The sequence below is a fragment of the Enterobacter sp. kpr-6 genome (assembly GCF_900116015.1).
Taxonomy (GTDB): Bacteria; Pseudomonadota; Gammaproteobacteria; order Enterobacterales; family Enterobacteriaceae; genus Enterobacter_D.
Genome location: NZ_FOYH01000002.1, coordinates 834721 through 892391 on the forward strand (window position 1 = coordinate 834721; position 57671 = coordinate 892391).

47 protein-coding genes, 1 tRNA gene and 1 pseudogene (2 of these 49 only partly in view) are annotated in these 57671 nt (G+C 54.9%); 29 read left to right on the top strand and 20 right to left on the bottom strand.

What is annotated here, in order from left to right; all coding sequences use genetic code 11:
* Positions 1–164, bottom strand: the 5' end (the start) of a protein-coding gene (sbmA, locus tag BM373_RS08675; protein WP_090461009.1) for a peptide antibiotic transporter SbmA. It extends 1057 nt beyond the left edge of the window; the window shows 164 of its 1221 coding nt (coding positions 1–164); it begins with the start codon at positions 162–164; the stop codon falls past the left edge of the window.
* Positions 165–296: 132 nt separating this feature from the next.
* On the bottom strand, positions 297–809 hold the full coding sequence (locus BM373_RS08680; protein WP_177220135.1) for an isochorismatase family protein: 513 nt from the start codon (positions 807–809) through the stop codon (positions 297–299).
* A 227-nt stretch (positions 810–1036) separates the two neighbouring features.
* On the opposite strand from BM373_RS08680, the gene ampH reads away from it, so the two are divergent.
* The gene (gene ampH / locus BM373_RS08685) at positions 1037–2194 is read left to right on the top strand and encodes a D-alanyl-D-alanine-carboxypeptidase/endopeptidase AmpH (RefSeq protein WP_090461011.1); all 1158 of its coding nucleotides are present in this window, start codon (positions 1037–1039) and stop codon (positions 2192–2194) included.
* A 13-nt stretch (positions 2195–2207) separates the two neighbouring features.
* Here ampH and BM373_RS08690 read toward each other — a convergent pair whose 3' ends face one another.
* Both BM373_RS08690 and ehaB read right to left on the bottom strand, forming a co-directional pair.
* A complete protein-coding gene (locus tag BM373_RS08690) occupies positions 2208–2831 on the bottom strand; it encodes a helix-turn-helix domain-containing protein (protein WP_090461012.1) in 624 nt (207 codons plus the stop codon).
* A 94-nt stretch (positions 2832–2925) separates the two neighbouring features.
* Positions 2926–5904 carry an autotransporter adhesin EhaB gene (gene ehaB / locus BM373_RS08695; protein ID WP_090461013.1) on the bottom strand — a complete coding sequence of 993 codons (2979 nt, stop codon included), beginning with the start codon at positions 5902–5904 and terminating at the stop codon, positions 2926–2928.
* Positions 5905–6445: 541 nt separating this feature from the next.
* Between ehaB and hemB the strand changes: the two genes are divergently transcribed.
* A complete protein-coding gene (gene hemB, locus BM373_RS08700) occupies positions 6446–7417 on the top strand; it encodes a porphobilinogen synthase (RefSeq protein WP_090461014.1) in 972 nt (323 codons plus the stop codon).
* A 55-nt stretch (positions 7418–7472) separates the two neighbouring features.
* Here the strand turns inward: hemB and BM373_RS08705 are convergent, their stop codons facing one another.
* Positions 7473–9257: a methyl-accepting chemotaxis protein gene (locus BM373_RS08705; protein ID WP_090461015.1), complete on the bottom strand. Its 1785-nt coding sequence runs from the start codon at positions 9255–9257 to the stop codon at positions 7473–7475.
* Positions 9258–9603: 346 nt separating this feature from the next.
* On the opposite strand from BM373_RS08705, the gene BM373_RS08710 reads away from it, so the two are divergent.
* The 10 genes from BM373_RS08710 (at position 9604) to eutC (ending at position 23433) form a co-directional block, all read left to right on the top strand.
* Positions 9604–11292, top strand: coding sequence for a bifunctional ornithine lipid synthase OlsF (locus tag BM373_RS08710; protein ID WP_090461016.1), 1689 nt, complete (start codon positions 9604–9606; stop codon positions 11290–11292).
* Between the two features lie 201 nt (positions 11293–11493).
* A complete protein-coding gene (locus BM373_RS08715; protein ID WP_090461017.1) occupies positions 11494–12123 on the top strand; it encodes a response regulator transcription factor in 630 nt (209 codons plus the stop codon).
* Complete coding sequence (locus tag BM373_RS08720) at positions 12123–13664, top strand: MASE1 domain-containing sensor histidine kinase (protein WP_090461018.1); 1542 nt, start codon at positions 12123–12125, stop codon at positions 13662–13664. Before BM373_RS08715 ends, BM373_RS08720 begins: the two co-directional genes overlap by 1 nt.
* Before the next feature lie 85 nt (positions 13665–13749).
* Complete coding sequence (gene uhpC / locus BM373_RS08725; protein WP_090461019.1) at positions 13750–15045, top strand: MFS transporter family glucose-6-phosphate receptor UhpC; 1296 nt, start codon at positions 13750–13752, stop codon at positions 15043–15045.
* Positions 15042–16073, top strand: a complete 1032-nt coding sequence (locus BM373_RS08730) for an ABC transporter substrate-binding protein (RefSeq protein WP_090461020.1) — start codon at positions 15042–15044, stop codon at positions 16071–16073. The genes uhpC and BM373_RS08730 overlap by 4 nt, the downstream gene beginning before the upstream one ends.
* A 70-nt stretch (positions 16074–16143) precedes the next feature.
* Complete coding sequence (locus BM373_RS08735; RefSeq protein WP_090461021.1) at positions 16144–18222, top strand: ABC transporter permease; 2079 nt, start codon at positions 16144–16146, stop codon at positions 18220–18222.
* Between the two features lie 4 nt (positions 18223–18226).
* Positions 18227–19273 carry a ferric ABC transporter ATP-binding protein gene (fbpC, locus tag BM373_RS08740; protein WP_090461022.1) on the top strand — a complete coding sequence of 349 codons (1047 nt, stop codon included), beginning with the start codon at positions 18227–18229 and terminating at the stop codon, positions 19271–19273.
* Positions 19274–19879: 606 nt separating this feature from the next.
* On the top strand, positions 19880–21256 hold the full coding sequence (gene eat, locus BM373_RS08745; RefSeq protein WP_090461023.1) for an ethanolamine permease: 1377 nt from the start codon (positions 19880–19882) through the stop codon (positions 21254–21256).
* Between the two features lie 12 nt (positions 21257–21268).
* Positions 21269–22657 carry an ethanolamine ammonia-lyase subunit EutB gene (locus tag BM373_RS08750; RefSeq protein WP_090461024.1) on the top strand — a complete coding sequence of 463 codons (1389 nt, stop codon included), beginning with the start codon at positions 21269–21271 and terminating at the stop codon, positions 22655–22657.
* Positions 22654–23433, top strand: a complete 780-nt coding sequence (gene eutC, locus BM373_RS08755) for an ethanolamine ammonia-lyase subunit EutC (protein WP_090461025.1) — start codon at positions 22654–22656, stop codon at positions 23431–23433. Before BM373_RS08750 ends, eutC begins: the two co-directional genes overlap by 4 nt.
* Before the next feature lie 211 nt (positions 23434–23644).
* On the opposite strand, the gene BM373_RS08760 is transcribed toward eutC, so the two are convergent.
* Positions 23645–24862, bottom strand: coding sequence for a diguanylate phosphodiesterase (locus BM373_RS08760; RefSeq protein ID WP_090461026.1), 1218 nt, complete (start codon positions 24860–24862; stop codon positions 23645–23647).
* A gap of 497 nt (positions 24863–25359) precedes the next feature.
* Positions 25360–26682, bottom strand: coding sequence for a sensor domain-containing diguanylate cyclase (locus tag BM373_RS08765; protein ID WP_090461027.1), 1323 nt, complete (start codon positions 26680–26682; stop codon positions 25360–25362).
* Positions 26683–26949: 267 nt separating this feature from the next.
* On the opposite strand from BM373_RS08765, the gene BM373_RS08770 reads away from it, so the two are divergent.
* From BM373_RS08770 to BM373_RS08785, 4 genes are read left to right on the top strand one after another with little or no spacing between them, the layout of a single operon-like run.
* Complete coding sequence (locus BM373_RS08770; protein ID WP_256214607.1) at positions 26950–27792, top strand: ABC transporter ATP-binding protein; 843 nt, start codon at positions 26950–26952, stop codon at positions 27790–27792.
* Complete coding sequence (locus BM373_RS08775; RefSeq protein WP_090461029.1) at positions 27782–28666, top strand: ABC transporter permease; 885 nt, start codon at positions 27782–27784, stop codon at positions 28664–28666. The genes BM373_RS08770 and BM373_RS08775 overlap by 11 nt, the downstream gene beginning before the upstream one ends.
* Positions 28663–29736 (top strand): ABC transporter permease, encoded by a 1074-nt coding sequence (locus BM373_RS08780; protein WP_090461030.1) that lies wholly within the window; start codon positions 28663–28665, stop codon positions 29734–29736. Before BM373_RS08775 ends, BM373_RS08780 begins: the two co-directional genes overlap by 4 nt.
* 42 nt (positions 29737–29778) lie before the next feature.
* Positions 29779–30795, top strand: coding sequence for an ABC transporter substrate-binding protein (locus BM373_RS08785; RefSeq protein WP_090461031.1), 1017 nt, complete (start codon positions 29779–29781; stop codon positions 30793–30795).
* 65 nt (positions 30796–30860) lie between these two features.
* On the opposite strand, the gene BM373_RS08790 is transcribed toward BM373_RS08785, so the two are convergent.
* Both BM373_RS08790 and yafN read right to left on the bottom strand, forming a co-directional pair.
* The gene (locus BM373_RS08790; protein WP_177220136.1) at positions 30861–31259 is read right to left on the bottom strand and encodes a type II toxin-antitoxin system YafO family toxin; all 399 of its coding nucleotides are present in this window, start codon (positions 31257–31259) and stop codon (positions 30861–30863) included.
* 2 nt (positions 31260–31261) lie between these two features.
* A complete protein-coding gene (gene yafN, locus BM373_RS08795) occupies positions 31262–31555 on the bottom strand; it encodes a type I toxin-antitoxin system antitoxin YafN (protein WP_090461033.1) in 294 nt (97 codons plus the stop codon).
* Positions 31556–31814: 259 nt separating this feature from the next.
* Between yafN and paoA the strand changes: the two genes are divergently transcribed.
* From paoA to BM373_RS08825, 6 genes are all read left to right on the top strand, one after another.
* Entirely contained in the window at positions 31815–32381 is a 567-nt protein-coding gene (paoA, locus tag BM373_RS08800; RefSeq protein WP_090461034.1) for an aldehyde dehydrogenase iron-sulfur subunit PaoA, read from the top strand.
* Positions 32378–33328 (top strand): FAD binding domain-containing protein, encoded by a 951-nt coding sequence (locus tag BM373_RS08805; RefSeq protein ID WP_090461035.1) that lies wholly within the window; start codon positions 32378–32380, stop codon positions 33326–33328. Before paoA ends, BM373_RS08805 begins: the two co-directional genes overlap by 4 nt.
* Before the next feature lie 4 nt (positions 33329–33332).
* Positions 33333–35531 carry an aldehyde oxidoreductase molybdenum-binding subunit PaoC gene (gene paoC, locus BM373_RS08810; protein WP_090461036.1) on the top strand — a complete coding sequence of 733 codons (2199 nt, stop codon included), beginning with the start codon at positions 33333–33335 and terminating at the stop codon, positions 35529–35531.
* Between the two features lie 13 nt (positions 35532–35544).
* Positions 35545–36468, top strand: a complete 924-nt coding sequence (locus tag BM373_RS08815) for an XdhC family protein (RefSeq protein ID WP_256214609.1) — start codon at positions 35545–35547, stop codon at positions 36466–36468.
* On the top strand, positions 36462–37007 hold the full coding sequence (locus BM373_RS08820; RefSeq protein ID WP_090461037.1) for a nucleotidyltransferase family protein: 546 nt from the start codon (positions 36462–36464) through the stop codon (positions 37005–37007). The genes BM373_RS08815 and BM373_RS08820 overlap by 7 nt, the downstream gene beginning before the upstream one ends.
* 191 nt (positions 37008–37198) lie before the next feature.
* Positions 37199–37759, top strand: a complete 561-nt coding sequence (locus BM373_RS08825) for an Ail/Lom family outer membrane beta-barrel protein (protein WP_090461038.1) — start codon at positions 37199–37201, stop codon at positions 37757–37759.
* A gap of 48 nt (positions 37760–37807) precedes the next feature.
* On the opposite strand, the pseudogene BM373_RS21435 reads toward BM373_RS08825, so the two are convergent.
* Positions 37808–37957 (bottom strand): annotated as a pseudogene (locus BM373_RS21435) (NAD(P)-dependent alcohol dehydrogenase); the annotation flags it as partial.
* 178 nt (positions 37958–38135) lie between these two features.
* Here BM373_RS21435 and BM373_RS08830 point away from each other — a divergent pair.
* Genes BM373_RS08830 through BM373_RS08840 form a run of 3 tightly spaced genes read left to right on the top strand, consistent with a single transcriptional unit; the run spans position 38136 to position 41644 of the window.
* Complete coding sequence (locus BM373_RS08830) at positions 38136–38738, top strand: hypothetical protein (RefSeq protein ID WP_090461039.1); 603 nt, start codon at positions 38136–38138, stop codon at positions 38736–38738.
* A complete protein-coding gene (locus BM373_RS08835) occupies positions 38735–39703 on the top strand; it encodes a hypothetical protein (protein ID WP_090461040.1) in 969 nt (322 codons plus the stop codon). The genes BM373_RS08830 and BM373_RS08835 overlap by 4 nt, the downstream gene beginning before the upstream one ends.
* A gap of 30 nt (positions 39704–39733) precedes the next feature.
* On the top strand, positions 39734–41644 hold the full coding sequence (locus tag BM373_RS08840; protein WP_090461041.1) for a toll/interleukin-1 receptor domain-containing protein: 1911 nt from the start codon (positions 39734–39736) through the stop codon (positions 41642–41644).
* A 371-nt stretch (positions 41645–42015) separates the two neighbouring features.
* Here the strand turns inward: BM373_RS08840 and BM373_RS08845 are convergent, their stop codons facing one another.
* From BM373_RS08845 to proB, 4 genes are all read right to left on the bottom strand, one after another.
* Positions 42016–43794 (bottom strand): ATP-dependent nuclease, encoded by a 1779-nt coding sequence (locus BM373_RS08845; protein WP_090461042.1) that lies wholly within the window; start codon positions 43792–43794, stop codon positions 42016–42018.
* A gap of 1009 nt (positions 43795–44803) precedes the next feature.
* Positions 44804–44879, bottom strand: a tRNA-Thr gene (locus BM373_RS08850).
* Positions 44880–44993: 114 nt separating this feature from the next.
* Positions 44994–46247: a glutamate-5-semialdehyde dehydrogenase gene (proA, locus tag BM373_RS08855; protein ID WP_090461043.1), complete on the bottom strand. Its 1254-nt coding sequence runs from the start codon at positions 46245–46247 to the stop codon at positions 44994–44996.
* 11 nt (positions 46248–46258) lie between these two features.
* Complete coding sequence (proB, locus tag BM373_RS08860) at positions 46259–47362, bottom strand: glutamate 5-kinase (protein WP_090461044.1); 1104 nt, start codon at positions 47360–47362, stop codon at positions 46259–46261.
* Between the two features lie 290 nt (positions 47363–47652).
* On the opposite strand from proB, the gene phoE reads away from it, so the two are divergent.
* Positions 47653–48714 (top strand): phosphoporin PhoE, encoded by a 1062-nt coding sequence (gene phoE / locus BM373_RS08865; protein WP_090461045.1) that lies wholly within the window; start codon positions 47653–47655, stop codon positions 48712–48714.
* A 71-nt stretch (positions 48715–48785) separates the two neighbouring features.
* Here phoE and crl read toward each other — a convergent pair whose 3' ends face one another.
* From crl to gpt, 3 genes are all read right to left on the bottom strand, one after another.
* The gene (gene crl, locus BM373_RS08870; protein WP_090461046.1) at positions 48786–49187 is read right to left on the bottom strand and encodes a sigma factor-binding protein Crl; all 402 of its coding nucleotides are present in this window, start codon (positions 49185–49187) and stop codon (positions 48786–48788) included.
* A gap of 57 nt (positions 49188–49244) precedes the next feature.
* On the bottom strand, positions 49245–50492 hold the full coding sequence (gene frsA / locus BM373_RS08875; protein ID WP_090461047.1) for an esterase FrsA: 1248 nt from the start codon (positions 50490–50492) through the stop codon (positions 49245–49247).
* A gap of 113 nt (positions 50493–50605) precedes the next feature.
* A complete protein-coding gene (gene gpt, locus BM373_RS08880) occupies positions 50606–51064 on the bottom strand; it encodes a xanthine phosphoribosyltransferase (protein ID WP_040077024.1) in 459 nt (152 codons plus the stop codon).
* A gap of 261 nt (positions 51065–51325) precedes the next feature.
* On the opposite strand from gpt, the gene pepD reads away from it, so the two are divergent.
* Positions 51326–52783 carry a cytosol nonspecific dipeptidase gene (gene pepD / locus BM373_RS08885; protein ID WP_090461048.1) on the top strand — a complete coding sequence of 486 codons (1458 nt, stop codon included), beginning with the start codon at positions 51326–51328 and terminating at the stop codon, positions 52781–52783.
* 94 nt (positions 52784–52877) lie between these two features.
* Here the strand turns inward: pepD and dinB are convergent, their stop codons facing one another.
* A complete protein-coding gene (gene dinB, locus BM373_RS08890) occupies positions 52878–53933 on the bottom strand; it encodes a DNA polymerase IV (RefSeq protein WP_090461049.1) in 1056 nt (351 codons plus the stop codon).
* A gap of 266 nt (positions 53934–54199) precedes the next feature.
* Here dinB and dpaA point away from each other — a divergent pair, with 266 nt between their 5' ends.
* Positions 54200–54940, top strand: coding sequence for a peptidoglycan meso-diaminopimelic acid protein amidase (dpaA, locus tag BM373_RS08895; RefSeq protein WP_090461050.1), 741 nt, complete (start codon positions 54200–54202; stop codon positions 54938–54940).
* Here the strand turns inward: dpaA and BM373_RS08900 are convergent.
* Positions 54911–55678 carry a class II glutamine amidotransferase gene (locus BM373_RS08900; RefSeq protein WP_090461051.1) on the bottom strand — a complete coding sequence of 256 codons (768 nt, stop codon included), beginning with the start codon at positions 55676–55678 and terminating at the stop codon, positions 54911–54913. The two genes, dpaA and BM373_RS08900, sit on opposite strands and share 30 nt — an antisense overlap.
* A gap of 45 nt (positions 55679–55723) precedes the next feature.
* Positions 55724–56305, bottom strand: a complete 582-nt coding sequence (gene lpcA / locus BM373_RS08905; RefSeq protein WP_090461052.1) for a D-sedoheptulose 7-phosphate isomerase — start codon at positions 56303–56305, stop codon at positions 55724–55726.
* Positions 56306–56544: 239 nt separating this feature from the next.
* Here lpcA and fadE point away from each other — a divergent pair, with 239 nt between their 5' ends.
* A protein-coding gene (gene fadE / locus BM373_RS08910; RefSeq protein ID WP_090461053.1) for an acyl-CoA dehydrogenase FadE crosses the window boundary here: on the top strand, positions 56545–57671 show its beginning. Its footprint extends 1327 nt past the window's final position; the window shows 1127 of its 2454 coding nt (coding positions 1–1127); the start codon lies at positions 56545–56547; its stop codon lies off the right edge, out of view.

Here is a 57671-nt window from a genome sequence, read left to right on the forward strand (position 1 = left end):
CGCGACCAGAATCGCGTGGCGCTAATCGGTACGTCTTTGGATGCACCTGCAATACGCTCAAGCCAGGCGCTTCCACCTGCCTGCCAGAACACCACGGCGATCATTGCCCAAATCAATGCCGATAAAAAGAAGGGACCCGGCTTTGGGAAAAAAGACTTAAACATGACATGCTCCTGCAACTTCTCATTTTTATGGTGAATGCTGTGTAACGCTGTGGCCTCCACCGGCATCATCCCGTGGATGACAAAAGATAAATGCCTGGCGGCGACAAAATTTTCAGACCGGGGCGGCCTGGCTTAGTTCGCCTGCCACGCCTGAAGAATTGTTTCTGTGGGTTTCACACGGACCGGATTGCCCGGCACAGTCAGCGTGCGCCACACCTCGTTATAATGAGCTATCAGGGTCGCTGCCTGCGCCGCCGGACGATCGGCGGTGGTGTGAGCATCCTCCGCCACGGTTATGGCGTAACCTTTGCTGGCGGCGTTTTTCAGGGTGGTATCAACGCAATAATCGGTCGCGCAACCGCACATAACAAATTCGCGGATCCCGTGCTCATCCAGCAATTGCTCAAGACCGGTTTTGTAGAAAGCATCGCAGGCGGTTTTGCTGGAATAGAGCGCCCCTTCAGGCTGGTATAAATCAGGCAGCAGCGCAAATCCGTCGCTCCCCTCCTCCAGTCCACCCTCTTCGATATGCTGAATAAAAATGACCCGATCTGCGGCCCGGGTCAGTTGATTGATTCGCGCGACGCATGCTTCGCGCTGAAGACGAGGCGTGGCAAAGACTCTCTGTTGCATATCAACGACCATCACAACGCGTTTGTTTGACATTACTCATACTCTCAGCAAATCAACGAAGTTAACGAGATTACCATAAGGCACACGTCACAAAAGCAGACATTCTTTATGCGAAAAAATGTCGTGTTTACTCATCGTTACGTTTTAGCGCGCCGGATTACGCTTTTCCAGGCTTTGCATCGAAGTGCCAGGTAGTATAAATAGACATTATCTTTTTTATTCTTTGATGGATGCTTTCGTTGAAACGTTGCCTGCTTTTGACTGCGATGCTCGGTGCCCTGTGTTTTTCTTCTGCTCACGCCGCCACGCCGTCTCCCGATCCGGAATTTGCCTCTGATGTTGTCGATCGCTACGCCAATCATATTTTTTACGGCAGCGGCGCAACGGGCATGGCCATGGTGGTCATTGATGGTAATCAGCGCGTGTTCAGAAGTTTTGGTGAAACGCGTCCGGGAAGTAACGTCCATCCTCAGCTTGACTCGGTTATTCGGATCGCCTCTATTTCGAAATTAATGACCAGCGAAATGCTGGTTAAATTGCTCGATCAGGGCGTGGTAAAACTTAACGATCCGCTAAGTAAATATGCGCCGCCGGGAGCGAGCGTCCCCACGCATAACGGCGCACCAATTACTCTGGTCAATCTTGCGACCCATACCAGCGCATTGCCGCGTGAGCAGCCCGGTGGCGCGGCGCATCGCCCGGTTTTTGTCTGGCCGACACGCGAACAGCGCTGGAACTGGCTTTCTACGGCCACGCTTAAAAGTACGCCTGGTTCACAGGCGGCTTACTCAAATCTGGCGTTTGATCTGCTGGCCGATGCGCTTTCAACGGCGGCAGGAAAGCCTTATCCGCAGCTTTTTGAAGAGCAAATCACCCGCCCGCTTGGGATGAAAGATACGACGTTTACGCCCTCGCCCGATCAGTGTAAGCGTCTGATGGTTGCCGAAAAGGGGGCCAGCCCTTGCAATAACACCCTGGCGGCGATTGGCAGCGGCGGCGTTTATTCTACGCCCGGCGATATGATGCGCTGGATGCAGCAATTCCTCTCTTCTGATTTTTATGCCCGGAATAATCAGGCAGACCGGATGCAGACGCTAATTTATCAGCGCACGCAGTTAACGCGCGTGATCGGCATGGACGTTCCGGGTAAAGCGGACGCGCTGGGGCTCGGCTGGGTTTATATGTCGCCGAAAAATGGCCGTCCGGGAATTATTCAAAAAACCGGTGGCGGCGGCGGCTTTATTACTTATATGGCTATGGTGCCAAAAGATAACGTCGGTGTATTTGTTGTGGTCACTCGCTCTCCGTTAACGCGCTTTGCAAACATGAGCGATGGCGTAAACGATCTGGTCACCGAACTGAGCGGCAATAAACCGCAAATTATTCCGGCATCCTGAGTTCCGCGCTATTTCAATAGTCATGAGGCAAGTGGTTGATACTCACCAGCTTGCCTTTTTGCATCTCGATATAATTACCTTGTCTTAACGCCGCCAGGACTTCGGCAATCACCGAGCGAGAAATTTGCGTTCGCCGCTGGATATAATTCATTACGCCAATGCGGGCGCGCAACGCTTCATCCCATTCCGCCATGGTCAGCAACGTTGAACGGATCTGGTTATATGAACTGGTGCCGATGAGCTGCAAATCGCGTGCTTCAAGTACCCGGTTTTTCCAGGTCATTAAATAGAACGCTTCACGCCAGAGTTGATGCTTTTCAAGAAGCTGTAACGCGACGCTGGCTGGCAGGAAATAACCTTTACAGGCGGTTTTCGCGACAAGGGTATAGCGTACGGGGCCAGGCTGAATGCCCATTGAAAGGCCAAAAATACCCGGTGCTGACATCATTTCATACAGCATTCCCTGAGACTGGCGCTCAACGGCCATGGCGCCTTCCAGCAGAACATAGATATTGGATTCGTGAGCCTCATTTCCATGAGTAATGGCCGTATCACATTCACACTGGAAGGGCGTACCGTAGGGAGAGAATTGAGTATTAAGAAGGTTAAACTCATGGGCAGGTTGGGCATACAACATTGATGCATTCCTTGCAAAAAAGCCCGCCAAATATTTGACGGGCTGTGTTTACGCGGTAGGACAATATCGGGAATGGGTTTCCCGATATTTTATTTTACCAGGTATATTTCACGCCCACGTTTGCAGACCAATCCTGCTCAACGTCGCCGCCGCCCAGGTAGTTTGCATCAGTGTAAGCGCTGAAGTTCTTGGTGAAGCTGAACTGGGTGCCCAGACCAACACGAACCGCAGAACCTTCTACACCGTTATCAATGGAGTCATTGTTGATTTCAGATTCGTTGTTGGAATCGTCGTAAACATACGCCAGTTTGAAGTAAGGTGTCATAGCCTGATCGCCGTAGTTGAAGGTGTAACCCGCATCTACGCCCAGCTCATAACGCAGGCTGTCATAAGACTGACCATCAACTTTCATGTCGTTGCTCAGACGGTAATCATCACCAGACTGGAACAGACCGCTAACGCTGCCGTACGGAGTCACATAGCCAGCGGTGTTGATGTTGAAGTCATAACCCAGTTTCAAGCCGAAGCCCCAGGCGCTTGCTGATGTATCACCATCAACATACTGGCCGTTGCTCATGGTTGCAGTCAGATCGTTGTTGAAACGGCTGTAGCTTAAAGAACCATCAAGGAACAGGTTGTTCGGGAAGCGAGCAGATGAGTAGACGTAGGCAGACTGGCTATCCTGATCTACCTGGCCAGTACGGTCAGAGATATCACCTTTCGCGAAGCCTGCTGCTGCACCGACAGTCCATTTCGCATTGTTGCCATCAACGATGGTATCCACACCCACCATGATGCCGCTAACGTCCTGATCGTAGTTGATGGTGCCGTTGTCACCATTGAAGCTACCACCGAAGTAGCTCACCCATGCGCCACCGTTATCAGCCAGACCATGACGGCCATTGGTCAGACGGGTGCTCAGGGTATCCTGCTCCAGATTCCAGATGCTGGTGTTAGCAGAAGGAATGCTCAGCGCCATGTTGGCGTAATCAGTCAGTTCCTGCTGTGCCAGAACAACGGTGTTACCTTTCTGCTCAGCCTGATAGGTGTAAGCACCCAGGTCAGCTTTGTTTGCCGCAGAGAAAGTGGCGGTGCTATTTTTGTCGTTAACGTAGATAAGTTCGTTATCTTTGTAGTCAGCAACAGAACCTGCGCCAGTTGCGTTGTCGATACGGACTTTGTAGTTACCAGTTGCGGCTGCAACGTTGTCACCAGCGTTATCAACTTCTGCCTGACCGTGCTCAATACCAATATCAGAAACGTTGTCACCATTGCCGTTAATGGTTAAGTGGCCATCGGAATTCATCGCGATAACACCGTAACCATAGTTAGATTTGGACTTATCGTTGGTACGATCGTTGACCAGATCAGCATTCAGCACGTAATCGCTGCTGTGAATATCGAAAGTACCTGCGTGCACGTTACCGTGAACATCGGTCACACTGGTAACATTCAGGGTATCAGTCTGTAATGGGCTTGCATCAAACTGATTAACGTTAACATCCAGCAGGCCGTTATTGGTTACGGTGATGGTGTTAGCGTACAGCGCAGCATCATTAACGCTCCAGCCTGCAGCGATGTCATCAGCCAGCGTAACAGTACTGTTATCGATGGTCAGCTTGTCAGTCGCAACATGACCATCTTCACCGATGTTCATTTCAGAACCGCCGGTCAGAGAAATGGTATCGGAAATCAGAGAAGAATCCGCTACGTTCACCTGAGAGCCGCTGTTGATGCTCAGAGTATCAATAAGCGACTCTTTAGTTGTATCCCACTCAGAACCGTTGTTCAGTGTGACGTTGAACAGGCCGCTTTGGTAAACTTTATTACCCGCGATATGTGCGCCTTCATTGTATACGGTGTTATCCCGGTCAATAACAACGGTAGATTCCGGCCACAGGCTGTTACCGGTGATATCAATCAGGTGTGCGGTAAAATCAGTTCCTTTGGCATAGCCATCATAAATACCATCAGGGGTGTCATTATCAAGAATGCCATCGCCATCAGTATCAGTACCGAGATCAACCATATGAACAGATGTCGCTGCACCTACCCACTTGCTGCCATTGTTCAGGGTCAGATCCAGTCTGTCTGTGCCATCCCAGCCATTAGTATCAACATTGGCGTCAGTATCACGGTAAGAATCGGCACCGGCCGGGAAGAAGTTTTCATCAAAATTGCTAGAGAAAACAACGTCACCCATCAGGGTTGAATTATTGAAAGTTGCAGTCGTCTGCATGGCGTTGTCAGCGTTCGGATTTGCCGTCACAGCCAATGCAATGTCATCAGGCGTCGCGGAACCGTCATAATCGCTGGCGTTGTTGTTATTACCGAACCAGCCAGTAGTACCTTCGTCGGTCCATGAACCGGAAGTTACCGTAGAGTCATTTACGGTAATGGTATTATTGAAGACTTCACCGCTGTTCACACCAGTGCTGACGGTATTATCATCAACATCTGACCACTCATAACCCTGAGACAGAGTGATACCCGCAACGTGCGAATTATTCTGGATGTTCAGATCAACTTCCTGATCCAGCGTAATTGCGGTACCCATATTATAAACGTTAACAACATGGGAATCGTTAGCCTTATTATAGGTACCGTTGTAGGTATAATGCTCGTAGTTATCGTCGATAGTGGAGTTATCCACAGTCATCGCCAGACGATCATAGTAGTAATTATCGCCTGCACGGTTGGTGCAATCAGCGGTCATACAAGCGGAGGTCACCATGCCATGAACAGTACTGTTTTTGATTGTCAGGCTGTTGGTGTTGGTGTTATTTGACAGGCCATCATCCAGATAATAGGTTGAAATAACGCCATTAACTGTCGCTTTATTAATTACCGGGTAGATGTTGCCGTTATAGAGGCTGTCAGCGGCATAGTTATTCCAGCCAACATACCCCTTATAGTAAACGCCATCGCCTTCAGCGTAAGAGCCATCGTAGTGAACAAAAGTGTTGTAAGCGGTACCGGAAATATCGGTGCTAGCATTTGCCTGAGAAGTGATTGCCAAAGTGCAGGCTAGTGCTAATTGTGAGACTACAAGTTTCTTTTTCCAGGAGTGCATTTGTCATCGCTCCTCAGGGATAATTTTAAGTTGATCCATCAATCGTTAATGCAAAAAAGATTCAAACTGCAAACCGGAAATATTATGCAACGGACAAAGAAGTTAGTTCAATTAATCCTTGCTTAAAGTTTGATTCCGGACTAATACAGCAATAGCCGTAGCCAATTAAAGATATTAATAAAAGAAAAAAGCACTGATTTATCATTAAATTAACATTAGATAATGCAACACATTGCTCCAATCAATTTGAAAAATAAATACATAAGAATAATAAAAAACCAATAAATCATTCGCGCGAAAAATAAATAAACCCACCCTACCCATTATTTTCAACCCGCACATTTACAACATCAATATAAATAAAGAATTAATTCCTCAAATGCATAACCCCTTAAAGACATGCGTAATAAAAATACGGTTCTCATGCTTAAAATGAATAAGCAGAAAATAACAACCAGAGGGTTTAACGGCAACTTTAGTAGAACATCCCTACTATGATTCAGTTACAATAGCAGCAGGTTTCACAAACATCAGGCACACCATGACAGACTTAATTACCCGTCCTCGCCGCCTGCGCAAATCTCCCGCGCTGCGCGCCATGTTTGAAGAGACAACACTGGGCCTGAACGACCTTGTGTTGCCGATCTTTGTTGAAGAAGAGCTCGACGATTACAAAGCCATCGACGCCATGCCCGGCGTGATGCGCATTCCTGAAAAGTACCTCGCCCGCGAGATTGAACGCATCGCCAATGCCGGGATCCGCTCGGTGATGACCTTTGGCATTTCCCACCATACCGACGCTACCGGCAGCGATGCCTGGAAAGAAGACGGTCTGGTGGCGCGTATGTCGCGCATCTGCAAAGACGCCGTGCCGGAAATGATCGTCATGTCCGATACCTGTTTTTGCGAATACACCTCCCACGGCCACTGTGGTGTGCTGTGCGATCATGGGGTTGATAACGACGCGACCCTGCTCAATCTGGGCAAACAGGCCGTGGTTGCCGCAGCGGCAGGGGCTGATTTCATCGCTCCGTCTGCGGCCATGGACGGTCAGGTGCAGGCCATCCGCCAGGCGCTGGACGCCGCCGGGTTCACCGACACCGCCATCATGTCCTACTCGACCAAATTCGCCTCGTCGTTCTACGGCCCGTTCCGCGAAGCCGCCGGCACCGCGTTGAAAGGCGACCGTAAAACCTACCAGATGAACCCGATGAACCGCCGCGAAGCGATTCGTGAGTCACTGCTTGATGAAGCGCAGGGCGCAGATTGTCTGATGGTGAAACCGGCGGGTGCCTATCTGGACATCCTGCGTGATATCCGCGAGCGTACCCAGTTGCCGCTGGGCGCATACCAGGTGAGCGGCGAATACGCGATGATCAAATTCGCAGCCCAGGCGGGTGCCATTGATGAAGATAAAGTGATCCTTGAAAGCCTCGGTGCCATTAAACGCGCCGGTGCGGATCTGATTTTCAGCTACTTTGCGCTGGATCTGGCGGAACGTAAGCTGCTGTAACGAGCGTTGCCGGGCCTGTCGCTGGCCCGGCAAACTTTCATCGCCGGATGAGCCTTTACACCCTGAACTGCCCCACTGCGTCCGCCAGCTCTCTCGCCTGACCCTGAACCGCCGCCGATGCCGTTGTCGATTCTTCCACCAGCGCCGCATTTTGCTGCACCATCGCATCCAGTTGCGTGACCGCCAGATTGATCTCCTGAATCCCGCGCTGCTGTTCGCGGGTGGCATTAGTAATTTCCGCCATCATGGTCGTGACCGATTTCACACCGCCCACAATGTGATCCATGGTTTTACCGGTGTGCGCAACCTGGCGTGAACCGACCCTGATACTCTCAAGCGTGCTGTCGATCAGGACTTTAATTTCCTGCGCCGCCTGCGTACTGCGACTGGCCAGATTACGCACTTCGCCTGCGACCACGGCAAAACCCTTGCCCATTTCGCCCGCACGCGCCGCTTCCACCGACGCATTCAGCGCCAGAATATTGCTCTGAAACGCAATGCTCTCAATCACCCCTGTAATATCCGCGATCTTGCCCGACGCCGACTCAATATCGCCGATGGCATGGATAACGCTTTTCACCGCTGCGCCGCCTTCATTTGCGGCCTGCGCGGTCTGCGCAATCGCCTCATTTGCCTGCTCCGCCGTTTCAGCGGTTAACGACACGGTGGAGGAAATCTGCTCCATCGCGGCAGAGGTCTGTTGCAGGCTGGCCGCGGCAGATTCGGTGCGCGACGAGAGATCCTGATTTCCCAGCGCGATTTCCTGCGACGCATCGCGCACCGCGTGGCTGGTTTGCATGATCGACACCATCACCCCGGAAAGCGTGGCAATAAAGGTATTAAACGCGCGGGCAATCGCCGCCACTTCATCGTTGCGGCTGGCGTCCAGGCGCTGGGTTAAATCCGCGTTGCCAGAAGCAATATTGTCCATCGCCACGCGAATGTGATTGAGCGGAGCCAGCGCACGCTGGCTGATAAAATTCACCACCAGCACGGCAAAGACGATCAGGCACAGCAGGCAGATGGCCGACGCGGTGAGCAGCGAGCGCATCCCGGCGGTGGCTTCGGCTTTGTCCATCACCACCACCGTATACCAGCCGGAATCGCCCACCGGCAGCGCCTTCAACAGCTTCACCAGCCCGTGCATTTCCGTTTGCACAATGCCACCTTTGAGCAGCGCCGCGCTGTCGAGGCCGGGGGCGATATCCGCCAGCGGTTTCAGCGTCAGTGCGTCATCCGGGTGCGCCATAATAGTGCCGTCGGCGGCAATCAATATGCCGAAGCTGTCCGGCGTCGGTTTGATATTACGAATGTTCGCGATCACATCATCCATGCGGATATCGCCCTCCACCACGCCCAGCACCGTGCCGTTCTCAATACGCGGCGCGGCCACGGTCACAATCAGTTTTTTGGTCGTCACATCCATATAAGGATTGATCACCAGCGGTTTTCCCGCCTGCACCGCCTGGATATACCAGGGGCGGCTGGTGGGATCGTAGCCTTCAGGAATACCGGACGGATCGGACGAAATATCGCGCTTATCGGGATAGCCGATGTCCACATTCATAAAGTGCCCGGCATCGGCAATTTGTTTAAGCAGTGGCACCGGATCGCTGTCGGTAACGTGCGGCACCAGCGAGGCAATCATCCCTTTTTGCGTATTCACCCACTGGGTGATGGTCGCGGTGTGGCTTTGCGTCAACGCGGTGAGCGAGCTTTCCACCGCGCGGTTGTTGAACTTATTAATAATGAGGTAATTGACAACGGTATTGATTAATAAAGCGATTATCACGATACCCGCCGTCGCGCCTATCACTCTTGAACGTATGGAATTGAACATATTTTTTCCTTCACCGATGTACAAACTCTCCGGCCAGCGCCGGAACCTGGCACTATTAACGACGGTGGAAGTAAAAACTTTAAGCCAAACTGATAAGCTGTTGATTTATATCAATTCATTAAAAGATAATAATTATTCACTTACAAAAAGCAGGTGATATCACTATTAAAGCAACACAACCCCATATTACACGCCGCTTACCCGTTTGTTCTTCGAACAACGCCCGCTCACGAATATGCATAAAGAGTGCATACGAATTTTGCGGATTTTCATATCTTCATCAGGGTGAAACGCAAACGTCACGTTGGGCTTCTACTGTCTGGGCAGGACGGGAGGAGGAGCCATCATGTTTAGTCTCGATAACGTACTCGACGACCTTTGGCCGCAGGCCAGACCGGCACCCTGGCAAAAGAACCTGCTCAGGCGTTTATTTTACGAAGAAGAGTTTCAGCAATTCGCAGCCCTGCACCGCCATCTCAAAGGGCTGGAAATGGTCGAGCAGGTTCTCGAACATTTGCAGATCCGCTGCACCATTCCCGCACACGATCTTGAACAAATCCCCGAACATGGCCCGCTGGTCATTATCGCCAATCACCCCACCGGTACGCTGGACGGCCTTGCGCTGCTGTATGCGGTCTCCCGCGTGCGCCGCGATGTGAAAGTGGTCACTAACCGCATGTTGAGCCATCTGGCTCCGCTCAGTTCGCTGTTTATTCCGGTGGACAATCTGGGTGGGCGCACCCGCAAAGCGTCGCTGCAGCTAATGGAAGCGCAGTTGCAGGCGGGCGGCGTGCTGATTTTCTTTCCGGCGGGTGAAGTTTCACGCCTGACGCGCAAAGGCGTTCGCGACGGCGAATGGCATTCCGGCTTCGTCAAAATGGCCGCGAAGTTTCGCGCTCCGCTGCTGCCGGTGCATATCCGCGCCCACAACAGCCCGCTGTTTTATGCCAGCACCCTCCTTTCTTCCACCCTGCCGATGCTGCTTTTAATGCAGCAGATGTTTCGTCGCCAGGGCAGCACGCTGCCGATTCACATCGGTCAGCGCATTCCTTTCGATAGCTGGTTCAGCCCGCACCTCACACCGCGGGACACCGCCGGAAAATGCCGCCAGCACACTATCCGCCTGGGGAAAAACCAGCCGGGCGTATTTAAAACCGAGTGTGCGATTGCCCGTCCGGAAGATCGGCTGACGCTAAAGCGCGCGCTGAGTAAAGCGGAGTGCCTGGGGCAGACGGCAGACGGCAAAACCATTTACCTGTGGCAGCGCAACGGCGAAGAGGACGCGCCGATCCTGCGCGAACTGGGCCGGCTGCGTGAGATCGCCTTTCGTGCCGTCGGTGAAGGCAGCGGTAAACGCCGCGATACCGACCGCTATGACGATGACTACCTGCATCTGATCCTCTGGGACGAGGGCGATCTTGAAATGGTGGGCGCATACCGGTTTACCCCGACCCACGCGCAGAATAAAGAAGCGCTCTACAGCTACAGCCTGTTTCACTACGACGACAAAATGGCGGATATCCTGCAACAGGGTATTGAACTTGGGCGCAGTTTTATCCAGCCGCGCTACTGGGGACGCCGGGGGCTGGACTATTTATGGTCGGGAATTGGCGCATATCTGGCGCGCTACCCGCAGTACCGTTACCTGTTTGGCCCGGTGTCGATTTCCGGTGGCCTGCCCCCGGCCGCCCGCGATCTGCTGGTGGCCTTTTACCGCCTCTGGTTCCCGCCTTCCCACCCGCTCGCCGCCTCGCGCCGCCCGTATCCCGCGACGTTGCCGGACGTACTGGCGCAGTTTAGCGGCGAGGATTACACCGAGGATCTGACGCGCCTGAAATCGCTGCTCGGCAACCTCGGCTGCGGCATCCCGCCGCTGTATAAGCAGTATTCTGAGCTTTGCGAACCGGGCGGCGTGCAGTTTATCGACTTCGGCAGCGACCCGGATTTTAACCACTGCGTGGACGGACTGGTGCTGGTGGATCTGGCGCATCTGAAGGCGAACCGGTATGAGCGGTATATCGGGGTGCATGGTTGAGGGGGTTTTTACCCTCACCCTAACCCTCTCCCTGAGGGAGAGGGGACTAAAACCTCCCTCTCCCTCAGGGAGAGGGCCGGGGTGAGGGTGACGCTCTTTTATTGCATTTTTGTTACATCCGTTACACATCACCCACGTGAATATTGCCAGCCCCGCCTAACCCGGCATCATAATGCCATTCCCCCTCTGGAGTGATGCGCGATGATTCGAGTGATGTTGGTGGATGACCACGTGGTTGTCCGGTCAGGGTTTGCCCAGCTTTTGAGCCTCGAAGAGGATCTCCAGGTCACCGGGCAGTTCAGCACCGCGGCCCAGGCGTGGCCGGCATTACTGGCGGATGACGTTGATGTCGCCGTGCTGGACGTCGCCATGCCGGATGAAAACGGGCTGAGCCTGCTCAAACGCCTGCGCCAGCAGCGCGCCGGGTTCCGCGCCATCATTCTTAGCATCTATGACACCCCGGCCTTTGTGCAAAGCGCGCTCGACGCCGGGGCGTGCGGCTATCTCACCAAACGCTGCGGGCCGGAAGAGCTGGTTCAGGCGGTGCGATCCGTTGGCATGGGCGGGCATTATCTGTGTGCCGATGCCCTACGGGCGCTGCGTGGCGGCGAGCAGCCGGGCAAAGTGCTGGATGTGCTGACTCCGCGCGAGCGCGAAGTGTTTGAACTGCTGGTCAAAGGCGACAGCGTCAAAGAAATCGCCTTCAGGCTCGATCTGAGCCACAAAACCGTGCATGTCCATCGCGCCAACGTGCTCGGTAAATTGCAGTGCAGCAGCACCATTGAACTGGTGCATTTCGCCCTCGACAACCAGCTTCTGACGGGCCACTGATGTCGCCGTCGGTACGTCACACGGTTCTGTCTCTGTTTATCGTGCTGGCCTGGGGACCGGGCTGGCTGATGCTCTGGACGCTGGGATTTTATCTCACCCACAACGGTCAACAGGCGGCCCTGTTCTTGCCGCACGGCGTCGGGCTGGCGCTGCTGATTCTGCTCGCGCGCCGCTTCTGGCCCGCGCTGGTGCTGCCTCAACTGATGATCATCATCTGGCTGCACAACGAACAGTTATTGAGCGGCTACACCATGCTGGCCGCGCCATTAATCACCCTGATCCCGGCGCTCGTCACCCAGCGTTACTGGCACCGTTTCCCGCTCTACTGGCAGCGCCTGAGCCTGCTGCTTACCGCCGTCACCGCCTGCGCCCTGCTGCAAACCGCTGCCCTGTCGCCGTTTCTGGCGAGCAAAGCCACGCTTATTGGCCTCGCCGCTTTTACCGGCGGGGTGCTGCTTACGCCGTTCGTATATCTGATTTTTGAATTTTTACGTCAGCAGCATCGCTATCACCTGCTCGGGCTGGACACCAGCAACCCGCCGCTGCGCACCTCGCTCATCATCTGGTGCAGCCTGTTTTTCATTATTGGTATCGGCACGCAAATGGTGCTGACGCCGGAAATCGAACGCCTGCTGCTGATCGTAGTGTTTTTACCCAACGTGATCATGGCGTGGAAATTTGGCTGGCAGGGCGGCGTGCTGTCGGGGCTTCTCGGCAGCATGATGATCACCATCGCCCGCCAGGTGGGGATCGGTTTTGGCGATCTGATCGAACTGGAAATTTTCCTCGCCACCCAGGCGCTGCTCGGCATTGGCCTCGGCATCGCCATCAGCCGCCAGCAGCATCTGGCGCAAAATCTCGATCACTACCGCCAGCGCCTGGAAGTGGAATTAAAAGCGCGCCGCGAACTGACCGAAAAACTGATCCACACCGAAGAAGACACGCGCAAAAACCTCGCCCGCGAACTGCACGACGAGATCGGCCAGAACATAACCGCCATCCAGATCCAGTCGCAACTGGTCAAGCGCACCGGGGGCACCGCCCAGGCGCTGGATGCCGCCAGCCAGATCAACGAGCTGGCCCGCCGTATCCACAGTTCCACCCGCCAGTTGCTGCGCCAGCTTCGCCCGCCGGTGCTCGACGAAATGTCGTTTCGTGAAGCCCTTCACCATCTGGTGAACGAATTCGCCTTTACCGAGCGCGGCATCCTCTGCCGGTTTGATTACCAGTTAGATCCGCCGCCGCAAAACGAAACCCTGGTGTTCACCCTCTATCGCCTGTTGCAGGAGTTGCTCAACAACGTCTGCAAGCACGCGCAGGCAAGCGATGTGCGCATCGTTTTAAGCCAGCGCGACGGGCAGATCTGGCTGACGGTCGAAGATAACGGCGTCGGCATCCCGACCAGTAAAATGCCCGGCTTCGGCATCCAGGGAATGCGCGAGCGGGTACACGCGCTCGGCGGCGAACTGGTGCTGGAATCGTCCCACGGCACGCGCGTAATTGTTAACCTGCCCACACTTTTGCCACAAACGCCGCGATAACCAGGAAAAAGTCTTAGTCACTCCGGACTTTCTCTCATCCCCTTTTCCGTTTGCTTTCATATAGTCATCTCAACCGGAGGCCGTTATGTCCCAAGCCCACATCGACCAGCGCTACCGCACGCTACGCCCGCAGTTACTGCTGTCGATGGTGGTGGGCTACGCGGCGTTTTACCTGACGCGCAAAAGCGTCAACTACGTGCTGCCCGCGCTGCAACTCGATCTCGGCTTGAGCAAAAGCGACATTGGCCTGCTGGGATCGCTGTTTTATCTGAGCTACGGCCTGTCGAAGTTTGCCGCCGGACTCTGGCACGACAGCCACGGCAGCCGGGTCTTTATGGGCGCAGGACTGTTCGCCACCGGCGTGCTGAACGTGCTGTTTGCCTTCGGCGATTCGCAGCCGTTACTGCTGTTTATCTGGACGCTAAACGGTTTTTTCCAGGGCTGGGGCTGGCCGCCGTGTGCGCGGCTGCTGACGCACTGGTACTCGCGCAACGAGCGCGGGTTCTGGTGGGGCTGCTGGAACACCTCTATCAATATTGGCGGGGCGATTATCCCGCTGATCTGTGCCTTCGCCGCCCACTGGTGGGGCTGGCAGGCAGCGATGCTGACACCGGGGATCATCAGCATGGCGCTCGGCGTGTGGTTAACCATGCAACTGCGGGGCACACCGCAGGAAGAGGGGTTACCCAGCGTCGGGGAGTGGCGGCAGGACCCGCTGGAATTACGTCAGGAGCAGCACAGCCCGCCGATGGGCTTATGGCAGATGTTACGCACCACCATGTTGCAAAACCCGATGATCTGGCTGCTCGGGGTGTCGTATGTGCTGGTTTACCTGATCCGCATTGCGCTGAACGACTGGGGCAACATCTGGCTTTCGGAGAATCATGGCGTCAACCTGCTCAGCGCTAACGCCACGGTGATGCTGTTTGAAGTGGGCGGTTTACTCGGCGCGCTGTTTGCCGGATGGGGCTCGGATCTGCTGTTCAGCGGCCAGCGTGCGCCGATGATTTTGCTGTTTACGCTCGGTCTGATGGTCGCCGTCGCCGCCCTGTGGCTGGCCCCGGTGCATCACTATGGCCTGCTGGCGTTCTGTTTTTTCACGGTGGGCTTTTTTGTCTTCGGCCCGCAGATGTTGATTGGTCTTGCAGCGGTGGAATGCGGTCACAAGGCGGCGGCGGGTTCCATCACCGGTTTTCTGGGGCTGTTCGCCTATTTAGGCGCGGCGCTGGCAGGCTGGCCGCTGTCGCAGGTGATTGAACACTATGGCTGGTCGGGGATGTTCACCCTGCTCTCCATTGCCGCTGTACTGATGGGTTTACTGCTGATGCCGCTGCTGATGGCGGGCATTACGGCTTCTTACACTCAAAGGATAAAACAATGAAAACGACCCTGCTCTCTACCCTGGTTGCTACCGGTATTGCCCTCGCCTCGTTAAGCGGCGCGGCGCAGGCGAAAGGCCGTCTGGTGGTTTATTGCAGCGCCACCAACGAAATGTGCGAAGTGGAAACCAAAGCCTTCGGCGATAAATACGACGTCAAAACCTCGTTTATCCGCAACGGCTCCGGCAGCACGCTGGCGAAAGTGGATGCCGAGAAGAAAAACCCGCAGGCCGATGTCTGGTACGGCGGCACCCTCGATCCGCAATCTCAGGCAGGCGAAATGGGCCTGTTGCAGCCATACAAATCGGCACACCTTGAGCAGATCATGGAGAAATTCCGCGATCCGGCCAAAGTGAAAGGCAACCTGTCGTCTGCGGTGTACGTGGGCATTCTGGGCTTCGGCGTCAACACCGAGAAGCTGAAAGAGAAAAATCTGCCGGTACCGAAGTGCTGGAAAGATCTGACCAAACCGGAATACAAAGGCGAGATCCAGATTGCCGATCCGCAAAGCTCCGGCACCGCCTACACCGCACTCGCCACGTTTGTGCAGTTGTGGGGCGAAGATCAGGCATTCGACTACTTAAAACAGCTTAACGCCAACGTCTCGCAGTACACCAAATCCGGCATCGCGCCTGCACGTAACGCCGCGCGTGGTGAAACGGCAATTGGCATCGGCTTCCTGCACGATTACTCGCTGGAAAAAGAGCAAGGCGCACCGCTGGAGCTGATCTCTCCGTGCGAAGGCACCGGGTATGAAATCGGCGGCGTGAGCATTCTGAAAGGCGCACGCAACGTGGATAACGCGAAGCTGTTTGTCGACTGGGTACTGTCAAAAGAAGCGCAGGAACTGGCGTGGAAACAGGGCAAATCCTACCAGATCCTGACCAACACCACGGCGGAAACCTCGCCGAACTCGCTCAAGCTCGATGACCTGAAACTCATCAGCTATGACATGGACAAATACGGCTCCACCGATGTGCGTAAAGCGCTGATCAACAAATGGGTCAGCGACGTGAAGATGGGCAAATAATCCCACACCCGCGATCATTTGCCGGGTAGCGGCGCTTGCGCCCTGCCCGGCCAACAACACTGGAACACCTATGTCACACACACTTGCTCTCCATCCTGCCAAAAAGCGGGATGCGGTCTTCCTTTGGCTGCTGCTCGGCTGGCTGGCGTTCGCGCTGCTGCCGAGCTGGAGCCTGGATTACGGCCTGATGGAATCCACCGCGGATGAGATCCTCGACGCCTACGGCTGGTCGCATCTGAACATTAGTCTGCTGTGGTATGTGCTTCCCAGTTTACTGCTGCTGCGCCCGTTCCACGCAGAATCGCGCGATGCGCGCCGCCGCCACTATTTTGACGCGGGCTGGGCGCTGGCCTGTATGGCGTTTATCGTCATTAGCGCCACCCTGACCGGGCGCGGGCTCGGCTACGCCACCATCATGTTGTTTGTGGCGCTCGGGGCCATCATGACGCTGGCGCTCTCCCGTCTGGAATGGCTCGGCGGCGACCGCTTTGTGATTGGCTCGCTGATTGCGATTATCGCGCTGATCGGCGTGTTCATCGTCTGGCCGAGCATCGCGATTTTCATTCCGATGTTCACCACCGACAGCGGCGAATTTGCTCCGCTGGCGTTTATGACCGTGCTGTCACAGGCGCACATCGTACAGGTCATTATCAACTCGATTGTGCTGTCGATTGCCGTCGGCATCGGCTGTACCTTCTTCGGGCTGGTGCTGGCGATCTACACCACGCGCATCGCCAAACGCAGCGCCATTATTGGCCGCATCTTCTCTATTTTACCGATCGTCACCCCGCCGTTTGTGGTGGGTCTGGGCGTGACGCTGATGATGGGACGCTCCGGCTACGTCACCGAATTTATGGTCGAGTGGTTTGGCCTGACCAACACCAACTGGCTGTACGGTTTCACCGGCATCTGGCTGGCCCAGGTACTGGCCTTCACACCGATGGCATTTATGATCCTCGACGGGGCGATCAAAACCATTCATCCGTCGCTGGAAGAAGCCTCCTATACCCTGCGCGCCAGCCGCTGGCAGACCTTTAACGGCGTGTTTGTGCCGCTGCTTAAGCCCGCGCTGGCGAACGCCTTTTTGATTGTGATCGTCCAGTCGCTCGCCGACTTCAGTAACCCGCTGGTACTTGGCGGCAACTTCGACGTGCTGGCAACGCAAATTTACTTCTACATCACCGGTTCCCAGCTGGATTACCAGGCCGCCAGCACCCTCGGCGCGTTCCTGCTGCTCTTCTCGCTGCTGGTGTTCTGTATTCAGTACATGTGGATCGGCAAACGCTCTTACGTGACCGTGTCCGGCAAATCGTACCGTGGCGACGTGCAGCCGCTGCCGGTGACGCTGGTGTGGGGCGTGATGGCGCTGCTGGCGGTGTGGGTGGCGTTTAACGCCCTGCTCTACGGCAGCATTTTCTACGGCAGCTTTACGGTTAACTGGGGCGTGGATTACACCCTGACGCTGGATAACTTTATCAAGCTGTTCGGCCAGGGCATGAGCGATGGCGCGTGGCCTTCCCTGCTCGACACTCTGCTGTACGCGGGCATTGCCGCGCCGATCACCGCGATCTTCGGCCTGTTGATCGCCTGGATCGTGGTGCGCCAGCAGTTTAAAGGCAAAAAGACGATCGAGTTCACCACCATGCTGTGCTTTGCCGTACCGGGCACCGTGGCGGGCGTCTCTTATATCCTCGCCTTTAACAGCGCCCCGGTGTACCTGACGGGCACGGCAGCGATTGTGATTATCTCCATGGTGATGCGTAACGTGCCGGTCGGTATCCGCGCCGGGATCGCGGGACTCGGCCAGATCGACAAATCGCTGGATGAAGCCTCGCTCAGCCTGCGCGCCGGAAGCCTGCGCACCATCACCAACGTTCTGTTGCCGCTGCTGCGCCCGGCGATCCTCTCGGCGCTGATCTACAGCTTTGTGCGCGCCATTACCACGGTGAGCGCGATTGTGTTCCTCGTCACGCCGGATACCCGCGTGGCCACGGCCTACATCTTAAACCGGGTAGAAGACGGCGAGTACGGCGTGGCGATTGCCTACGGCTCGATTCTGATTGTGGTGATGCTGGCGATCATCTTCCTCTTTGACTGGCTGATCGGTGAGGCGCGTATCTCCCGTTCAAAAGCCAAAAACCAGGCGTAAATATATGACTCAGAAACATTTCGTTGAGCTGCGCAACGTAACCAAACGCTTCGGCAATAACATGGTTATCGACAACATTAACCTGGCGATCCCACAGGGGCAGATGGTGACGCTGCTTGGGCCGTCCGGCTGCGGTAAAACCACCGTGCTGCGACTGGTCGCCGGGCTGGAAAAGCCATCTTCCGGGCAGATTTTTATCGACGGCGAGGACGTGACCGACAGTTCGATTCAGCAGCGTGATATCTGCATGGTGTTCCAGTCCTATGCCCTGTTCCCGCACATGTCGCTGGGCGAGAACGTGGGTTACGGCCTGAAAATGCTCGGCGTGTCGCGCAGCGAAATCAAAACGCGGGTGAAAGAAGCGCTGTCGATGGTCGATCTGGACGGCTTTGAAGACCGCTATGTGGATCAGATCTCCGGCGGTCAGCAGCAGCGCGTGGCGCTGGCGCGCGCATTGATCTTAAAACCGAAAGTGCTGTTGTTCGATGAGCCGCTGAGTAACCTCGACGCCAACCTGCGCCGCAGTATGCGCGACAAAATTCGCGAACTGCAAAAGCAGTTCAATATTACGTCGCTGTACGTGACGCACGATCAGAGCGAGGCCTTTGCGGTTTCCGATACCGTGCTGGTGATGAACAAGGGCCACATCATGCAGATGGGTTCGCCGCAGGATCTCTATCGCCAGCCCGCCTCACGCTTTATGGCGAGCTTTATGGGCGACGCCAACCTGTTCCCGGCGACCTTCTCGCAGGAGTTTGTCGATATCTACGGTTACCGTCTGCCCCGCGCCGCGCACTTTGCTCATGAGGGTGCCGGTCAGGTCGGCGTGCGCCCGGAGGCGATTACGCTGGGCGAGCACGGCGAGGAGAGCCAGCGCTGCGTGATCCGCCACGTGGCGTATATGGGACCGCAGTATGAGGTGATTGTGGAGTGGCACGGGCAGGAGATTTTGCTGCAGGTCAACGCCACACGCCTGCAACCGGACGTGGGGGAGCAGTATTATTTACAGATCCACCCGTACGGGATGTTTGAGCTGGCGGAGGTGGCGTAAGACGCTGGTGTGACCCTCACCCTAACCCTCTCCCTCAGGGAGAGGGAACAGATTGTGCACAGACTCGCCCTTCTCCCTCTCCCCACGTATGCGCTCCGGCCCGCCCTTCCCCCTCTCCCTCAGGGAGAGGGTCGGGGTGAGGGTCTGGTTTCCTCCCTCTCCCTCAGGGAGAGGGTCGGGGTGAGGGTCTGGTTTCCTCCCTCTCCCTCAGGGAGAGGGCCGGAGTGAGGGTGAAGGTGACAATGAGGGTGACCTCACCGCCCCACCAGCCGCAGTCGCCCGCGCCGTGGACTCAGCCGCGGGTGCGTATTCAAAATCACGATCAAAAACGGTCGCCAGGCCATTATCGCCTCCTTAGTTCAGTATAACCCTGGCCCGGCTACCCTGCGTTTTCCTTCCCCCGCTCGTCGCACCTACGCCGCGCAACTCATTCATTTGCATTACTTTATCTCTTCACCACGCCGGAGCATTTGCACCACTTCCCCGCACATTTCGGTGCACTATTTCAGTGCCCTCAATCTATCGCCCTGAAAAGCTGGCACTTTCACTTCTGGCATCGCCTTTGCAAACCCCTTCCCTGACTGGGTTTATTTGGCGAGGCACAACATGAGTACACAAACCACACTAAAAAGAACGCTCGGCAGCTTCCGTCTTTGGGGCATTGCCGTCGGGCTGGTGATTTCCGGGGAGTATTTTGGCTGGAGCTATGGCTGGTCGCAGGCGGGTACCTTAGGGTTCCTGATTGTGGCGCTGGCGATCGCGGCCATGTACTGCGCATTTATCTTCAGCTTTACCGAACTGACTACCGCGATCCCCCACGCCGGAGGGCCGTTTGCCTACGCCTACCGCGCGTTCGGGCCGACCGGGGGATTTATCGCCGGGTTTGCCACCTTAATTGAATTTGTCTTCGCGCCACCGGCGATTGCGATGGCGATTGGCGCGTACCTTAACGTTCAGTTTCCGGCGCTCGATCCCAAATGGGTGGCTTGCGGAGCCTACGTTATCTTTATGACTCTCAACATTCTCGGCGTCGGCATTGCCGCGACCTTTGAGCTGATCGTCACCCTGCTGGCGATTTTCGAGCTGCTGGTGTTTATGGGCGTCGTCGCACCGGGCTTCTCGTGGGACAACTTCACCGCCCACGGCTGGGCGGGCGCGGAGAGCTTCAGCAGCCTGGCGCTGCCGGGCATGTTTGCAGCGATCCCCTTTGCGATCTGGTTTTTTCTCGCGATTGAAGGCGCATCAATGGCGGCAGAAGAAGCCAAAGATCCGCAGCGCACCATTCCGCGCGCGCTCGGCGGCGGCATTCTGACCCTCACTGTACTGGCGGTGGGCGTGATGATGTTTGCGGGCGGCGTCGGCGACTGGCGCACGCTGTCGAACATCAACGATCCGCTGCCGCAGGCGATGAAAGTGGTGGTGGGCAGCAGCAGCGGCTGGCTGCATATGCTGGTCTGGCTGGGGCTGTTCGGGCTGGTGGCCTCGTTCCACGGCATCATCATGGGCTATTCTCGGCAGATCTACTCTCTCGCGCGGGCGGGCTATCTTCCGGCAAGCCTGGCGACGCTCAACCGTAAAACCCGCACCCCGCATCTGGCGATCCTCGCCGGCGGCGTGGTGGGGATCGCGGCGATCTTCTCCGATTCATTGATCACCATCAGCGGGATGCCGCTCACCGCCTGCATTGTGACGATGTCGGTATTTGGCGCTATTGTTATGTATATCACCTCCATGGCCGCGCTGTTCAAACTGCGCCGCAGCGAACCGAATCTGATCCGCCCGTTCAGAGCGCCGCTGTTCCCGTACGCACCGGCGTTTGCGCTGGGTATGGCGGTGCTCTGCCTGGTGGCGATGGTCTGGTATAACCCGCTGCTGGCGCTGATTTTTGCCGCCATGATGCTCGGCGGCTATCTGTGGTTTCGTAAAACGGCTCCGGCCCGCGAGCGCGCTGCCCTGGATCCGCAACTGCGCGCGATCTCCTGAGAAGGCGTCACTATGTTTACAATGACTCTGGCGCACCGCACGTACCGGTTCGCCAGCCTGAAAGATCTGCTGGCAAAAGCGTCCCCGGCCCGCTCCGGGGACGAGCTCGCCGGGATTAGCGCGGCCAGTGCGGAAGAGCGCATGGCGGCAAAAATGGCGCTGGCGGAGGTGCCACTGCGCGCCATTCTCGATAACCCGTTAATCCCGTATGAAGACGATGAAATCACCCGGCTGATTATCGACACCCATGACCGCGCCGCGTTTGCGCCCGTCAGCCATCTGACGGTGGGCGATTTCCGCGACTGGCTGCTCGACGACGCCACCGACACGCTGGCCTTAAGCCAGGTTGCGCCCGCCATCACCCCGGAAATGGCGGCGGCGGTGAGCAAAATCATGCGCAACCAGGATCTGATCCTCGCCGCCAGCAAATGCCGGGTGATCACCCGCTTTCGCAACACCATCGGCCTGCCGGGGCATCTCAGCGTGCGCCTGCAACCTAATCACCCAACCGATGATTTAAAAGGCATCGCCGCCAGTATGCTCGACGGCCTGCTGTACGGCGCGGGTGACGCGGTGGTGGGCATTAATCCGGCGAGCGACAGCCTGCCGGTGCTCGACCGGCTGAATCACATGATGGACGACATCATCAGCCGGTTTGAGATCCCCACGCAGTCCTGCGTGCTCACACATGTCACCAATACGCTTCAGTTGATTGAACGCGGCTCGCCGGTGGATCTGGTGTTTCAGTCAGTGGCGGGCACCGAGGCAGCGAACAGCGGCTTTGGTATTAACCTTGCGCTGCTGCATGAAGCGCAGGACGCGGCGTTAAGCCTCGGGCGCGGCACTCTCGGCGATAACGTGATGTATTTTGAAACCGGTCAGGGGAGTTGCCTGTCCGCTAATGCGCATCACGGCGTCGATCAGCAAACCTGCGAAGCGCGCGCCTATGCGGTCGCCCGCCACTTTAAGCCGCTGCTGGTGAACACGGTGGTGGGATTTATTGGCCCGGAATATCTCTACGACGGCAAACAAATCATCCGCGCGGGGCTGGAAGATCATTTCTGCGGCAAGCTGATGGGGCTGCCGATTGGCTGTGACGTCTGTTACACCAACCACGCCGAAGCGGATCAGGATGACATGGACACCCTGCTGACCCTGCTGTGCAACGCCGGGCTGACGTTTCTCATCGGCGTGCCGGGTGCGGATGACATCATGCTCAATTACCAGAGCACCTCGTTTCACGACGCGCTCTACGCCCGCCGCCTGCTTGGTCTGAAACATGCGCCGGAGTTTGGCGAGTGGCTGACCCGGATGCAGATTATCGATAATTTCGGCCAGTTGCGCTTAACCGGGGCCAATCACCCGCTGTTAAGCGTGATGCCGCAGGGAGTACGCGCATGAAAAACCCGGACGCCTGGTCGCTGTTACGTGAATTTACCGACGCGCGCATCGCGATTGGACGCAGCGGCGCGAGCCTGCCCACCCGCGAAGTGCTGAACTTCGGCCTCGCTCACGCCCAGGCCCGCGACGCCGTGCACCAGCCGTTTGACAGCGCGGCGCTTGAAACCGAACTCCACGCGCTGGGGCTGAAAACCCTGACCGTGCAGAGCGCGGCCTCTGATCGCCATATCTATCTCAATCGCCCGGATCTGGGGCGCAAACTGAGTAACGACAGCCGCGAAGCACTGCGCGCCTGCCGCGTCGCCCCGCACGATCTGCTGCTGGTGATCGGCGACGGCCTGTCATCCCACGCGGTGCACCGTCAGTCGGTGGCGCTGGTGAAAGCGCTGCTGCCGTATCTGAAGACGCTTGGGCTTACGCTCGCCCCGGTGGTACTGGCGCACCAGTCGCGGGTGGCGCTGGGGGATGACATCGGCGAGACGCTGAACAGCAAGGCGGTGGCGATCCTGATCGGCGAGCGCCCTGGTCTGTCGTCGCCCGATAGCTTAGGGGTGTACCTCACCTGGAAGCCCGGCCGCGCCCGACTGGAGTCTGAGCGCAATTGTATTTCGAATATCCGCCCGGAAGGACTGGGCCATGAGGCCGCGGCGTTTAAACTCGCCTGGCTGCTGGAGCAGGCGTTTCTGCGCAGGTTGACGGGGGTGAGGTTGAAGGACGAGAGCGACAATCCGGCGCTACATGGGAAGGTGGTGCCTTTGACGTTGCCTTCAGATTAAACCACCCTCACCCTAACCCTCTCCCTGAGGGAGAGGGAACAGATCGAGCGCGGACTTGCCCTTCCCCCTCTCCCTAAGGGAGAGGGTCGGGGTGAGGGTGCTCAACTTCCCCCTCTCCCTCAGGGAGAGGGCCGGTGTGAGGGTGCTCAACTTCTCCCTCTCCCTCAGGGAGAGGGTTGGGGTGAGGGTGAAAGTGACGACAAAAAACCCCCTACCGCCGCACCTTCACCGGCCAGCTAATCGCGGGCACGCCGTTCAATGCGGGGCGGGCAAAAAGATATCCCTGGAAGTGTTTGATCCCGGCGGCTTCCAGCCAGCACCACTCCTCGACCTTCTCCACTCCTTCCGCCACCACGCTGATCTCAAGCCCGGCGCAGCATTTGACGATGGCATTTAAAATCGCCTGTTTAGGGCCATGCAGATGAATGTCGGTAATAATGCTGCGGTCGATCTTCAGTTCGCCCGGCTGGAACTTCGTCAGCAGCGACAGCCCGGCAAACCCGGCACCAAAGTCATCAATGGCAAGGCCAATACCCGCCGAGCGGAGTTGCATGATCGCGGTGGTGAATTCGTCGTAGCCGGAAATCACCTCATCTTCCGTCACCTCGACAATTACCTGCTCCGGCACCAGCCCGTTGCGGGTGATCTGATCCAGCAGAATGTCCACCGCGCCCGGAATATTCACCAGCGACATCGGCAGCAGGTTAATCGACAGCTTGTGGCTGCCAATGCCGATTTTTTTCGCCAGCGCAAAAGCCCACTCCTTTGAGAGCAGATCCGCCTCGTGAATTCTCTCCGCCGGGATCGAAGCAAAATAGTCCTGAGGCGATCCGCCACCGGGACTGCGGATCAGCGCTTCAAATGAACTGATCTGCCCGCGTAACGGCTCCACGATCGGCTGGATCGCAAACTGGCACGGCTGATCGACAAACAGCGGGCCGGGCGATGCACGCACCAGCGAGCGATCGGGCACAAAGCACCAGCTCGCGGGTTCTGACTGGGGCAGATTCTGATCGCGCCAGCGTCCGCGAATAAAAGATTTAATAAACTTATAAACCCGGCCATCGCTGGCGAGATTAAATTTCAGCGCGCCGGCGACAATCACCGAGCGCAGCACGGTGCGCGGGCTGTCGCTGCGTAAATCAAACAGCGTCATTCCCAGATTTTCAAAATGACGCTTTGGCGCGTAATCGCGCATTAACTCCACTACCGAATCATGGCGCGGATCCTGATTGATTTTGTCGTACAGGCGATTCACGCTCTCAAGCGGGCCTTCCAGGACCTGAAGAAAATGGGTTCCATCAAAGAGCAAAATACCGGAGATTTTCAGCGCTGCATTACGGCTCTGAGATACGCACACCAGCTCTTCCAGTTTCGACGGTTCAAAACTGCGGCCAAGGCGACTCCGGTAAATCAGGGTTGAAATCATATTATCCAGATCCTATACGACAGGTAACGCAGCCATTCTACCCTGCTTACAGCGCTTAACGCCCTCTGCCAGCCTGATTCGTAACCATCGGATACCCAAAACAGCATATTTATGCATTTAGCGTTAATTTATCAATTTACCGCCACAATTAAGAGGGCCTGAATGTAAGTTTTTGGTGTTAAGCAGAGAAAATTAATACAGCACCACCCGGGGCTGACAGGGCAATATGTATGAATAAGTTAAATCTTAAGGCGGGAATCGGTCAGATCGTCGGAAACCACGCGACTTGCTACAAAAAACTCTCTCAGGAACAGGAAATCCGGCTGTTCCTGAGAGCGTGCAAAATGCCACATTCGTTACTAACAAAGAGACACTGTAATGAACTCTTGTGACAGATAAAAGGGTATTAATTTATTTCAACCATTCGGTTAATCCGTAAATTTCCCTTATACTTTATCAGGACATTCTGCAAAAAAGCCTTTTTGACGGCGGGAAAATTAATTCTCCTCCGGCTCTAACGACGCCACTACCCGATTACGCCCGTTATTTTTTGCTGAATAGAGCGCGTTATCGGCCTGGCGGATCAGCCCGCTGGCGATGATCGGCAGCGGTTTATCCTCCGGCAGTCGCTCATTGCCTTCAAGGGTGGCCACCCCGATGCTCATGGTTAAATAACCGGTTGGGCTGGCAGCGTTGGGAATTTTTAGCGCGTCCACACTCTCGCGAAGCCGTTCCGCAATCGCCTGCGCCGCATGACGATCGGTGCGCGGCAGGATCACCAGAAATTCTTCGCCACCGTAGCGACTGACGCTGTCTTCCGGGCGACGACGAACAGAAGATAACGCACAGGCCACCTCACGCAGGCACTCATCGCCCGCCTGATGTCCCTTTGAATCATTGAAATCTTTGAAATAATCGATATCCGCCAGGCACACCGACAGGGAGTAACGCTGCTGGTAGGCACGAACGATCGCCCTGGTCAGGCACTCATCCATATAGCGGCGGTTATACAGCCCGGTCAGATAGTCATGCTGGGCATGATGCTGTAAAACCTCGTTCGCGTTGGCCAGCTCCAGCTCCGCCTGGCGGCGCTCGGTGACGTCAATCCAGGTCACCGACAGTCCGACCACATTGCCTGCGGCATCGTGAACCGGGACCGGATGGATGTAATAAATATTGCCGGCCCAGATAATTTCGCGGCTTGAGATCTCGCCCCCGCCATCTGCCAGCGCAAAATCCCGGCGGAACGCCGCCCAACAGACGGGCATCAGCGTCGAAAAAAGCTGATCGTTGATGTTGCCCTCAACGTTGCCCAAAAGGTGGATCATCGCTTTGTTGGCCATCACCAGCCGCCCCATGCGGTCGATCATGCACAGCGCGACAGGGGTGGTGTCATAGATGGTTTCTAATTGCAGGACGCGCTCGCCGAGGGTGGAGATGTTCCTGTCCATTCCGCGATAGCCGCGCAGGTTGCCCTGCTCATCGAATAGCGGAATGCCGCTGGTTTCCAGCACCACGATCTGCCCGTCGGCGCGCTGGTTGCGGTTCACCAGCCCGGAAAACGGGATCTGCTGCTCAACAATCGCCAGAAACGCGCCCGCGACGCGCTCCGCCTCGCCCGGTGGCATGTAATCAAAAGGCGTGGTGCCCACCACCTCTTCAGGCGTGAATCCCAGCATGTCGGTCACCACTTCTGACAACCAGGTATAGCGGCCTGCGGCGTCAACTTCCCATATCCAGTCGGAATTATGATTCAGGAGATCAAGCAGGTGCTGCACATCGACTTCATGAGGCCCGGACGGCTTCTTTTTATCTGTCATAATTTATACTGGCGTTGCCTCCAAACAGGACGCTAATCTGACTTTATCTTACCGGAAGAAATCCAATTAAGTAGATTCTCATTCACCTTTATTATTCATGCCCCATCACAACGCACTCTGATTAAAAACCTGCACTAATTTGGATATCAAAATAGCAAATCCGACAGCGAATTGTTGCGAATTATCATTATTCCTAAACGCATTTCACGCCTGGCACAGAAATGGCATAGAAGAAAGAAAACCAGCCCGTTAGTCACCAGGAGCAGGATGATGAGCCAGATTATGTATGCCCAGGAAGCAGAGGTCGTGCCGTTAAAACCAATAACTGCCACCACGCGTCCGGTTATTAAGGTCAGTGATGTGAATATTATTTATCCGGCAGCCGATCGGCCCGTTCATGCTTTAAGTGATATTAACCTCACGATCCATCAGGGTGAATTTGTCTCTTTTATCGGGCCCTCCGGCTGCGGCAAAACGACTTTATTACGGGCAATTGCCGATCTGGAACCGGTCACCTCAGGTGAGTTGCTGGTCAATGAGATGACGCCGTCCGAAGCGCGCCTTTCCGGAGCGTATGGCTACGTTTTTCAGGCCCCGGTGCTGCTGCCCTGGCGCACGGTGCTGGCGAACGTGATGCTGCCGCTGGAGGTTAAAAACGTCCCGCCTGAGCGCCGTAAAGAGATTGCGCTGGAGCAACTCGCCCGCGTCGGCCTGAAAGGGTTTGAGAAAAAATACCCCTGGCAGCTTTCCGGCGGGATGCAGCAGCGCGTCTCAATCGCCCGCGCGCTCGGCTTTGAACCGAAAATCGTGATGATGGATGAGCCGTTCGGCGCGCTGGATGAGCTCACCCGCGACAACCTCAATCAGCAGTTGCAGCAACTCTGGTATCACGAACAGCGCACCATGGTGTTTGTGACGCACTCCATTTCTGAAGCGGTCTACCTGTCGAGCAAAATCGTCATTATGTCGCCGCGTCCGGGGCGCATCGTTAAGGTGATTGACTCGCCGCTGCCAGCCGAGCGCGATCTGGCGATCCGTGACACGCCCGCCTTCCTGCATCTGGCGCAGGAGGTGCGCGAGGCGCTGGTGGAGGGGCACCATGACCACTGATACCCGTGTCCATCAGCAGATTTTTCCCGTCGGCGTAATGCTGCTGTTAGCCCTGATCTTCTGGTACGCGCTGGCGGTAGCCCTGAACGCGCCGGGGACGATCGAGCGGGTGCTGACGCCGCGCGGCGCATGGGATGCAGGCGATCTGCTTGCCGCCACGCTTAATGCTAAACGACCGCTGCTGCCCGCGCCGCATCAACTGGTGATGGACATCTGGAACAGCGTGACCGGATGGCCTGTGGACTCGCCGCGTAACCTGCTGCTGCACACCTGGGTCACCGCCAGCGCCGCGCTGACCGGCTTTGCCATGGGCGTGCTGCTCGGCGTGTTGCTGGCGATCGGCATTGTGCATTCGCGCACGCTGGATAAAGCGCTGTTGCCGTGGATTGTCGCCTCGCAGACCATTCCGGTGCTGGCGATTGCCCCGATTGTGCTGATTATTCTCGGCAGCCTCGGCATTACCGGCCTGTTGCCCAAAGCCACCATCGCCATGTACCTGTGCTTTTTCCCGGTCACCCTCGCCACCGTGCAGGGCCTGCGTTCGCCGCAAAAAATGGAGATGGAACTGGTGCACACCTGGGCCGCCAGCCGCATTCATACCTTCTGGATGGTGCGCCTTCCCTCCGCGCTACCCTATCTGTTCCCCGCCTTTCGCGTGGCGATTGCCAGCGGTCTGGTCGGCACCATGGTTGCCGAACTGCCTACCGGGGCGCAGGCGGGCCTGGGGGCAAGGCTGCTGACCGGCTCCTACTACGGCAACACCATTCAGATCTGGTCGGCGCTGGTGATGGCCTCACTGCTGGGGCTGGCGCTCACCAGCCTGGTGATACTGGCTGAACGCCTGATCATGCATAACCGGAAGGAGGCACGATGAAAACCGTTATTCCAGGCACCCTGCCGCTGCTGGGCGCGCTGCTGTTATTGATGCTTTCCCTGATCCAGCTCGCCGGGCAAAGTCCGGTGCCGCTGGCGCAATTGGGTCTGAATCTCCTGCTGATCCTGTGCGCCCTGAGCGCCTGCTCCGCGGTGCTCTCACCTGGCCGGGCGCTTCTGTTCGCGTTAACGCTCGCGGCGGGTGCGCTGTGGCAGGCTTTGCTGCCGCTGCACGGGCTGATGCTCGGTGCGCTGGCGATGCTGGCGGTGGTCAGCGTGCAGCGGCTTGCCCGTGCCCCGGTCAGCGCCAGCGCTGTCGCCGCGCTATTCGGCCTGTGGATGCTCGGGTTCTGGCAGATGCTGGTCAGTGGATTTGACGTGCCGCAGGTGATCCTGCCTGCTCCGCTCGCCATCGTCGCGGCGCTGGTGGAGAGCGCCGACCTGCTGGCGGGCGATATCCTCCAGACGGTGATTAAATCGGCGCTTGTCGGCTATCTGCTCGGCAGTGGGCTGGGCATTGCCGTCGCCCTGATGATCGACCGCCTGCCGTTTTTGCAGCGCGGGCTGCTGCCGCTGGCGAATCTCACCAGCACGGTGCCGCTGGTCGGCGTCGCGCCCATTGCGGTGATGTGGTTCGGCTTTGACTGGCCGTCAAAAGCCGCCGTGGTAGTGCTGGTGACCTTTTTCCCGGCGCTGGTCAGCACGCTGGCGGGTCTGAAAGCGAGCGGCAAACTGGAGCAGGAACTGATGTATTGCTACGCCGCCACGCCCCGCCAGCGCCTGCGGGCGCTACGTCTGCCGGTGGCGATGCCGTTTATTTTTAGCGCCCTGAAGGTCAATGCCACGCTGTCGCTGATCACCGCGATTGTGGCGGAGTTTTTTGGCTCACCGACCGCCGGACTGGGTTTTCGCATCTCCACCGAGTCGGCGCGGATGCATATGCCGGTGGTGTGGTCAGCGATTGTCGTGGCCTCGGTCGCCGGTTCATTGATGTATGCGATGCTGGTCCGGCTCGATCGGCGCGTCAATTTCTGGCATCCCACCGTGCGTGGCACTGCCGCAGAAAAGTAGAAACACAAACACCAGCATGCAGTTTAACCTGAGGGGTTTTTGATGATAAAACGTTCCGCTTTTCAGTGTGGGTTATGGCTGACGGCCCTGTCCGTGGCGATGAGCTTTCAGACGCAGGCCGCCGAGAAAGTGACGGTGCAGCTAAAATGGCTGCCGCAGTCGCAGTTCGCGGGCTACTACGTGGCGCAGGAAAAAGGGTTTTACGAGCAGGAAGGGCTGGATGTGACCATCAAACCCGGCGGCACGGATATCTCGCCGGTGCAGGTGATTGCCGGGAAATCGGCGGACGTGATCGTCAACTGGCTGCCGGATTCGCTGGCCTCGCGCGAAGCGGGCGTCCCGCTGGTCAATATCGCGCAGGTGTATAACCGCTCCGGCATGATGCTGACCTGTAAAAAATCGAGCGGCATCAAAACGCCCGCTGATTTTAAAGGCAAAACCCTTGGCGTCTGGTACGGCGGCAATGAGTACCCGTTCTTTAACTGGATGAACAAGCTGGGACTGAAACCGGGCAAGGACATCACCATTCTCAAGCAGGGCTTTAACGTCGATCCGCTGCTCCAGGATCAGGCGGCCTGCATCTCGACGATGAACTACAACGAATACGGGCAACTGCTGGATGCCGGGCTGAAAGAGTCCGATCTGATTAGCTTCCCGTATGACGATCAGGGTGTTTCCACGCTGGAAGATGGTCTGTACGTGCGCGGGCCGGACCTTCAGAATCCGGCGTTTGTGGCGAAGATGGCGAAATTCGTCAAAGCCTCGCTGAAGGGCTGGGATTACGCGGTGCAGCATCCGCAAGAAGCGGCAAAAATCGTGGTGGCGGAAGATGCCTCCGGTTCAGCCACGGAAGAGGCGCAGACCCGGCAGATGGAAAACGTGGCGAAGTTAATCACCAACGCCAACACGCCCAAAATGGGTTATCTGGAACCAGCGGCCTATCGCCAGACCATCGACGTGCTGCTCCACAGCGGCGGCGATACGCCGGTGATCAAAAAAGACCCAGGCGACGCAGGCATGACACACGCGGTATGGGACGCGGCAATGAAGCTGAAGTAATGCGCGTATGGGGCTGTCTCCTGCAGAACTCAATGTGTATCCCCCGGAGGACCAGACGTCGGGGGTTAATATTTCATTCTGAATGCTTCTGCCATGAGGCCTATCTTATGCATCGTATTATTATCACGCGCTTTTTTATGAGCATCCGGTTTTAAAATAATGATGAGCAGATAAGTATTGTCATGCGTTGCGCCCTGGCAATAGACCAGATGTGCCCGATCGCTGGTTCTTTTGAATTGACGTAAATAGGCAGGAAAAGGCGATCCCCCCTCTGCTAAATGAATATGCGCAACCTGCTCCGCTTTAACCAGCGGCCAGGTAAACGCATCATCATAAAGCGCGTCTCTGCCAAATGTGTCAGGTAATATTCCGTCTTCCTTATAAGACAAAAAATCCGCCTCCAGCCACGCAAGTTCTTGTGCGCTAAGCTGTTGGCGGATCAAGGCCGATTTAAAAATCCTTATGCTCATTCCGTGAACTCGTTCAGGTCTTTATCAGATGCATTGGCAAGCAACTCATGTCCTTTTTGCGCAATCTCATCCAGACGGCGGCTGTTGGGACGGAACTTTGCTGCGCTATGAGTGGCGTTGAGCTTTTCACCCAACAAGTCGATTAATTCTTCGAATACTTTTGCGCTCACCATATAACCCGCAGGTCTGTTATTGGAGAGCACGGCTACGGGTTCATCAATAAAATATTTCGCTGGGTTCTTTCGCAACTCAGTAATGTTTATCGATTTTTCCGCCAAAATACGTTCCATAAAACTCACCTCAACATGTTTAAATGTGCATTTTAGTATACATAATTTTATACGTTTTAACTCCTCTCAACTTAACGCGCCGCCCCCCTGCTGCCTCCTGATTTTCTATTCATCCCTCACGCTTATTCCCGTATTCAGGTTTCAGGACTAATCCCAACGCGTGCGCCGACTATGCTTAATGGCAGGTAAAAAAAACCGCAGGCAGTTAAAGCGGTCACGACACTTTTGATTTTCACCTTTGAAATACTGGAGGCCTGGCATGAGCAACCATGGCGAAGAAGCGGGAAAAGCAGGTACCACGCCCCCGCCGGAAATGACCCGCATTACACTGAAAGTGAATGGCGAGGCGCACGAGCTGGAGGTGGACACGCGCACCACGTTGCTGGATGCACTGCGCGATCGACTGCATCTTACCGGCACCAAAAAAGGCTGCGACCACGGGCAGTGTGGCGCGTGTACCGTGATGGTGGACGGGCGGCGGATCAACTCCTGCCTGACGCTGGCGGTGATGCAGCAGAACGTGGACATTACCACCATTGAAGGGCTGGGCACGCCGGAGAATATGCACCCGATGCAGACCGCCTTTGTGAAGCATGACGGCTACCAGTGCGGCTACTGCACGCCGGGGCAGATCTGCTCGTCCGTGGCGATGCTCAAAGAGATCGAGGCGGGTATTCCCAGCCACGTCACGCTGGATCTGGTTTCCCCACCGTCGATGACCCCGGATGAAATTCGCGAGCGAATGAGCGGCAATATCTGCCGCTGCGGCGCTTACTCCAATATTTTGGCCGCGATCGAAGATGTCGCCGGGAGCACGCCATCATGAAAGCCTTTACCTGGGAACGCGTGACCACGGCTGCGGAAGCGGCCACCCACGCCCAGCGCACGCCGGGCGCAAAATTTATTGCCGGTGGCACCAACCTGCTCGATTTAATGAAACTGGAAATCGAGACCCCCACCCACTTAATCGACGTCAACGGCCTCGGCCTCGATAAAATCGAACCGACGCCGGAAGGCGGTTTGCGTATCGGCGCGCTGGTGCGTAACACCGATCTGGCTGCAGACGAGCGGGTACGCCGCGACTATGCCGTGCTCTCACGCGCGCTGCTGGCGGGCGCGTCCGGTCAGCTACGCAATCAGGCGACCACCGCCGGAAATCTGCTTCAGCGCACCCGCTGCCCCTATTTTTACGACACCAATCAGCCCTGCAATAAGCGGCTTCCCGGCAGCGGTTGCGCCGCACTTGAAGGGTTCAGCCGCCAGCACGCGGTGGTCGGTGCGAGCAAGGCCTGTATCGCCACCCATCCCAGCGATATGGCGGTCGCCATGCGGGTGCTCGATGCGGTGGTAGAAACAGTCAGCCCCGACGGGCACGAGCGGGCGATCCCGCTGGCGGATTTTTACCGCGCGCCGGGTAATACCCCGCATCTGGAAACAGTGCTGAACGCGGGCGAATTGATCACCGCTGTCACCCTGCCTGCGCCGGTTAAGGGCACGCATATTTACCGTAAAGTCCGCGACCGGGCCTCTTACGCCTTTGCGCTGGTGTCGGTCGCCGCCATTGTGCAGTCCGACGGCACAGGCCGCGTGGCGCTGGGCGGCGTGGCGCATAAACCCTGGCGGATGGATGAAGCCGACGCTGAAATCCCACAGGGCGCGCAGGCGGTCTACGCCCGGCTGTTCGCCAGCGCGCATCCCACTGATGAAAATGAATTCAAGCTGCTGCTGGCGAAGCGAACGCTCGCCTCAGTGCTGACGGAAGCGAGGGCCTGAGGTGATGAAATTCGATCAACCTGCACAAGAGAATCCCATCGACCGCCAGAAGGTGGTCAGCCAGCCGCATGACCGGATCGACGGGCCGCTAAAAACCACCGGCACCGCGCACTATGCCTATGAATGGCATGACGAAGCGCCTGACGCGGCGATTGGTTTTGTGGTCGGTTCCGCCATTGCGAAAGGACAGATCACCGGCATGGAACTGGAGGCGGCCCGCAAGGCACCCGGCGTGCTGGCCGTAGTGACGGCAGAAAACGCCGGAAAACTGGGCAAAGGGGAGAAAAACACCGCCACGCTGCTCGGCGGCCCGGAGATTGAGCATTACCATCAGGCCATCGCCGTGGTGGTCGCTGAGACGTTTGAACAGGCACGTGCCGCCGCCGCGCTGGTTAAGGTGCACTACAGCCGCGAGCGCGGCGACTACGATCTGGCAGAGCAAAAACCGTCGGTCACCACGCCGCCGGAAGGCACGCCGGATAAGAATGTCGGTGATGTTGACAGCGCGTTTGCCGCTGCCGCCGTGCAGCTTGACGCCATCTATACCACGCCCGATCAGAGTCACATGGCGATGGAGCCGCATGCGTCGATGGCGGTCTGGGAGGGCGACAAGCTCACCGTCTGGACATCGAACCAGATGATCGACTGGTGCCGCACCGATCTGGCGCTGACGCTCAATATGCCGAAAGAGAATATCCGCGTGCGGTCGCCCTACATCGGCGGCGGTTTCGGCGGGAAGCTGTTTTTACGCAGCGATGCGCTGCTGGCGGCGCTCGGTGCGCGGGCGGCAAAACGGCCGGTCAAAATCGCCCTGCCCCGCCCGTTTATTCCTAATAACACCACTCACCGCCCGGCGACCCTTCAGCACATTCGCATCGGCACCGATAACGACGGGCGCATCACCGCCATTTCTCACGAAAGCTGGTCAGGTAATTTGCCCGGCGGCGAGCCGGAAACGGCGGTGCAGCAAACCGAACTGCTGTATGCCGGGGCGAACCGTCATACCGGGCTGCGGCTGGCGGAACTGGATCTACCGGAAGGTAACGCCATGCGCGCGCCCGGTGAAGCGCCAGGCCTGATGGCGCTGGAAATCGCCATTGATGAGATCGCGATCAAAGCCGGGGTCGATCCGGTGGAATTTCGCATTCTTAACGATACCCAGGTTGATCCCGCTAACCCCGAACGTCCGTTCTCCCGCCGTCAACTGGTGGAGTGCTTACGCACGGGCGCGGAAAAATTTGGCTGGGATAAACGCAACGCCACGCCCGCGCAGGTGCGCGACGGGCGCTGGCTGGTCGGTATGGGCGTGGCGGCCGGTTTTCGTAATAACCTGACGACCAAATCGGGCGCGCGCGTGCATCTCGACGCGCAGGGCGTGGTCACCGTTGATACCGATATGACTGACATCGGCACCGGCAGTTACACCATCATCGCCCAGACCGCCGCCGAGATGCTCGGCGTGCCGCTGGACAAGGTGGTGGTGCGACTCGGCGACTCCGACTTCCCGATTTCTTCCGGTTCCGGCGGGCAATGGGGGGCGAACAGCTCCACGGCGGGCGTGTATGCCGCCTGCGTGCTGCTGCGGGAAACGGTGGCGAAAAAGCTCGGTTTTGATCCGCAGCAGGCCGATTTTGTGGACGGGCAGATCCGCGCAGGCGATCGCAGCGCCAGCCTCGCCGATGCCGCCGCTGACGGCACTATTACCGTCGAAGATTCGATTGAATTTGGCGATCTGGCCGAAAAATACCAGCAGTCCACCTTTGCCGGGCATTTTGTTGAAGTGGGCGTGGATGTGGCGACCGGGGAAGTGCGTCTTCGCCGGATGCTGGCGGTGTGCGCTGCCGGGCGAATACTCAACCCGAAAACAGCGCGCAGCCAGGTAATTGGCGCAATGACCATGGGCGCGGGGGCGGCGCTGATGGAAGAACTCGCCGTCGACTCCCGGCTCGGGTATTTCGTCAATCACGATCTGGCGGCCTACGAGGTGCCGGTACATGCCGATATTCCTGAGCAGACGGTGATTTTCCTCGATGACACCGATCCCATTTCGTCGCCGATGAAAGCCAAAGGCGTGGGCGAACTGGGCCTGTGCGGGGTCGGCGCGGCGATCGCCAACGCGGTGTTTAACGCGACCGGCGTGCGGGTGCGGGATTATCCGCTGACGCTGGATAAGTTGCTGAAAGGCTTACCAGAGCAGGTTTAAGGATGGTGAAACAGTGCAACAGCCCTTTTCCCTGACGGAGCCTGTCACGCCCCGTCAGGCGTTTTTGACCGACGACAGCATGGCGATTTTGCGCTTTGCGGCCCAGGCGATGAGCGCTGGCATGGCCGCCGCGCTGGTCACGCTGACCAACGTGCGCGGCGGCGCAGCGCGTTTGCCCGGCGCACAGATGGCCGTGCGCGAAGATGGTCAGTACTGCGGCTTTGTCTCCGGCGGCTGTGTGGAAGCGGCAGCGGCGTTCGAGGCGCTGGAAGTGATGCAATCCGGGCGCGACCGCACGGTGATCTACGGCGAAGGATCGCCATATTTCGATATCGTTCTGCCCTGCGGTGGCAGCATTACGCTAACAATCCATGCCCTGCGCTCAGCACAGCCTTTGCTGGCGGTGCTGAATACTACGGAACAGCGTGAACCGGCCTGTCTGCGCTATCACCCGTCAACGCAGCGTCTGCAAAGCGTTGCGCCTGGCAAAGACAGCGGCCGGGGAGAACATTTTGACGTGCACTACCGCCCTGCGGTGCGGGTGATGGTCTATGGCCGCTCCGTCGAGGCACAGGTGACCGCAAGCCTGGCGCAGGCGGCGGGCTATGACGTGCACACGTTCGACGGCGTGGAAGCACGAAACTCATTCGCGCTGATTGATGCTGATACGGCGGTGGTTTTGCTGTATCACGATCTGCATCGTGAGCTGCCGATTTTGCAGGCCGCGCTCGCCGCCACGCCGTTCTACGTCGGTGCGCTGGGCAGCAGTCGTACCCACCAGCAGCGCGTGCAACGGCTGACGGAACTCGGCTGGTCAGCGCGCGATACCGCGCGGATCAAAGCGCCGATTGGCCTCTTTCCGAAAGCGCGCGATGCGCACTCGCTGGCGCTGTCGATTCTGGCTGATGTGGCCGCGGTGCGGACAAAAGCATGTTAACCCCCTCCCCGACCGCGATCATTCTTGCCGCCGGAAAGGGCGCGCGCTTTCTGGCTTGCGGCGCGTCCACCCACAAGCTGGACACGCTGTTGCACGGCAAAACGGTGTTGCAGCATGTGATTGAGGCGGCGCAGGCTTCAGGACTGCCCTGGCATCTGGTGCGGCCCGACGGCGGCACGCCGGGGATGGGGGATTCGGTGGCAATGGGGGTGCGGGCCACGCCCGATGCAGGAGGCTGGCTGATCCTGCCCGGCGATTTACCGCTGATTACGCCGGACACGCTACAGTGCGTGGCTGCCGCGCTCACCGAGGGTCAAATCGTGGTGCCGCATTATCAACAGCAATTCGGGCACCCGGTGGGATTCGGGCGCGCATATTTTTCTTCTTTATGTGCGCTTTCCGGCGACACCGGCGCGCGGGAAATTGTGCGGGAAGCGCGATTGTGCGGAAAGGTTCATGATTTGCCTTTATATGACAGGGGCATCGTGGAGGATATTGACGTTCTGACGGATTTGCAGCGCGTTATTAATTTAGAATAAGTGTTGAACCTTATTTTACTGTCAATTGCAACTACCCTATTTCGGGAGGGGCATAACCGTCATATTCCGGCCTTTAGGATTATTCCCCCTTTTTCCCTCCGTTAAAAAGTCCAACAATTTCAGGCGCTGCACTGGCAGCACAGGATATCTCTGGCATCAACACAATTCAGTGGCAATAAGGACTAAGAAAAATGAAAAAAATATCTGTGGGAATTCTCGTCGCAGCAGGCCTGATGAGCGGTGCAGCGCAGGCCGACAATCAGACGGTTACCGTGGGCTACGCACAAAGCAAGGTTGAAAATTTTAAAAATATTCGCGGCGTGAACCTGCAATATCGTTATGAATATGAATCTCCGGTTAGCATTTTAGGTTCTTTCACTTATTTAAGCGGCGATGAAGATCAGCATTATTATGTGGCGTCTGATTCGGTGAAAAATAGCGTTGAAGTAAAATACTATTCACTGATGGTCGGCCCGGCTTACCGTATTAACGACTTTGTTTCCCTGTATGCGCTGGGCGGCGTGGCACATACCAAAGCTGATGGCAACACCAAATGGGTCAACGCGGGTGATAACTACACCGTGCGTGAGAGCATTTCCGAAGACTCCACCTCGTTTGCCTGGGGCGCGGGCGTGCAGTTTAACCCGACCGAAAACCTGGCGATTAACGTCGGCTACGAAGGCACCAACGTGGATATCGACGGCTCCCGCGATATTAACGGCTTTAACGTAGGCGTCGGCTACCGCTTCTGATAGACCTTCCTGCTGCCCGACGACCTTGCGCCGCCGGGCATGTATACATCACGACGCCAGGGTGGCGTTATCAATCACAAAACGGTAGTGCACATCGCCTTTGAGCATCCGCTCGTAGGCTTCATTGATTTGATCGGCACGGATCATTTCGATATCCGCCGCAATCTTGTGCTCAGCACAGAAATCGAGCATCTTCTGGTCAGCGGACAACTGACGTCTAATTCTTAGGAACATATTGTTGATGCGGCGCTGGCGGGCATAGGTATCGTTTTTTTGCCAGAAATACAGATTAAAACTATTGACTTTGGCAGTTGTAATATCAATAGCATCCTGTAATCTGTCAGGGGAATAGCCTACCTAATACAAGGGACATCATATGTCTGCGGAGGAAAAACCAGTCTGGGGGATTACCGGTCATCGGCGCATACCGCATCCTGATAATCTGTTTCAAAGGATATTACGCCATGGCGAGATATTACTTGAGAGCGGTAATTCGGTATATGGTTTAACACCGCTCGCGGAAGGTGCAGACCGTATTTTTGCTCAGGCGCTGATACAATTAGGTATTCCTTACAGTGTGCCCCTCCCCCTTGAGCAAAAAAATTACGAACATGATTTTCCCGGTTCAATCGGGGAATTCCAAACGCTACTGGAAAAGGCACAAACAGTTTTTACTCTACCGCGCTGTCCCTGGCTCACGGAGAGCGATGTACAACCTGATGCTTCCGGCCGTGATTTTCAATACCTTAGCGTTGGTGTTTATATCGCCAACCAGTCCGATGTGCTTTTCTCAGCGTGGAACGGCAAACCGGGGCAGGGGATGGGCGGTACCGCGCAAATTACTCAACTTTTTCAGGATTTCAGTTCGCTGGCCACCTCAGTCAACGAAGAGCAATATCGTTATTTTCAGGCATTAGGTAAAAGAAAAATAGCAACTAAACGCAAATTAATATCTTTGGACGTGGTACAGGATAAATGAACCCTTTACATTTTACGCTTAAACAGATTTCAATTCGGCATAATGCTTATTTAAAGAAACACAGCCAACCACAGACAAATCATAGTAAAGAACCTGCCCCTGATATTTATACAGATGAATGGCACGATCTGAACTGGCATGAGGAGCGGTCGTATCACTATAGTTGCTTATTTCGTGGCGGCGTTCTGTTGAGTTATACCCTTGGATTCCTCGCCGTGGTGTTCGCCGTCATTCCTATTTCTGGGATGCTCAGAGAAGAAACACTCCACCATTATGGCTTTATATTCGTATTACTGGAGTTGCTCGCGATTGCGTTGATCGTCGCCATTTATGTTTCCGGAATGTCGAATAAAGAGAATGGTTCTGGCCGTGTATTGTTTCAGAACTGGCGGGGCAACTGGCAGCGGCATCGCACTATAAGTGAAATCTTACGTTATCAGGACGCGATCGTATGGCTTAAACCAGATAATGTGATCCGTAAGTATCAGATTCCTGAGGCCGTACTCGCTGCCGCTATTCCTTCCGCCGAAGCCATGTTGCGCCGTTTACAAATACTGCTGGCAGAGCAACAGGCTTATAATGCACAGAAAAAAAGCGAATATCATTTTATTCAGCATCGTCTTCATGCCATTGCTAAATGGAGTTTTATTCTGACGCTGGTGTGTTGCCTGGCGCACTTTTTTGTCCACTCTGCCGCGCTCTCTGCCCTGTCCGCCATTCTTCCCGCGCTGGGTTCATGCTGTCACGGCATTGCCTCTACTGCTGAATATGAAAAATTAGCGCAGCAATGCCACCAGACAAAACTCCTGCTGGATAACTTCGCGCAAGGACTGGTTGTTAACGAACAGCGTTTACTGGTTGATGATGTCGCGCTGCGCAAAGAAGTTAAGAAGTTCCTTGATATAGTGTTGGACGACAGGGATAAGTGGTACGTCTTTACCAGCTCCAGCAAATTGCCGTTATGACTTTATTTTGATTTCAGGAAAGAGATAGACATGTCATCACCTATTTTTATTAGCCACTCTTCCCGTGACCGGGACTGGGCATATCGACTGATTAACGATCTGGAAAAACGCGGCGTTCCCTGCTGGATTAGCTCTCGTGACATTGAGCCTGGTGCCGATTATCAGAAATCAATCGTCGATGCGCTTGAGGCGGCTCCGGCGATGGTGCTGTTATTTAGCGATCACGCCAATAACTCTAAAGAAATTCCCCGTGAAATGGCCATTGCCAGCGGCAAAAGCAAACCGATGATCCCGGTGAGGATCGAGGATGTTGTCCCACGTAATGCGCTGGAATATAGCCTGACTAATGCCCAGTTTCTCGATCTGTTTGCTAACTATGAAGGCACCATGACTCGCCTGACGGAAGCGCTTCTCCGCCAGATTGCCGCCAGTAAGCTGAATGTATCCAGCGCGAAACCTGCCGCCGTAGTCGATAAACCAGCACCGACAAAAAGCCCTCAACCCAGGGACGCTAACGATCAAACAAAACAAACTCGTACTGAGAAGACTCCCCCACCGAAGCCGAAATCCAATAACAAAGTCTATATCGGCGGTGGTGTAGTGGCGCTGTTAGCGATTGCTGGCGTATTTACCCTTACCTCGCATGATGATGCACCTCAAACGCAGACCGTTCAGTCGGCCCCGGCCCCTCAAACTGCACCTCCTGCCGCGAAACCCGCTCCAACTATTGCTGAACAACCGCAGCAAAGCGAAGCAAAAGCAGTAACTCCACCGCCCGCTCCTGCCGTCTCCGTCGCACCAGAAGAAGATGCCGCACCAGGTGACATCGGCGCGCTGGTGACCAGCACTAAACAACTGCGCGCGAGTGACCGCATTGAGGCATTGCAAAAAAGTCCGCTAATGGAAAGTCAGAAGCTCAGCGCCGGACAAATGCTGACTCTGCTGAGCGGCACCAGCAACAGCCAGCGTAGCAATCTGATCGAGGATCTCCTGCCCTTCACTGAGCAACCCATCGCCGTTACGGATGCGTTGAAATTACTGAACTTAACCGGTGATAGCTGGGCTTCTACGGTCACTACGCTAAATCCTGCGCTGCCGGACAATCTCAAAGATGAGGAGATTCTGGCGCTACTGGGAACAACATCGTCTTCAAGCCGTGCACGAGTACTTGAGAGTCTGGCCCCGAAAGGCGTTGCACCATTTGACCTGGCCATTGTCGAGAAAATTCTCAGGCCAATGAATGATAGCCGCAGCGGAGCCATTCGCACGCTGGTGAATTTATTGCCACAGCCGCTGCCGGAAGACAGTTTCGGTATGCTGTTGACTTCCATCAATAACAGCCAGCGCAACAATACGATTGAAGCGATGCAGCCAGCGCTTGCTAATACGCTGACGCTTTCGGGCACGTTGAAACTGCTCGAAAATACTAACGATAGCTGGACTTCTACGCTTTATACCCTTTCACCAAGGTTGCCGGAGAATCTTACAGCGGCTGAAGGCACACAGTTGCTGGGGCGTACACAAAATAGCTCTCGCGCACGCGGCCTGGAAGCTGTCGCACCGCACCTGGCTTCCGGCCTGAAGGGGAGCGATACAGAGTCCTTGTTAAAAGGCATGAATGATTCGTGGTACAGCGGCGTTTATTTGCTGGTTCCGCGCCTTGCTAAAGATCAGGACAACGCCTCGATTTTGACGCTTTTGGGCCCGACCAAGAACAGTACTCGTAATCGAACGATAGAAGCCCTTGGCAGCGTTTTGCCCGCTAAAATTAGCGTGGATGACGCCGTCAATATGCTTAACGGGACAGGCGACAGCCGGTTATCAACAGCGATTTTCTTGCTGCCCTATTTGCCACCGCTCAGCCAGCAAGATCTGGATAATCTGGCGGGAAATATAAGCAAATCCGACCGGCAAAGGCTGTTTGAAGCCACGAAAAGTTAACAGCGGTTATCGGTAGAGTAAAAGAAGGTCCAGGGAGGGACGTTCTGATGCTAAGAAGTAATTTGAATAATTGGAGTGACTATAGGTTTTGCCGCTGTATGAGCGAGCGCGAATCTAAACCCCTGAGCATCAAAATAATGCATATTCCTGAAGTACTGATAGACATTAGGAAATGTTTGGATTGCTGCGATAATAGGAATAGAATTAACATCCAACTCATTGATTAAAATTATTTTTATGCAAGACCAACAGATGGATGCCCCCAATAATGCCCCCTACCTCTCTTTTATCCTTCATCTGTATGTACTGTTTTCGAAGAAGCAGAACTAGAAAGACCCCATAACTTAGGGTCTTTCTAACTTTATAGATTATTAATAAGGTTCTTGTACATTTTCATGAAGAAAGTCTTGGGTAAATTCATTACCAGATGATTCCGTTGAAGCAATTTCTTTCAGAAAAGCAATTATTGGCAAATGATTATCATCTAACCCTATAGTTTTAGAAAATTCATATGCAGATAAAGGTTTCCCTTTTTGCTTATCATACTGATAGTTATGTGCGTGTTCAAAATTCCTAATCGATACATACCGTTTTGCGTAACCACCATTATCAGATATATTTACTACAGATTCCCATATTGTATCGTTAAGTGACCAAGCACTATTAGCTTTAGGAGTTTCATTATCCTTTTTTAGCACTCGCACGCCTTTTTCATAAATATATCTTTCATCTGAATCATGGATAATGTGAAGTCTAATTTTAAAGGTGCTTAGGACTTCCAAGAAAAAAGGTATATTATTTTTACTGCCTGTATTCAAAACAAAAATCTCTTTATTAGCATAAAATCTGTCTAATAACTCTCTCAATACAATTGCTTCTGTATCACCTTCAACAAGTATAACCTCATCTGCAAAAAAACTTTCGCAAATATGCGGGTTAAATCTATTAAGCATCATGACTTTTTCTTTTACTTCTTCGCTTTTTGTAAATAAATTTTCTTTGGTTTGATATATATGTGTTGCTCCATCATCCCCAGCTACAAATCTTACAAGAGATGTATGCTCCTTACTAAGATCTATAAGCTGAGGGTCATGTGATATACAGATAATTTGATAATTATCTTGGGAAGCTATATTGTACAAAGTTTCACGAAACCTTCGCTTATTACTTGGATGCAAATAAAGCTCCGGTTCTTCAAAAAGAATGATATTCTTTTTAATATCAGCTCCATCAGAGCCGTCCTTTGTATCTCTAAAAATACCTAATATATTTACTATAGCTTGCCTTATCAAAGCGTGTCCATGTAAGTCAAACTGTCTATAGTTCCCAGAGCTATCCATTTCCTCAATTTGAGATTTGATAACTTGCAATTTTTCTACAATTGCTATATCTGCATTATCGTCAGATTTCGGCCCAATGGAAATACTAAAATCACTTTCAAAAGCTTTACAAAGATCCATCGGTTTAAATGGATCCGACTGTATCTTTATTTCCATTTCAGGAAACGTTTTATTGAAATACCTATTTGCTTTTGTGGCTATTTCACTTAATAAATCTTCCCCTTCAACTTTCTCTTGTAGAGCTTTAACTGCTCTAAAAGCCTCATCATATTCTTTTTGGTGGTTTTTCTGCAAATTTTTAATGATCCTAGTTTTAATTTCCTTATCAAGCCAAGCAGTTAATGCTTTGATATTTGGTATCGCTTCTATATAAATTATATTAGGGCAAGCATTAGTCAATATAGTGTCTATGCCACCAAATCCACCAGTTATATATTGTTGCGTGTTAGGATCAAACGTTTCTTTTTTTGCCGTCTCGTTTGGATTAACCCATACTTTTCTTATTTTTACTTGATTGTCACGATCAACCCATTTATCAAGCCCTTTGCCAGCAAAGCTTTTATCATCTGATTCCTCTTTTATAAATACAGCTTCAATCATTATTGGTTTTTTAAAATCATGATTATGAAAATCAGTTGGCAATGCTTTTTCAGAAGGTGAAGTAAAATATTTATAAGCATGTAATATGCTTGATTTGCCAATGTTATTCTTACCAAAAACAAATACTATATTATTCTCATTAAAGGTAATAACATTATCGTCGCCATTAATAGCTCTAAAATTTTCTATCTTTAGTGTCTTAAGTTTCATACATCCTCCATGCAAATCATGTAAAGAAAGGTGACATCCTAAGATACCTCTGAAAACTTTGACAAAAAATTTATTTCGCACGCTTAAATATTTGGATAAATAAACACTGTTTTTTTATCCAAGTACAAATATATGTAAGCGAATAGTTAACTTCCAATCTCGATTAGGTATTTTGCGGCCCTCGGCACGCTCATCAAATGCCCATAGTCTTCACGTATAGATTCTCTATCTCACATCTCATTTTATATGTGTAACCTCGCTACGTTGTATTGACGCAGCCATAAAGCTGCAAAATAAAAATATTGTGGACAAAAACGGCACTACACCGCCATGACGATAAATTTTTTCAGTTCTAATTTTCTTCAAAGGCCCCTGCCAGACCGCATCAGTGCTAGCGTCTTCGGCCAAAAGTACTACTGAAAAAGTTGAAAAGAATTTCAGCGTTTTTCAGTTTCTGTATCATTTGAATTACTGGCAAAGAATGCAGCTTATTGATTTGACAGGATTAATAAATTTTTCGTCACTTTTTTTAAGTGAACCCGTGAAGCTAAAAATAATTAAGCCATTGAAATTTAGATATTTAATACTCAGAAAAACTGAAAAGTGTTCACAGAAAAATTGCTGTGCCGGGCATAGCCCTGCCACCCGGCCACCGATACTCACATCCGATTTGTAGCAGACAGAAGAAGCTCCAGCGCCTTTTCTCTGTCCTGCTACGGCAGCGCATCAATCAGCTCTTTTACCCAGTCCTGTCCTTTCAATGCACTGGCTAATCGTGTGTGAAAACGAAATACACATCACGAACGTGTGCCCGCATTCAGCGTCGAGCAGTAGAAGTAAGCATCAGCTAATTAAGGATGTTTACGATAGGTCGTGGGGACCTTCGCATATGCCAGATTTTCCGGGCAGGTCATTTTCGATTTGACTCATTACTGTCGGAAAATGCCACAAATATGGCACAAGGTGCTTTTGCAGATTTAGTGAATATCGCGTGGAGCCGCGTGATTAGTGGTGCCGATAATAGGAGTCGAACCTACGACCTTCGCATTACGAATGCGCTGCTCTACCAACTGAGCTATATCGGCCCTGAAAAGGACGTGCTCACGAGCGTGAACACGGGTTGGAAGATTAAAACTAACCGGGTGATGCGTCAATGCCCCTGGGAATCAAACGGCTACTTTTGCATCACCCCGGTGTTTTTAAGCACGAATGGTATCGTCGCCAAAACCGATCCACTTGTAGGTGGTCAGCGCTTCAAGTCCCATCGGGCCGCGTGCGTGCAGCTTCTGCGTGCTGACGGCGACTTCTGCGCCCAGACCAAACTGTGCGCCGTCGGTGAAGCGCGTGGAGGCGTTCACGTATACCGCTGAAGAATCCACTTCATTCACAAAGCGATTAGCGTTGCGCAGCGTGCGGGTGAGGATCGCGTCGGAGTGCTGAGTTCCGTGCTCGCGGATGTGAGCGATCGCATCATCAAGATCGGCGACGATCTTAACATTCAGATCCAGCGACAAATACTCATCGTCGTACTGTTCTGCTTTCACCGCTTCAATCGATGCCGGACCGCCTTGCAACAGAGCCAGCGCAGCCTCATCAGCGTGTAACGTCACGCCGCTGTCAGCCATCTGCTGGCTGAGCGCAGGCAGGAAAGTCTGCGCGATGGACGCATTCACCAGCAGCGTTTCAACCGTGTTACAGGTGCTCGGACGCTGGGTTTTGGCATTCACGATAATCTTCAGCGCCGGGGCGAATTCTGCGGTGTCATCCACGTAGATATGGCAGACGCCAATCCCACCGGTGATCACCGGGATGGTGGACTGCTCGCGGCACAGCTTGTGCAGCCCCGCGCCGCCGCGTGGGATCAGCATGTCGATGTATTTATCCATGCGCAGCATCTCGTTCACCAGCGCACGATCCGGGCTTTCAATGGCCTGCACCGCACCGGCGGGCAGACCGCACTCTTCCAGCGCCTGCTGGATGACCTTGACGGTCGCGGCATTGGTGCGCCAGGTTTCTTTACCGCCGCGCAAAATGGCGGCGTTGCCGGTTTTCAGGCACAGCGAGGCGACATCGACGGTGACGTTCGGGCGCGCTTCATAAATCACGCCCACCACGCCGAGCGGTACACGGCGGCGTTCGATGCGCAGGCCGCTGTCGAGCAGACCGCCATCAATCACCTGCCCTACCGGATCGGCGAGATTGCACACCTGGCGCACATCGTCGGCAATGCTTTTTAAGCGTGCGGGCGTCAGCGCCAGACGGTCGAGCATCGCTTCGCTTAAGCCGTTGCGACGCGCTTCCAGCACGTCCTGCTCGTTCGCCAGCAGGATCTCTTCACTGCGAGCTTCCAGATAGTCGGCCATTTTTTCCAGCACGCGATTTTTTTCGCGGGCGGAAAGCTGCGCCAGTTTGTACGACGCTGCTTTCGCAGCGATGCCCATTTGTTCCAGCATACCTCTGCTCCTTAGCGGGTGATCATGTCGTCGCGATGGACGGCAACCGGGCCATATTCATATCCCAGAATAGCGTCGATCTCTTGCGAATGGTGGCCGGCAATACGGCGCAGCGCATCGCTGTTATAGCGGCTGACGCCGTGGGCAATGTCGCGCCCTTCCAGGTTGCGGATGCGGATGACTTCACCACGGGAGAAATTCCCGCTGACTTCTTTGATGCCCTTCGGCAGCAGGGAGCTACCGCGCTCAAGGATGGCGGCGGTGGCCCCTTCATCGACGGTGAGTTCGCCTGCGGGCGGTGCGCCAAAGATCCAGCGCTTGCGATTCTCCAGCGGGGACGCCTGCGCGTGAAAGCGTGTGCCAACCGGGATGCCCGCCATCACATCGCCAATCACGCCAGGCTTGCTGCCTGCGGCGATGATGGTGTCGATCCCGGCGCGGCAGGCGACGTCGGCGGCCTGCAATTTGGTGCCCATGCCGCCCGTACCGAGGCCGGAGACGCTGTCGCCCGCGATGGCGCGCAGCGCATCGTCGATACCGTAAACGTCTTTAATCAGTTCTGCATCCGGGTTGTTACGCGGATCGGCAGTGAACAGGCCTTGCTGATCGGTCAGCAGCAGCAGCTTGTCGGCCCCGCCGAGAATAGCCGCCAGCGCAGAAAGATTATCGTTGTCGCCCACTTTGATTTCAGCGGTGGCGACAGCATCGTTCTCGTTAATCACCGGCACGATATTGTTATCCAGCAGGGCACGCAGGGTGTCGCGGGCGTTGAGAAAACGCTCACGATCTTCCATGTCGGCACGCGTCAGCAGCATCTGGCCGATATGGATCCCGTAGATCGAAAAAAGCTGTTCCCAGAGCTGGATCAGGCGGCTCTGCCCTACCGCGGCAAGGAGTTGTTTGGAGGCGATGGTTGCGGGCAGTTCGGGATAGCCTAAATGCTCGCGCCCGGCGGCGATGGCCCCGGACGTGACAATCACAATTCGGTGCCCGGCAGCATGAAGCTGCGCGCACTGGCGTACTAATTCCACAATATGGGCGCGATTCAGGCGGCGCGATCCGCCCGTTAAAACACTGGTGCCGAGTTTTACCACCAGCGTCTGGCTGTCACTCATGATTCTCTGCCGTTCAACAAATAGGGAAATGGATATCAGTCTGACGTTGTAACAGGAGTCAACGCGCTTGCCAACCCGCAGCGTAAAAAGCGGAACAGTTTGTTGCGCGGGATCAGCAAGCGTAGCGGCAGATTTTGACGGATTTATTGCAGTAGCAATAAAAGTGAGTTTTTTCAAATTATTCCGAGATTGTCATAAAACGTTCATTGCCGGACGTTAAAACCCTTCATGTTTTTTCACGGGGCATAAGCCCAGCGAATATTAGCGTGACTTTCAAATCGGGAATCAAAATGAAAAAGAGTACTCTGGCATTAGTGGTAATGAGCATTGTTGCTTCTGCATCTGTACAGGCGGCTGAAGTTTATAACAAGAATGGCAACAAGCTGGATCTGTACGGCAAAGTGAAAGCCATGCACTACTTCAGCGACGAGCCAACCGCTGATGGCGATACCACCTATGTCCGTTTGGGTTTTAAAGGCGAAACGCAGATTAACGATCAAGTGACCGGTTTTGGCCGCTGGGAAGCAGAATTTGCCGGTAACAAAATCGAAGGCGCAACCGATGCACAGAAAACCCGTCTGGCGTTCGCGGGTGTGAAAATCAAAGATTTCGGCTCACTGGATTACGGTCGTAACCTCGGCGTGCTGTACGACGTGCAGGCGGCAACCGATATGTTCCCGGAATTCGGCGGTGACTCGCTGGGTAAAACCGATAACTTCATGACCAAACGTACCACTGGCGTGGCGACTTACCGCAACACCGATTTCTTCGGTGCGGTGGAAGGTCTGGACCTGACCCTGCAATACCAGGGTAAAAACGAAGGAACGCGCGCCGCCAACAAACAGAACGGCGACGGCTGGGGCACCTCTCTGGCGTATGATTTCGGCGGCAGCCCGGTAACCATCACCGGTGCGTATGCCAACTCTGATCGTACCGATCTGCAGGAAGCGTCAACCCGCGGTCAGGGCGAGAAAGCGGAAGCCTGGGGCACCAGCATCAAATTTGATGCCGACAATGTTTACCTCGCAGCAATGTACGCGGTGGCAAATAACATGACCCCGATCTCCGGCGGTTTTGCGAACAAAGCGGAAAACTTTGAAGCCGTGGCGCAGTACCAGTTCGACTTCGGCCTGCGTCCGTCCCTGGGCTATGTGCAGTCGAAAGGGAAAGACATCGAAGGCGGTATCGGCGACGAAGACCTGGTTAAATACATCGACGTGGGCCTGACCTACTACTTCAACAAAAACATGTCTGCGATGGTGGATTACAAAATCAACCAGATCGACGACGACAACGCGCTGGGCCTGAGCAGCGACGACGTGGTTGCGGTTGGCCTGACCTACCAGTTCTAAGCCCAACTGACGCATAAAAGAAAACGCCCTTCAGTTCATGAAGGGCGTTTTTTTATGGATGCTTTGCGGGATCAGGCGGAAAGTTTAACCGGCTGCTTTTTGAAATCATCAGCAGGTTCAAGTTTAAGTTCCAGCGTGGCCAGCAGGTCGCGCGCACGATTGTGGAATTCACGCAGCGTGTGCTCAAGCCGGTCGGTGACTTCTTTATCTTTGATCGCAACAGGCTGCCAGTGGCCGTCTTTGTCGAACATGCCGAACTGGTAGCTGTAGGTGAAACGTGTTTCCTGGGCTTCCATTATCATCCACCAGCCCCAGAACTCACGCTTTTCAGGGGCGGGCTTTACGTTAACGCAAACCGCCAGGCAGTCGAAGAAAAACCGGTTGTCTTCACACTGCTCTTCCCGGATATACGGGCCAAGCGAGGTGAATTTTTTGATAAGCCTGCTTCTCGGGTGTCCACTCGGTAACGTCATTGCGATCTCCTTATATGAAGCAACTGTTTTACCAAACCAATATAAATTAGCAACGCATTAACGCAATTTATGATTCATCCAGTCAGTAATTTCCAGAAGTGCCTTATCAAAGTTGCGGTAAACCGGCTTAAACGGGATCTCCAGCAGCTTGCCTTCAGTAGATGAAGAAGTAATCAACCGGGACTCTTCTTCCGGGCTGAACGGATCGTTTTTCCAGAAGCCGGAGAGCATCGGCGTCGGGCAGCGGCGGCCCAGTAATCCCTGCGTTTTTAATGAATAGCGGTTCAGTTCAACGCGCAGCGCCTCGTCGGAAGCATCGTGCATACCCAGACGGCTGGCCAGCACGTCCAGATACATTTCCGGCACGTTAGCCTGTCGCGCCGGATCGCTCAGTAAAGCGTGTACAACCGGCCCCAGGCAGGCCACGGCTTTCAGGCGCTGTGATTCCAGATACGCCAGTCGTACCGCAACGTTCGCGCCAAAGCGAAACCCAAACGCCGCCACGCGCGTATGATCAATCCAGGGAATGCCCGGCAGCGCTTTCAGCACGTGCTGGTGCAACTGGCTTGAATCCTGGGTGAGCTTCCATTTGGAAGAGAAGCCAATCGACGGCATGTCCAGCGTCAGCATGGCGATCCCCTTCGGCGCAAAATAGCGCTCATAGAGGGTGTAATAGTCGCTTTGCAGGCTGTCGAGCCCACCGCACATCAGCACCGTGGGGAACGGGCCGTCGCCTTTGGGCATGTGCAAAAACGCGGTCAGCGGCGCGCCGCCGGGGATGGGGATTTCCAGTTCACGTAGCGTACCCGGCAGGTGTTTAGCTGCTTCTTCATAGGCCCGGTTAGCCAGCGCCTGCGCCTGTTCAGCGAGATCGTCGCCTTTCAAATGCGGGTAAGCCGCGATGCTGTAAAGGTTGGAGGCATGGAGCCAGTAGCGACCACTTTTCGCCGCGTCTGCCTCCTCCTGAATGGCTTTTTGCTGCCAGGTCATCGCCTGCGTCGCCCATTCGTAGATCCAGTTACCGCCGCGATAGCCGACCACCGTATCGTAAAGCTCGCTGTCGGTGCGTTCGGCGTCGCTCATCACGATGCGCGCCTGCACTTCAAGCAGCTCGCGCGGATCGATGCCGCGCCAGACCCACATCAGGCGGTTGAGCATGCGATACCAGCGGGGAACGTTTTTGCCATCGAGCGCCGACTGTACGGCGGGCTGAGTGCCATGCTGGAATCGACGTACCAGCGTGGATGTTTCGGGATGCTTAAATCGGGGTTTGAACAGGGTTTCGCTGAGGTTTTTCTGGGTCATTGCGCGCAAGCCTCCATGAATACGTCACTATGATCCATTGTAACCTGCCAGGCGCTAAATAAAACAACGCCCGGCAAAACCGGGCGTTGTCAGACATAAATTGTGCAAGGATATTAGCGACCAGAGATTGGCGGAACGAACACCACGCCCATATCCCACGGCTGTTCAATCCAGGTATCCTGCGGGATATCAATAACGTAATCGTCAACCAGCGGTTTGCCAGCCGGTTTAGCGAAAATAGTTACGAAATGCGCTTTTGGATACATTTCGCGGATAGCAACGGCGGTACCGCCGGTATCCACCAGATCGTCGATCACGATGAAACCTTCGCCATCCCCTTCAGCACGCTTAAGAACCGTCAGCTCGCGCTGATTGTCGTGGTCGTAGCTGGAGATGCAAACGGTATCAACATGGCGAATACCCAGTTCACGCGCCAGCAGTGCGCCTGGCACCAGACCGCCACGGCTAACGGCAATGATGCCTTTCCACTGTTCTGACGGCATCAGGCGAGCTGCCAGTTTGCGCGCGTGAATTTGCAACATGTCCCAGGTGACGACGTATTTTTCGCTCATGTGAAGTGTCCCAGCCGATGTAATAAAGGCTTAAAAAGTGTTCGAGGGGAAAATGGGTTGCGCGAGATTATAGAGAGGTGCCGCACTAAAAACCAGTGTTACGGGGCATCAGCGCCGCTTTTTACGTGCATCCCACTACCAGAGCAGTAATAAAGTGGTATTCTCACCTCCTTCATACAAGCATGACTTGTGGTCTGTTTTCATTCGCTAACCCTGTGACCTGTAAGTCTGTTTTGCGGGTCTACGTCAAGGAGACTTATCGTGTCTGAACTGTCTCAATTATCTCCACAGCCGCTGTGGGATATTTTTGCCAAAATCTGTTCTATTCCTCACCCGTCTTATCATGAAGAGCAACTGGCTGCGCACGTGATGGACTGGGCGAAAGAAAAAGGCCTCTTCGCCGAGCGCGACAGCGTCGGTAATATCCTGATCCGTAAGCCTGCCACTGCCGGTATGGAAAACCGTAAAGCCGTGGTTTTACAGGCGCATCTGGATATGGTGCCGCAGAAAAACAACGACACCGTGCATGACTTCACCAAAGATCCGATTCAGCCGTACATTGACGGCGAGTGGGTTAAAGCGCGCGGCACCACCCTGGGTGCAGACAACGGCATCGGTATGGCATCTGCCCTTGCGGTGCTGGCTGATGACAGCGTTGAACATGGCCCGCTGGAAGTGCTGCTGACCATGACCGAAGAAGCCGGCATGGACGGCGCATTCGGATTGCAGGCGAACTGGCTGCAGGCCGATATTCTGATTAACACCGACTCCGAAGAAGAAGGTGAAATCTACATGGGTTGCGCGGGTGGCATCGACTTTACCGCCAATCTGCCGCTTGAGCGTGAAGCGGTTCCGGCTGGCTTCCAGAGCTTTAAACTGACCCTGAAAGGGCTGAAAGGCGGTCACTCCGGTGGTGAAATCCACGTGGGTCTGGGCAACGCCAACAAACTGCTGGTGCGTTTCCTGGCAGGCCACGCGGCTGAACTGGATCTGCGTCTGGTCGATTTCAACGGCGGCACGCTGCGTAATGCGATCCCGCGTGAAGCGTTCTCCACAGTGGCGGTTGCCGCTGACAAGGTTGAATCCCTGAAAGCGCTGGTTAACACCTACCAGGAAATCCTGAAAAACGAGCTGGCGATCAAAGAGAAAAACCTGGTTGTGCTGCTTGAAGCGACCAGCAACGAGAAAGCCGCGCTGACCACGCAGTCTCGCGACACATTTGTTCGCCTGCTCAATGCGACCCCGAACGGCGTGATCCGCAATTCTGACGTGGCCAAAGGCGTGGTGGAAACCTCGCTGAACGTTGGCGTTGTGACCATGACTGACGACAATGTGGAAATTCACTGCCTGATCCGTTCTCTTATCGACAGCGGTAAAGAGTATGTGGTGAGCATGCTGGATTCCCTGGGCAAACTGGCTGGCGCGAAAACCGACGCCAAAGGCAGCTACCCAGGCTGGCAGCCGGATGCGAACTCACCGGTGATGCATCTGGTGCGTGAGACGTATCAGCGCCTGTTCGATAAAACGCCGAACATTCAGGTGATTCATGCGGGTCTGGAATGCGGTCTGTTCAAGAAGCCATACCCGGAGATGGATATGGTGTCGATTGGGCCGACCATTACCGGGCCGCACTCCCCGGATGAGCAGGTTCATATTGAAAGCGTGGGCCAGTACTGGATCCTGCTGACAGAACTGCTGAAAGCGATTCCGGCGAAGTAAGTTCTCTCCCCTCACCCCGACCCTCTCCCACATGGAGAGGGAGGATTTGCCCCCTCTCCCCTGGGGAGAGGGTTAGGGTGAGGGGGAACCCCCGCTACAACCCCAACACCAGTTGCCGTTCCAGTTGCGGATCCAGCAGCGTCACATGCAGTCCCACCAGTCGCACCCCTCGTCCACCCCGGCGTTCATCCCAAGTTTTCCGGGCGATAGCCACTAAATCCTCTTTATTTAAGCGTGGCCAGACGTGCTCCTGCGTGGTTTGCTGAAAATCATTGAATTTCAGTTTCACCCCCTGACGGGCGATCAGCAGATCGGGCTTCACTTTTGCCAGCCGGCGCTCCAGTTCGTCATAAAGAAAATCAATAATTGCTTCGCAGTCAGACCACTCGTGGATATCGTCCGCCAGCGTGCGTTCGACGCCGACGGATTTGCGCAGCCGTTCGCTGTTAATTTCCCGCTCATCAATGCCCTGACTGCGCTCCCAGAGCACGCGGCCAAACTTACCAAACCGTTTGAGCAGCATGGCGAGATCGGCTTTTTGCACATCTTCGCAGGTGCGCAGCCCAAGCGTTTCCAGCTTTGCCGCCGAGACTTTTCCCACGCCGGGGATTTTCGCCAGCGGCAGGGTCTTCACAAATTCCGGGACTTCGGCAGGCGTAATGACATATTGCCCGTTGGGCTTGTTGAGATCGGAGGCGATTTTGGCGAGAAACTTCACCGGGGCAATGCCCGCTGAGGCGGTCAGGTTCAGTTCGTCATAAATGGTCTGGCGGATTTCCTGCGCCATCAGCGTCGCCGAACCGTGGCAGTGCACGCTGTCGGTGACATCAAGATAGGCTTCATCCAGCGAGAGGGGTTCAATCTGCGAGGTGTAGCGGGAGAAGATGTCGCGGATATGGTTTGAGGCTTCTTTATAGGCGTCAAATCTGCCGGGTAATAACGTGAGGTGCGGGCAGAGCTTCAGGGCCATCGCCGTCGGCATGGCGCTGCGCACGCCAAACTTGCGCGCCGGGTAATTGGCGGTGCTGATCACCCCCCGACGCTCGCGGCTGCCGCCAATAGCAATGGGAATATCCCGCAGCGCGGGGTTATCGCGCATCTCAACCGCCGCGAAAAAGCAGTCCATATCTACATGTATTATTTTTCGCATTGCAGACCCTCACTTTCACTGGATAAGTATACAGCCATCACCCTTAAAATGAGAAGCAGATGTAACAGGAGGGTTAGCAGAGAGATAAACAGTTACCATCGGCGCTGGTGACGTGAAAAATCTCATTGTAAACTCGCTTCCCGGCACTTGCGAAAAAATACCGTGATGCTAATGTGAGCGCTCCTAATCCGGATTAGTCTGAATTTGGATCTCTTTTGCCGTCCTGGCAATGTATGTGGTCACCGCTTTATCAAGGAACCAGCAGTATGCGTAAAATCGCATTATTTCTTGCGATGCTTTTGATACCGTGCGTCTCGTTTGCCGGGCTGCTCAGCAGCAACAGCTCAACAACGCCGATCAGCAAAGAATATAAACAGCAGTTGATGGGCTCGCCGGTTTACATCCAAATCTTCAAAGAAGAGCGCACCCTCGATCTCTACGTCAAAATGGGCGAACAGTATCAACTCCTTGATAGCTACAAAATCTGTAACTACTCAGGCGGTCTGGGCCCAAAACAGCGTCAGGGTGATTTCAAAAGCCCGGAAGGGTTTTACAACGTTCAGCGCAATCAGTTAAAACCGGACAGCCGTTTTTATAAGGCGATCAACATCGGTTTTCCGAATGCGTATGACCGCGCCCATGGTTATGAAGGGAAATACCTGATGATCCACGGTGCCTGCGTCTCCGTTGGCTGCTACGCCATGACGGATAACGGCATTGATGAGATCTTCCAGTTTGTGACCGGCGCGCTGGTGTTTGGTCAGCAAAGCGTTCAGGTCAGCATTTACCCGTTCCGTATGACCGATGCCAATATGGCTCGTCACAAGAACTCGTATTACGCGGATTTCTGGAAGCAACTGAAGCCAGGATATGATTATTTCGCCGCCGTCCATCAGCCGCCTGTTGTGTCGGTCGTGGACGGGCGTTACGTGGTGAGCAAGCCGCTTAAAAACGGCGCGATCCAGCCTCAGCTGGCATCAAACTACACGCTCCCCGAGGCAAAATAAGACCCACTCGCCTGGCATAATCTTGTGCCAGGTTTCGTTGCCCGTTAGCGGCTGCGTCGCAATGACAGAAACCACATCGTTCGGTGTGGTTTCTTTTTGGAAGTCGATCTCCACATCCTGATCCAAAAGCGTCGCCACGCCAAACGGCGCGCGTCGGGTGATCCAGAACAGATTGGTCGAGCAGTACGCCATGACATAGCGCCCGTCTGACAGCAGCATGTTAAACACCCCTTTCTCGCGTAATTCCGCCGCCAGCGTGCCGATGTATTTAAACACAGCCGCCATATTGCCGGGCGTGCGCGGGTAACGCGTCGTCAGTTTATGCAGCAGCCAGCAGAACGCTTTTTCACTGTCAGTCTCCCCTACCGGGCGGAAATTACCGGTTTCAAGCGACTTATAACCGGTGAGTTGCCCGTTGTGCGCGTAGGTCCAGTTGCGTCCCCACAGTTCGCGGGTAAAGGGATGGGTGTTTTCCAGCGCCACTTCGCCACGGTTGGCCTGGCGGATGTGGGCGATGACAGAGCAGGATTTGATAGGGTAATCCTGCACCAGCTTCGCAATCGGTGAGTTATAGCTTGGTTGTGGATCTTTAAACGTGCGACAGCCTTTGCCTTCATAAAAGGTGATGCCCCAGCCGTCTTTATGCGGCCCGGTTCCGCCACCGCGCTGAACAAGCCCGGTAAAACTAAAGCAAATATCGGTTGGCACATTGGCGCTCATCCCGAGCAGTTCGCACATACATCACCTCCACAACCAGCGGGGGCGCACCGCCCCCGGAAAAACTCAGGCTTTAACCATCTCTTTTTCGATCAACTGAATCAGGATATGGATCACTTTAATGTGGATCTCCTGAACACGATCGGCATAACCAAAGTGCGGAACACGAATTTCAATATCCGCCGTACCCGCCATTTTGCCGCCGTCTTTGCCGGTCAGGGTGATCACTTTCATGCCCTTTTCACGCGCGGCAGCCACGGCTTTAATCACGTTCGCTGAATTGCCGGAAGTGGAGATGCCCAGCAGCACATCGCCTTCGCGACCGACCGCTTCCACGTAGCGCGAGAAAATATGATCGTAGCCGAAGTCGTTGCCCACGCAGGAGATGTGGCTGACGTCTGAAATCGCAATCGCCGGGTAGCCAGGACGGTTTTCGCGGTAGCGCCCGGTTAACTCTTCGGCAAAATGCATGGCGTCGCAGTGCGAGCCGCCGTTACCGCAGGAGAGCACCTTGCCACCGGCTTTAAAGCTGTCTGCCAGCAGAACCGCCGCGCGCTGAATAGCGTGAATATTGGCTTCATCTTTCAGAAAATTCGCCAGCGTTTCCGCCGCTTCGTTCAGTTCGTTACGAATCAGATCCTGGTACATGAGGATATCCTTCAGAATGGAGGTAAATAACATGCCGCAGTGTACCGGATAGCGTTTCAGGCGAGAAGCAGAAGCCTTACTTATCACCGGGAGTTTTCGATTAACGTGCGGTTATCACTGCCAACAATGTGAACCAGGTTGTAATTATCTTGTAAACACATTGCTAAATAAAATGGCATACACTACAACCATATCATCACAAGTGGTCAGACCTCCTACAAGACAGGGAGCAATTCTTTATGATGATTTTGAGTATTATCGCCACGGTTGTTCTGCTCGGTGTGCTGTTTTATCACCGGGTCGGTTTGCTTTTGAGCAGTGCTATTTTGCTGGCCTGGACCGCAGCGCTGGGTGCTGCCGGGCTGTGGTCAATCTGGGTGCTGGTCCCGCTGGCTATTATTCTGGTGCCGTTTAACGTGCCTGCGATGCGTAAGTCGATGATTTCTGCGCCTGCATTTCGTAGCTTCCGTAAAGTGATGCCGCCGATGTCGCGCACTGAAAAAGAAGCCATTGATGCGGGCACCACCTGGTGGGAAGGCGATCTGTTCCAGGGCAACCCGGACTGGAAAAAACTGCATAACTACCCGCAGCCGAAGCTGACCGCCGAAGAGCAGGCCTTTATTGACGGCCCGGTGGAAGAAGCCTGCCGCATGGCGAATGATTTCCAGATCACGCACGAGCTGGCTGACCTGCCGCCGGAGCTGTGGGCGTATCTGAAAGAGCACCGCTTCTTTGCGATGATTATCAAAAAAGAGTACGGCGGTCTGGAGTTCTCGGCTTACGCGCAATCCCGCGTGCTGCAAAAACTCTCCGGCGTTTCCGGCATTCTGTCCATCACCGTGGGCGTGCCGAACTCTTTAGGACCGGGTGAGCTGTTGCAGCATTACGGTACTGAAGAACAGAAAAATCACTATCTGCCGCGCCTGGCGCGTGGACAGGAAATCCCCTGCTTTGCATTGACCAGCCCGGAAGCGGGTTCGGACGCGGGCGCAATCCCGGATACCGGCATCGTCTGCATGGGCGACTGGCAGGGCGAGCAGGTGCTCGGTATGCGCCTGACCTGGAACAAACGCTACATTACGCTGGCCCCTATCGCGACCGTGCTGGGCCTGGCGTTTAAACTCTCCGATCCTGAAAAACTGCTCGGTGACCAGGAAGACCTGGGCATCACCTGCGCCCTGATCCCCACCAGTACGCCGGGCGTGGAAATTGGCCGTCGCCACTTCCCGCTGAACGTGCCGTTCCAGAACGGTCCGACGCGCGGCAAAGACATTTTTGTGCCTATCGATTACATCATTGGCGGGCCGAAAATGGCCGGTCAGGGCTGGCGGATGCTGGTGGAATGCCTCTCCGTGGGCCGTGGCAT

Excerpts from the sequence above, each read along its gene's own strand:
- eutC (WP_090461025.1), top strand. The coding sequence starts at position 22,654 with ATGAAAAACCCGGACGCCTGGTCGCTGTTACGTGAATTTACCGACGCG.
- BM373_RS08690 (WP_090461012.1), bottom strand. The coding sequence starts at position 2,831 with ATGTTGTATGCCCAACCTGCCCATGAGTTTAACCTTCTTAATACTCAA.
- crl (WP_090461046.1), bottom strand. The coding sequence starts at position 49,187 with ATGACGTTACCGAGTGGACACCCGAGAAGCAGGCTTATCAAAAAATTC.
- proB (WP_090461044.1), bottom strand. The coding sequence starts at position 47,362 with ATGAGTGACAGCCAGACGCTGGTGGTAAAACTCGGCACCAGTGTTTTA.
- dpaA (WP_090461050.1), top strand. The coding sequence starts at position 54,200 with ATGCGTAAAATCGCATTATTTCTTGCGATGCTTTTGATACCGTGCGTC.
- BM373_RS08730 (WP_090461020.1), top strand. The coding sequence starts at position 15,042 with ATGAAAACGACCCTGCTCTCTACCCTGGTTGCTACCGGTATTGCCCTC.
- BM373_RS08825 (WP_090461038.1), top strand. The coding sequence starts at position 37,199 with ATGAAAAAAATATCTGTGGGAATTCTCGTCGCAGCAGGCCTGATGAGC.
- fbpC (WP_090461022.1), top strand. The coding sequence starts at position 18,227 with ATGACTCAGAAACATTTCGTTGAGCTGCGCAACGTAACCAAACGCTTC.
- proA (WP_090461043.1), bottom strand. The coding sequence starts at position 46,247 with ATGCTGGAACAAATGGGCATCGCTGCGAAAGCAGCGTCGTACAAACTG.
- BM373_RS08845 (WP_090461042.1), bottom strand. The coding sequence starts at position 43,794 with ATGAAACTTAAGACACTAAAGATAGAAAATTTTAGAGCTATTAATGGC.
- BM373_RS08735 (WP_090461021.1), top strand. The coding sequence starts at position 16,144 with ATGTCACACACACTTGCTCTCCATCCTGCCAAAAAGCGGGATGCGGTC.
- frsA (WP_090461047.1), bottom strand. The coding sequence starts at position 50,492 with ATGACCCAGAAAAACCTCAGCGAAACCCTGTTCAAACCCCGATTTAAG.
- paoC (WP_090461036.1), top strand. The coding sequence starts at position 33,333 with ATGAAATTCGATCAACCTGCACAAGAGAATCCCATCGACCGCCAGAAG.
- BM373_RS08835 (WP_090461040.1), top strand. The coding sequence starts at position 38,735 with ATGAACCCTTTACATTTTACGCTTAAACAGATTTCAATTCGGCATAAT.
- BM373_RS08705 (WP_090461015.1), bottom strand. The coding sequence starts at position 9,257 with ATGTTCAATTCCATACGTTCAAGAGTGATAGGCGCGACGGCGGGTATC.
- lpcA (WP_090461052.1), bottom strand. The coding sequence starts at position 56,305 with ATGTACCAGGATCTGATTCGTAACGAACTGAACGAAGCGGCGGAAACG.
- BM373_RS08770 (WP_256214607.1), top strand. The coding sequence starts at position 26,950 with ATGATGAGCCAGATTATGTATGCCCAGGAAGCAGAGGTCGTGCCGTTA.
- BM373_RS08840 (WP_090461041.1), top strand. The coding sequence starts at position 39,734 with ATGTCATCACCTATTTTTATTAGCCACTCTTCCCGTGACCGGGACTGG.
- BM373_RS08715 (WP_090461017.1), top strand. The coding sequence starts at position 11,494 with ATGATTCGAGTGATGTTGGTGGATGACCACGTGGTTGTCCGGTCAGGG.
- BM373_RS08765 (WP_090461027.1), bottom strand. The coding sequence starts at position 26,682 with ATGACAGATAAAAAGAAGCCGTCCGGGCCTCATGAAGTCGATGTGCAG.
- BM373_RS08710 (WP_090461016.1), top strand. The coding sequence starts at position 9,604 with ATGTTTAGTCTCGATAACGTACTCGACGACCTTTGGCCGCAGGCCAGA.
- uhpC (WP_090461019.1), top strand. The coding sequence starts at position 13,750 with ATGTCCCAAGCCCACATCGACCAGCGCTACCGCACGCTACGCCCGCAG.
- BM373_RS08760 (WP_090461026.1), bottom strand. The coding sequence starts at position 24,862 with ATGATTTCAACCCTGATTTACCGGAGTCGCCTTGGCCGCAGTTTTGAA.
- BM373_RS08780 (WP_090461030.1), top strand. The coding sequence starts at position 28,663 with ATGAAAACCGTTATTCCAGGCACCCTGCCGCTGCTGGGCGCGCTGCTG.
- gpt (WP_040077024.1), bottom strand. The coding sequence starts at position 51,064 with ATGAGCGAAAAATACGTCGTCACCTGGGACATGTTGCAAATTCACGCG.
- phoE (WP_090461045.1), top strand. The coding sequence starts at position 47,653 with ATGAAAAAGAGTACTCTGGCATTAGTGGTAATGAGCATTGTTGCTTCT.
- dinB (WP_090461049.1), bottom strand. The coding sequence starts at position 53,933 with ATGCGAAAAATAATACATGTAGATATGGACTGCTTTTTCGCGGCGGTT.
- BM373_RS08775 (WP_090461029.1), top strand. The coding sequence starts at position 27,782 with ATGACCACTGATACCCGTGTCCATCAGCAGATTTTTCCCGTCGGCGTA.
- BM373_RS08805 (WP_090461035.1), top strand. The coding sequence starts at position 32,378 with ATGAAAGCCTTTACCTGGGAACGCGTGACCACGGCTGCGGAAGCGGCC.
- yafN (WP_090461033.1), bottom strand. The coding sequence starts at position 31,555 with ATGGAACGTATTTTGGCGGAAAAATCGATAAACATTACTGAGTTGCGA.
- eat (WP_090461023.1), top strand. The coding sequence starts at position 19,880 with ATGAGTACACAAACCACACTAAAAAGAACGCTCGGCAGCTTCCGTCTT.
- ehaB (WP_090461013.1), bottom strand. The coding sequence starts at position 5,904 with ATGCACTCCTGGAAAAAGAAACTTGTAGTCTCACAATTAGCACTAGCC.
- BM373_RS08750 (WP_090461024.1), top strand. The coding sequence starts at position 21,269 with ATGTTTACAATGACTCTGGCGCACCGCACGTACCGGTTCGCCAGCCTG.
- BM373_RS08900 (WP_090461051.1), bottom strand. The coding sequence starts at position 55,678 with ATGTGCGAACTGCTCGGGATGAGCGCCAATGTGCCAACCGATATTTGC.
- BM373_RS08820 (WP_090461037.1), top strand. The coding sequence starts at position 36,462 with ATGTTAACCCCCTCCCCGACCGCGATCATTCTTGCCGCCGGAAAGGGC.
- BM373_RS08830 (WP_090461039.1), top strand. The coding sequence starts at position 38,136 with ATGTCTGCGGAGGAAAAACCAGTCTGGGGGATTACCGGTCATCGGCGC.
- BM373_RS08720 (WP_090461018.1), top strand. The coding sequence starts at position 12,123 with ATGTCGCCGTCGGTACGTCACACGGTTCTGTCTCTGTTTATCGTGCTG.
- BM373_RS08680 (WP_177220135.1), bottom strand. The coding sequence starts at position 809 with ATGGTCGTTGATATGCAACAGAGAGTCTTTGCCACGCCTCGTCTTCAG.
- paoA (WP_090461034.1), top strand. The coding sequence starts at position 31,815 with ATGAGCAACCATGGCGAAGAAGCGGGAAAAGCAGGTACCACGCCCCCG.
- BM373_RS08785 (WP_090461031.1), top strand. The coding sequence starts at position 29,779 with ATGATAAAACGTTCCGCTTTTCAGTGTGGGTTATGGCTGACGGCCCTG.
- hemB (WP_090461014.1), top strand. The coding sequence starts at position 6,446 with ATGACAGACTTAATTACCCGTCCTCGCCGCCTGCGCAAATCTCCCGCG.